The organism is Azospirillum sp. TSO35-2 (genome assembly GCF_003116095.1).
GTDB lineage: Bacteria > Pseudomonadota > Alphaproteobacteria > Azospirillales > Azospirillaceae > Azospirillum.
This window is the reverse complement of the sequence record NZ_LGRA01000018.1, coordinates 580597-637439: the sequence shown is the minus strand read 5'-3', so window position 1 is coordinate 637439 and position 56843 is coordinate 580597. Positions and strand designations below refer to the sequence as shown.

The 56843-nt window shown below is 67.8% G+C and carries 51 protein-coding genes (1 of these 51 running past the window's edge); 20 read left to right on the top strand and 31 right to left on the bottom strand.

Annotated features, from left to right (window positions below; translation table 11 throughout):
- Positions 1-863 carry the 5' portion of a 4-hydroxybenzoate octaprenyltransferase gene (gene ubiA / locus TSO352_RS13800; protein ID WP_109107884.1) on the bottom strand. 85 nt of this gene lie to the left of the window's left edge, so only the first 863 of its 948 coding nucleotides appear in the window; the start codon lies at positions 861-863; its stop codon lies off the left edge, out of view.
- A gap of 244 nt (positions 864-1107) precedes the next feature.
- On the opposite strand from ubiA, the gene TSO352_RS13795 reads away from it, so the two are divergent.
- The 3 genes from TSO352_RS13795 (at position 1108) to TSO352_RS13785 (ending at position 3819) form a co-directional block, all read left to right on the top strand.
- Positions 1108-1497 carry a response regulator gene (locus tag TSO352_RS13795; RefSeq protein ID WP_247872086.1) on the top strand — a complete coding sequence of 130 codons (390 nt, stop codon included), beginning with the start codon at positions 1108-1110 and terminating at the stop codon, positions 1495-1497.
- 114 nt (positions 1498-1611) lie between these two features.
- Entirely contained in the window at positions 1612-2418 is an 807-nt protein-coding gene (locus TSO352_RS13790; RefSeq protein WP_109107882.1) for a 16S rRNA (uracil(1498)-N(3))-methyltransferase, read from the top strand.
- A 36-nt stretch (positions 2419-2454) separates the two neighbouring features.
- Positions 2455-3819, top strand: coding sequence for a glutamate--cysteine ligase (locus tag TSO352_RS13785; protein WP_109107881.1), 1365 nt, complete (start codon positions 2455-2457; stop codon positions 3817-3819).
- A gap of 53 nt (positions 3820-3872) precedes the next feature.
- On the opposite strand, the gene fdxB is transcribed toward TSO352_RS13785, so the two are convergent.
- From fdxB to nifE, 6 genes are all read right to left on the bottom strand, one after another.
- Entirely contained in the window at positions 3873-4166 is a 294-nt protein-coding gene (fdxB, locus tag TSO352_RS13780) for a ferredoxin III, nif-specific (RefSeq protein WP_109107880.1), read from the bottom strand.
- Positions 4167-4228: 62 nt separating this feature from the next.
- Positions 4229-4429 carry a CCE_0567 family metalloprotein gene (locus TSO352_RS13775; RefSeq protein WP_109107879.1) on the bottom strand — a complete coding sequence of 67 codons (201 nt, stop codon included), beginning with the start codon at positions 4427-4429 and terminating at the stop codon, positions 4229-4231.
- 17 nt (positions 4430-4446) lie between these two features.
- On the bottom strand, positions 4447-4902 hold the full coding sequence (locus TSO352_RS13770) for a NifX-associated nitrogen fixation protein (RefSeq protein WP_109107878.1): 456 nt from the start codon (positions 4900-4902) through the stop codon (positions 4447-4449).
- 4 nt (positions 4903-4906) lie between these two features.
- On the bottom strand, positions 4907-5362 hold the full coding sequence (gene nifX / locus TSO352_RS13765) for a nitrogen fixation protein NifX (RefSeq protein ID WP_247872085.1): 456 nt from the start codon (positions 5360-5362) through the stop codon (positions 4907-4909).
- Complete coding sequence (gene nifN, locus TSO352_RS13760) at positions 5341-6756, bottom strand: nitrogenase iron-molybdenum cofactor biosynthesis protein NifN (protein ID WP_109107877.1); 1416 nt, start codon at positions 6754-6756, stop codon at positions 5341-5343. The genes nifX and nifN overlap by 22 nt, the downstream gene beginning before the upstream one ends.
- 5 nt (positions 6757-6761) lie before the next feature.
- A complete protein-coding gene (nifE, locus tag TSO352_RS13755; RefSeq protein ID WP_109107876.1) occupies positions 6762-8192 on the bottom strand; it encodes a nitrogenase iron-molybdenum cofactor biosynthesis protein NifE in 1431 nt (476 codons plus the stop codon).
- Positions 8193-8531: 339 nt separating this feature from the next.
- Between nifE and TSO352_RS13750 the strand changes: the two genes are divergently transcribed.
- The gene (locus TSO352_RS13750) at positions 8532-9020 is read left to right on the top strand and encodes a hypothetical protein (protein ID WP_109107875.1); all 489 of its coding nucleotides are present in this window, start codon (positions 8532-8534) and stop codon (positions 9018-9020) included.
- A gap of 135 nt (positions 9021-9155) precedes the next feature.
- Here the strand turns inward: TSO352_RS13750 and nifK are convergent, their stop codons facing one another.
- The 4 genes from nifK to TSO352_RS13730 form a co-directional block, all read right to left on the bottom strand.
- Positions 9156-10715 (bottom strand): nitrogenase molybdenum-iron protein subunit beta, encoded by a 1560-nt coding sequence (gene nifK / locus TSO352_RS13745; protein ID WP_109107874.1) that lies wholly within the window; start codon positions 10713-10715, stop codon positions 9156-9158.
- A gap of 31 nt (positions 10716-10746) precedes the next feature.
- Positions 10747-12186: a nitrogenase molybdenum-iron protein alpha chain gene (nifD, locus tag TSO352_RS13740; RefSeq protein WP_109107873.1), complete on the bottom strand. Its 1440-nt coding sequence runs from the start codon at positions 12184-12186 to the stop codon at positions 10747-10749.
- A gap of 191 nt (positions 12187-12377) precedes the next feature.
- On the bottom strand, positions 12378-13274 hold the full coding sequence (gene nifH, locus TSO352_RS13735) for a nitrogenase iron protein (protein ID WP_109107872.1): 897 nt from the start codon (positions 13272-13274) through the stop codon (positions 12378-12380).
- Positions 13275-13551: 277 nt separating this feature from the next.
- Positions 13552-14862 (bottom strand): hypothetical protein, encoded by a 1311-nt coding sequence (locus tag TSO352_RS13730; RefSeq protein ID WP_109107871.1) that lies wholly within the window; start codon positions 14860-14862, stop codon positions 13552-13554.
- Positions 14863-15077: 215 nt separating this feature from the next.
- Between TSO352_RS13730 and TSO352_RS13725 the strand changes: the two genes are divergently transcribed.
- The 6 genes from TSO352_RS13725 to TSO352_RS13700 all read left to right on the top strand — a co-directional run bounded on the left by TSO352_RS13725 (position 15078) and on the right by TSO352_RS13700 (position 20213).
- Positions 15078-15938 (top strand): NAD(+)--dinitrogen-reductase ADP-D-ribosyltransferase, encoded by an 861-nt coding sequence (locus TSO352_RS13725; protein WP_109107870.1) that lies wholly within the window; start codon positions 15078-15080, stop codon positions 15936-15938.
- Between the two features lie 77 nt (positions 15939-16015).
- Positions 16016-16984: an ADP-ribosyl-[dinitrogen reductase] hydrolase gene (draG, locus tag TSO352_RS13720; protein WP_247872084.1), complete on the top strand. Its 969-nt coding sequence runs from the start codon at positions 16016-16018 to the stop codon at positions 16982-16984.
- A gap of 3 nt (positions 16985-16987) precedes the next feature.
- The gene (locus tag TSO352_RS13715; protein ID WP_109107869.1) at positions 16988-17431 is read left to right on the top strand and encodes an ArsC/Spx/MgsR family protein; all 444 of its coding nucleotides are present in this window, start codon (positions 16988-16990) and stop codon (positions 17429-17431) included.
- Between the two features lie 110 nt (positions 17432-17541).
- The gene (locus tag TSO352_RS13710; protein WP_146210762.1) at positions 17542-18507 is read left to right on the top strand and encodes a hypothetical protein; all 966 of its coding nucleotides are present in this window, start codon (positions 17542-17544) and stop codon (positions 18505-18507) included.
- A 126-nt stretch (positions 18508-18633) separates the two neighbouring features.
- On the top strand, positions 18634-19401 hold the full coding sequence (locus TSO352_RS13705) for a class II glutamine amidotransferase (protein WP_109107867.1): 768 nt from the start codon (positions 18634-18636) through the stop codon (positions 19399-19401).
- 188 nt (positions 19402-19589) lie between these two features.
- Positions 19590-20213 carry an FMN-dependent NADH-azoreductase gene (locus tag TSO352_RS13700; protein WP_109107866.1) on the top strand — a complete coding sequence of 208 codons (624 nt, stop codon included), beginning with the start codon at positions 19590-19592 and terminating at the stop codon, positions 20211-20213.
- 166 nt (positions 20214-20379) lie between these two features.
- Here TSO352_RS13700 and TSO352_RS13695 read toward each other — a convergent pair whose 3' ends face one another.
- The 9 genes from TSO352_RS13695 to TSO352_RS33230 form a co-directional block, all read right to left on the bottom strand.
- Complete coding sequence (locus TSO352_RS13695; protein WP_109107865.1) at positions 20380-21888, bottom strand: AMP nucleosidase; 1509 nt, start codon at positions 21886-21888, stop codon at positions 20380-20382.
- A 96-nt stretch (positions 21889-21984) separates the two neighbouring features.
- Positions 21985-23220, bottom strand: a complete 1236-nt coding sequence (gene ftsY, locus TSO352_RS13690) for a signal recognition particle-docking protein FtsY (protein ID WP_109107864.1) — start codon at positions 23218-23220, stop codon at positions 21985-21987.
- Between the two features lie 36 nt (positions 23221-23256).
- A complete protein-coding gene (mtaB, locus tag TSO352_RS13685; RefSeq protein WP_199231597.1) occupies positions 23257-24534 on the bottom strand; it encodes a tRNA (N(6)-L-threonylcarbamoyladenosine(37)-C(2))-methylthiotransferase MtaB in 1278 nt (425 codons plus the stop codon).
- On the bottom strand, positions 24531-25367 hold the full coding sequence (gene dapF / locus TSO352_RS13680; RefSeq protein WP_109107863.1) for a diaminopimelate epimerase: 837 nt from the start codon (positions 25365-25367) through the stop codon (positions 24531-24533). The genes mtaB and dapF overlap by 4 nt, the downstream gene beginning before the upstream one ends.
- 95 nt (positions 25368-25462) lie before the next feature.
- Positions 25463-25885 (bottom strand): GtrA family protein, encoded by a 423-nt coding sequence (locus TSO352_RS13675; protein WP_109108319.1) that lies wholly within the window; start codon positions 25883-25885, stop codon positions 25463-25465.
- A gap of 5 nt (positions 25886-25890) precedes the next feature.
- Positions 25891-26931 carry a glycosyltransferase family 2 protein gene (locus TSO352_RS13670; protein WP_109107862.1) on the bottom strand — a complete coding sequence of 347 codons (1041 nt, stop codon included), beginning with the start codon at positions 26929-26931 and terminating at the stop codon, positions 25891-25893.
- 78 nt (positions 26932-27009) lie between these two features.
- The gene (locus TSO352_RS13665) at positions 27010-28635 is read right to left on the bottom strand and encodes a hypothetical protein (protein ID WP_109107861.1); all 1626 of its coding nucleotides are present in this window, start codon (positions 28633-28635) and stop codon (positions 27010-27012) included.
- Positions 28636-28747: 112 nt separating this feature from the next.
- Positions 28748-29431, bottom strand: coding sequence for a LysR substrate-binding domain-containing protein (locus TSO352_RS13660; RefSeq protein ID WP_109107860.1), 684 nt, complete (start codon positions 29429-29431; stop codon positions 28748-28750).
- Positions 29432-29500: 69 nt separating this feature from the next.
- On the bottom strand, positions 29501-29641 hold the full coding sequence (locus tag TSO352_RS33230; RefSeq protein WP_158284590.1) for a LysR family transcriptional regulator: 141 nt from the start codon (positions 29639-29641) through the stop codon (positions 29501-29503).
- Positions 29642-29747: 106 nt separating this feature from the next.
- Here TSO352_RS33230 and TSO352_RS13650 point away from each other — a divergent pair, with 106 nt between their 5' ends.
- From TSO352_RS13650 to leuB, 3 genes are all read left to right on the top strand, one after another.
- The gene (locus TSO352_RS13650; protein ID WP_247872083.1) at positions 29748-30989 is read left to right on the top strand and encodes an MFS transporter; all 1242 of its coding nucleotides are present in this window, start codon (positions 29748-29750) and stop codon (positions 30987-30989) included.
- A gap of 141 nt (positions 30990-31130) precedes the next feature.
- Positions 31131-31742: a 3-isopropylmalate dehydratase small subunit gene (leuD, locus tag TSO352_RS13645; protein ID WP_109107858.1), complete on the top strand. Its 612-nt coding sequence runs from the start codon at positions 31131-31133 to the stop codon at positions 31740-31742.
- Positions 31743-31814: 72 nt separating this feature from the next.
- Positions 31815-32930 (top strand): 3-isopropylmalate dehydrogenase, encoded by a 1116-nt coding sequence (gene leuB / locus TSO352_RS13640; protein ID WP_109107857.1) that lies wholly within the window; start codon positions 31815-31817, stop codon positions 32928-32930.
- Between the two features lie 112 nt (positions 32931-33042).
- Here the strand turns inward: leuB and TSO352_RS13635 are convergent, their stop codons facing one another.
- Positions 33043-33333: a KGG domain-containing protein gene (locus TSO352_RS13635; RefSeq protein WP_109107856.1), complete on the bottom strand. Its 291-nt coding sequence runs from the start codon at positions 33331-33333 to the stop codon at positions 33043-33045.
- A gap of 102 nt (positions 33334-33435) precedes the next feature.
- Complete coding sequence (locus tag TSO352_RS13630) at positions 33436-34317, bottom strand: CoA ester lyase (protein WP_109107855.1); 882 nt, start codon at positions 34315-34317, stop codon at positions 33436-33438.
- Between the two features lie 206 nt (positions 34318-34523).
- On the opposite strand from TSO352_RS13630, the gene pdxY reads away from it, so the two are divergent.
- Positions 34524-35384: a pyridoxal kinase PdxY gene (pdxY, locus tag TSO352_RS13625; RefSeq protein ID WP_109107854.1), complete on the top strand. Its 861-nt coding sequence runs from the start codon at positions 34524-34526 to the stop codon at positions 35382-35384.
- A gap of 21 nt (positions 35385-35405) precedes the next feature.
- Here the strand turns inward: pdxY and TSO352_RS13620 are convergent, their stop codons facing one another.
- Positions 35406-37613 (bottom strand): ATP-binding protein, encoded by a 2208-nt coding sequence (locus tag TSO352_RS13620; RefSeq protein WP_109107853.1) that lies wholly within the window; start codon positions 37611-37613, stop codon positions 35406-35408.
- Between the two features lie 246 nt (positions 37614-37859).
- Here TSO352_RS13620 and zapE point away from each other — a divergent pair, with 246 nt between their 5' ends.
- Positions 37860-39032 (top strand): cell division protein ZapE, encoded by a 1173-nt coding sequence (gene zapE, locus TSO352_RS13615; RefSeq protein WP_109107852.1) that lies wholly within the window; start codon positions 37860-37862, stop codon positions 39030-39032.
- A 445-nt stretch (positions 39033-39477) separates the two neighbouring features.
- Positions 39478-42567 (top strand): class I SAM-dependent DNA methyltransferase, encoded by a 3090-nt coding sequence (locus tag TSO352_RS13610; RefSeq protein ID WP_211100387.1) that lies wholly within the window; start codon positions 39478-39480, stop codon positions 42565-42567.
- Positions 42568-42582: 15 nt separating this feature from the next.
- Here TSO352_RS13610 and lipA read toward each other — a convergent pair whose 3' ends face one another.
- From lipA to TSO352_RS13570, 8 genes are all read right to left on the bottom strand, one after another.
- The gene (gene lipA / locus TSO352_RS13605; protein WP_109107851.1) at positions 42583-43506 is read right to left on the bottom strand and encodes a lipoyl synthase; all 924 of its coding nucleotides are present in this window, start codon (positions 43504-43506) and stop codon (positions 42583-42585) included.
- Complete coding sequence (locus TSO352_RS13600; RefSeq protein ID WP_247872082.1) at positions 43506-44615, bottom strand: 2,3-butanediol dehydrogenase; 1110 nt, start codon at positions 44613-44615, stop codon at positions 43506-43508. Before TSO352_RS13600 ends, lipA begins: the two co-directional genes overlap by 1 nt.
- Before the next feature lie 48 nt (positions 44616-44663).
- Positions 44664-45449: a glucose 1-dehydrogenase gene (locus TSO352_RS13595; RefSeq protein WP_109107850.1), complete on the bottom strand. Its 786-nt coding sequence runs from the start codon at positions 45447-45449 to the stop codon at positions 44664-44666.
- A gap of 95 nt (positions 45450-45544) precedes the next feature.
- Positions 45545-46672 carry an acetoin dehydrogenase dihydrolipoyllysine-residue acetyltransferase subunit gene (locus TSO352_RS13590; protein WP_199231595.1) on the bottom strand — a complete coding sequence of 376 codons (1128 nt, stop codon included), beginning with the start codon at positions 46670-46672 and terminating at the stop codon, positions 45545-45547.
- A 222-nt stretch (positions 46673-46894) separates the two neighbouring features.
- Entirely contained in the window at positions 46895-47926 is a 1032-nt protein-coding gene (locus tag TSO352_RS13585; protein WP_109107849.1) for an alpha-ketoacid dehydrogenase subunit beta, read from the bottom strand.
- 41 nt (positions 47927-47967) lie between these two features.
- Entirely contained in the window at positions 47968-48951 is a 984-nt protein-coding gene (locus TSO352_RS13580; RefSeq protein WP_109107848.1) for a thiamine pyrophosphate-dependent dehydrogenase E1 component subunit alpha, read from the bottom strand.
- A 24-nt stretch (positions 48952-48975) separates the two neighbouring features.
- A complete protein-coding gene (locus TSO352_RS13575; protein WP_109107847.1) occupies positions 48976-50046 on the bottom strand; it encodes an NAD(+)/NADH kinase in 1071 nt (356 codons plus the stop codon).
- Between the two features lie 185 nt (positions 50047-50231).
- On the bottom strand, positions 50232-52178 hold the full coding sequence (locus tag TSO352_RS13570; protein WP_109107846.1) for a sigma-54-dependent Fis family transcriptional regulator: 1947 nt from the start codon (positions 52176-52178) through the stop codon (positions 50232-50234).
- Positions 52179-52416: 238 nt separating this feature from the next.
- Here TSO352_RS13570 and TSO352_RS13565 point away from each other — a divergent pair, with 238 nt between their 5' ends.
- From TSO352_RS13565 to TSO352_RS13550, 4 genes are all read left to right on the top strand, one after another.
- The gene (locus TSO352_RS13565; protein ID WP_247872081.1) at positions 52417-53331 is read left to right on the top strand and encodes a diguanylate cyclase; all 915 of its coding nucleotides are present in this window, start codon (positions 52417-52419) and stop codon (positions 53329-53331) included.
- Positions 53332-53744: 413 nt separating this feature from the next.
- A complete protein-coding gene (locus TSO352_RS13560) occupies positions 53745-54653 on the top strand; it encodes an ABC-three component system protein (RefSeq protein ID WP_109108315.1) in 909 nt (302 codons plus the stop codon).
- Positions 54650-54895, top strand: a complete 246-nt coding sequence (locus TSO352_RS13555; protein WP_109107844.1) for an ABC-three component system middle component 6 — start codon at positions 54650-54652, stop codon at positions 54893-54895. The genes TSO352_RS13560 and TSO352_RS13555 overlap by 4 nt, the downstream gene beginning before the upstream one ends.
- Positions 54892-56664 (top strand): ABC-three component system protein, encoded by a 1773-nt coding sequence (locus tag TSO352_RS13550; protein ID WP_109107843.1) that lies wholly within the window; start codon positions 54892-54894, stop codon positions 56662-56664. Before TSO352_RS13555 ends, TSO352_RS13550 begins: the two co-directional genes overlap by 4 nt.
- Positions 56665-56843: the final 179 nt, after the last annotated feature.

Here is a 56843-nt window from a genome sequence, read left to right as displayed (position 1 = left end):
TCGTCGGGCCGCCAGGTCGCGACCTGCCACGCCAGTTGCAAGGCGGCCAGCGACAGCACCGGCAGGAACAGACCGCCCAAGCCGGCGAGTCGCCCGGCGATGCCGATCCCGACATAGGTCAGCGTGTAGAAGCCGTAAATCCAGATCTTGCTGGCGTCACCCAGCCGCAAGGCGGTGGACTTCACGCCGATGCGGGCGTCGTCTTCCTTGTCCTGGTGGGCGTAGATGGTGTCGTAGCCGAGCGTCCAGGCGACGCCCGTCACATACAGCGCCACCGCCGGCCAGCCCAGATCGTCCCGCACCGCCGCCCAGCCCATCAGGGCGCCCCAATTGAAGGTCAGGCCCAGAAAGGCCTGCGGCCACCAGGTGATCCGCTTCATCAGCGGGTAGGTGAAGACCAGCGCCAGCGACAGCACGCCCAGCTCGATCGCCGTCATCCCCAACTGCAGCAGCACCAGCAGCGACAGCAGAAGCTGCAGGGCCAGGAAGACCAGCGCCTGGCGCACCGACACCTGGCCCGACGGGATCGGGCGGGAACGCGTGCGCTCCACCATCGCGTCGAACTTGCGGTCCAGGATGTCGTTGACGGTGCAGCCCGCCCCCCGCATCAGCACGGCGCCGACCGCGAACAGCGCCATCAGCCCCAGCAGCGCCGGCCAGTCACGCAACGGGTGCGGCATGGCCAGCGCCACGCTCCACCAGCAGGGGAACAGCAGCAGCCAGGTTCCGATCGGACGGTCGAGCCGCGCCAGCGTGACGTAAGGACGCAAGGGGCCCGGCACGGAGCGTGCGATCCAGCCGTCCCGGCGGATGTCGGTGAAGCCGGGATCCGGAATGGTAGGACCAGACGAGGCTGTGGGCATGACGGCGGCGCTTTCGCTGTGCTATGGAAAGGGCGTAAAACGGATAGGCGGACGCGGCGGGGCGAAGGTATCGGGCCTTCACCGAAGCGGCAAGCTCAGGAAAGCGAACATACTGGGGAATTCGGGTCGCGTCGCGGCGTCCGGACAACCAGTTGAAATTGCATTCCAGGGACTTGCGCGCGCCAAAATCGTACCAATAGTTTTCCATCACCACAACCGCAGCGACCAGCAGCCCTCGATGGACATGAGCACACATCCAGACCGTTTCGCCGTCGTGATCGACGACGAGTCCATCATCCTGGCCGGCATGGAAATCATGCTGGACACCTGGGGCTATCAGGTGCTGGCCGCCGAGGACGTCGACACCGTCCTGGAGCGCTTGCCCGGTGCGCCGGTGCCGGACGTCATCCTGTCCGACTACCGCCTGCGCGACGGCTGGTCGGGCATCACCGCCGTCCGTGCCGTCCGCGAGGCCTGCGGCGCCGCGGTGCCGGCGATCATCCTGACCGGCGACACCGGGACCGAGCTGATCGCCGCCGCCAAGGCGGAGCAGGTGACGATCCTGCACAAGCCGGTGCAGCCCGTCGATCTGCGCCGCCACATCGACGCGCTGGTCGCCCCGGTCAAGGGCTGAGCGTTTCGTCCGCGCCCCGGTTCATCACCCCGAACTTGATCGGCCGACGTTGACCTGCTGACGGGACCACGGCGCCCGGCTATAGTCGGCGCCGCGTTGCGGAGACCGACAGCCATGGCCGACCACCCGATCAAGACCCGCCTGTTCGTGGACAGCCCGCTGGCCGATGGCCAGTCGGTCGGGCTGGACCATGAGCGCGCCCACTTCCTGCGCCATGTGCTGCGGCTCGACCGCGGCGACTCGGTCGCGGTGTTCAACGGCCGCGACGGCGAATGGCGCGCCGCGATCGACGGCTTCGGCAAGGGCTGGTGCTCGCTGACGGTGGCGGAGCAGCGGCGGCAACAGGACACGACTCCGGACCTGTGGTTGGTGTTCGCGCCCTTGAAGAAGGGGCGCATCGACTTCGTCGCCGAGAAGGCGACCGAGATGGGGGTGTCGCGGCTGTGGCCGGTCTTCACCCGCCGCACCGATCCCAACCGGGTCAACCTGGACCGTCTGCGCGCCAACGCGGTGGAGGCGGCCGAACAGTGCGAGCGGCTGAGCGTGCCGGAGATGGGCGAACCGCTGCCGCTGGACCGCGTGCTGGCCGGCTGGCCGGCCGACCGCAAGCTCTACCTGTGCGCCGAGGCGGGGAACGCCCGGCCGATCGCCGAGGTGCTGAAGGACGCGCCCGCCGGGACCGCTTCCGGACCGGCGGCGCTGCTGGTCGGACCGGAGGGCGGCTTCGACCAGTCGGAACTTGACGAACTCGTCAAACTCCCCTTTGTTGTACCGGTGGGATTGGGTCCGCGCATCCTGCGGGCCGACACGGCGGTGGTGGCGGCGCTGGCTTGCTGGCAGTCCTTGGCCGGGGACTGGACTGCCGGGGGAAGCGACCGGCGTCCGCCTTTCCGCGCGCCGATCCCTTCACCGGCCGACTGAACGGCCGTCCTCCGTCCACTTCCCGCGAGAGACAGCATGTCCGCACCCCCGACAACGCGCGGCGAACCCATCACCGACCGCCGTCAACTGGTGGCCTATCTCGAATCCGGGTCCAAACCGGTGTCGGACTGGCGCATCGGGACGGAGCACGAGAAGTTCGCCTACCGCACCTCCGACCTGCGGCCGCTGCCCTATGACGGGCCGGACGGCATCCGCGAACTGCTGACCCGCCTGACCCGCTTCGGCTGGACCCCGGTGGAGGAGAACGGCAACATCATCGCGCTGGTCCAGGGCATGGCCAACATCACGCTGGAGCCGGGCGGCCAGGTCGAGCTGTCCGGCGCCCCGGTGGAAACCCTGCACCAGACCTGCGCGGAGGTGCACAGCCACCTGCGCCAGGTGAAGGAGGTCGGGGCCGAGCTGGGCATCGCCATGATGGGGCTGGGCTTCCAGCCGAAATGGCGGCGCGACGACATCCCCTGGATGCCCAAGGGCCGCTACAAGATCATGCGCGACTACATGCCGAAGGTCGGCTCGCTCGGCCTCGACATGATGACGCGGACCTGCACCGTGCAGGTCAACCTGGACTTCGCCTCCGAAGCGGACATGGTGAAGAAGTTCCGCGTGTCGCTGGCGCTCCAGCCGATCGCGACGGCGCTGTTCGCCATGTCGCCCTTCACCGAGGGCAAGCCGAACGGCTTCCAGAGCTTCCGCAGCCACATCTGGACCGACACCGATCCCGACCGCACCGGCGACATCCCGTTCGTCTTCGAGGACGGCTTCGGGTTCGAGCGCTACGTCGACTACCTGCTGCAGACGCCGATGTATTTCGTCTACCGTGACGGGACCTACATCGACGCCGCCGGCCAGTCCTTCCGCGACTTCATGGACGGCAAGCTGCCGGCGCTGCCCGGCGAGGTGCCGCTGCTGACCGACTGGGCCGACCACACCACCACCGCCTTCCCGGAAGTGCGGCTGAAGAAGTATCTGGAGATGCGCGGCGCCGACGGCGGGCCGTGGCGCAGCCTGTGTGCCCTGCCGGCGCTGTGGGTCGGGCTGCTTTACGATCAGGTGGCGCTGGACGCGGCGTGGGATGTGGTGAAGGACTGGACCACGGCCGAACGCGCCCATCTGCGCGCCGAAGTTCCGCGGTCGGGGCTGCACACGCCGTTCCGTGGCCGCACCGTGCGCGACGTGGCGTTGGAGGTGGTGGCCATCGCCCGCGACGGCCTGGTCCGCCGCGCCCGCAACGACAATTGGGGCGACGACGAGAGCCATTTCCTCGACACGCTCCAGGACATCGCCGAACGCAACCGCAGCCCGGCCGACGAGCTGCTGGAGAAGTTCAACGGCCCCTGGGGCGGCAGCGTCGACCCGGTGTTCAAGGAATACGCGTACTGACGAAGGAGAATGGGGGCCTTGCCAGAGCGAGGCCCCCGTTTCCCTTCCGTCGTTTACGCCGCCACCGGCGCGTGGGTGATGCAGCTCTTGGAGCACACCTTCGAGCAGCTTTCGCAGCCGATGCAGTTGGCGGCGGTCTCGACCGTCATGATCTTCTTCTCGGCCTCGTCGTCAAAGGCGTCGACGATGTCACCGTCCTCGGTGATGCCGATCATGTTGAGCACACCGCGGCCGCAGACCTTGAAGCAGCGGCCGCAGCCGATGCATTGCTTCTGGTCGATCGATTGGACGAATTTCGGGGTCCAGCTCTGACCACCGCGGGTGGTGCCGGTCAGGAAGTCTGCCATGGGATGCTCCTATCGGGGGCGGGCGCCTAAGCTGTTGGTGAAAGAATGCCGGCGACGGGAAATCAGGCCTGCTCCAGCGCCTTCAGCGCGGCGCGCTTTTCGGTCAGCGTCCGGTAGGCGTCGAAGGCTTCCTGCGCGACGGTCAGGATGGACTGCCAGTTCTGCGGGAGTTCCTCCGACAGGTCGTGCAGATCCATCTTCTTCTGCGTCGCGCGGGCGTTCAGCTTCTTGATCTCGTCTTTCAGCGCGTCGATGTCGCTCATGCTCGCAATCCCAGGATTCAGAGGTTCGCGACCTCGGGGTAGGTCTTGATCAGCGCCACCGCGTCCTCGACCAATTTGGCGCCGTCGGCGGCGAGCTTTTCGGCGGTCGGGAAGCCGAAGCGGTGGACGTCGCGCAGGGTCTTCGACACCACGACCAGCCGGCCGGTGGTCAGGACCATGCGGCCGAAGCCCTCGTGGCTCATCTTCATCATCGGCGAGGCCATCAGGCCGGTCTGCTTCTCCACCATCAGGCCGACCGCCTTGTAGAACAGCTCCAGCCGCCACAGCGTGTCGGGATCGGGGTCGCCGATCATCGGGATGGCGGCGCGCGCCTCCTTGTCGAGGATGAAGGGGGCGAGCAACTCCTCGTCCGCCTTGCCCTCCCAGGCGCCATAGCTGTCCTCGGCGCGGAACAGCAGGACCAGCGTCTTGATGAACTGGTCGGCGATGGTGATCTCGGCAACCTCGGCCATGCTCTCACTCCTCCTCGTCGAAATTGAGTTCCTGGGGTTCGCCCAGCGCCTTGCGCAGCCAGGGCGGCGGGCTGCCGTTCAGCGTCTCGACCAGCTTGTCGAGCAGGGCGGGGATGGCTTCGGTCGCCTCGACCTTCACCGGGTGGATCTTCTTGGCCACCACGCGGGCGGCGGCCGACGCGCCGATGGCCGACAGGTAGAGGATGGCGACGTCGGACAGGGCGTCGAGCTTCGGCACCAGCTTGTCCTCATTGCCGTCCTCGAACATCGAGCCGCCGAACTGGAAGGTTTCCAGCAGGGCGTGGCCCTGGCGGTCGACCTGATAGACGGCGATGTTCTTGGCCCAGCCGAAATGCGCATCGACGTGCTGCATGTCCTGGGTGCAGAAAGCGACCTTCATCGATCCTCCTTTGGTCGGCCGGGTGGCTTGCACCACGCTCAGCCGGCGTTGCATCCGCATGATCCGCCTCCGCAGCCGTGGGCGTCCTCCCCATGGGGTTCGGCACCGTGGCCGGGGCCATGGGCGGGGCCGTGGGGGGCGTGATGGTCGTGGTCCATTTCGCGGGACAGGAACAGGTTGCCGACCTCGAACAGCAGCTCGCGCGTGCCGCGGTAGCCGACATGGACGCGCAGGCCGGCGCCCAGCCGATCGAACAGCGGCAGGCCCATGCGGTGCAGCGGTACGCCGATCCGCGCCGCCCCCTGCCGCCCGTGCGAGTTGGAAATGATCAGGTCGGCGTCGCGCGCCAGCGTCTCGACGTCGGAATGGTCACCGACCATGACGGTGGCGGCGGTCAGCCGCTCCAGCACCGGGCTCTGCGTCGGCGAGACCGCGGCGATCACCTCGGCCCCCATGTCGGCGAGGAAGCTGGTGACCGTGTAGAGCAGGTCCGGTTCCAGCGCGACGGCGATGCGCTTGCGGCTGAAGAAGAAATGCCCGTCCAGCATGGCGTCGACCAGGCTTTCGCGCTGGCGGCGCAGCCGGGCCGGGGCCGGCCGGCCGGAGATCTCGCCCAGCAGGCGGACCAGCTTGTCGGACGCCTCCAGCCCGGTCAGCCGGCTGAAGAAGTGCGAGGGCACGTCGGTCTTCAGCTCCAGCGCGTTGCCGGCGATCCGCATGTGCTCGCCCACCACGATGGTGGCGACCGACGCGCCCATCGAGCGGATCTGTTCCACCGACACGCCGCCCAGCGAGGTGGCGGTGAAGTCGGAGGGCTGGCGGCCGACCATCGACAGCGACAGGTCGGGCAGGAAGATCGGCGACAGGCCGAAGCCTTCGATGATGTCGCGCAGTTCCTCGACGTCGCCGGGCGACAGGTGGCTGCCGGCCAGCACGTTGATCTGCGACTTGACCACCACCGGCGACGGTTCGACCAGCCGGTCGACCATGGCGGTGACGGCGGCGGCGAAGCCGTCCTCGAAGCCGCCGGCGAAGTCGGGGGTGTTGGCAAAGACCAGCGCGGTGTCGGCCAGCCCGGGGTTGCGCTGGCGGAACAGCGTGTACTGCCCGGCCATGTCCTCGCCCTTGGTTTCGGTCACGCCGGTGGTGGCGACGCCGATCATGGCCGGCTTGTTGCGCTCCACGATGGTGCGGAGCGCCTGTTCGAGATTGTCGTAGCCGCCGAGGATGGTGGAGACCTGGTCCATCGCCGTGGTCTGCAGCGGGATCGCCTCGCGGAAATGGCGGACCAGCAGCACCAGCCCGAAGGCGGTGCAGCCCTGCGAACCATGGAACAGCGGCAGACAGCGGTCGACGCCGAGATAGGCGAGCGCCGCGCCCAGCGGCTGGCTCATCTTCAGCGGGTTGGTCGAGGCGGCCTTGGCGGCGGAGGGGAAGCGCTGGATGTGCGACATCGCCGTCACTCCGCAGCCATGGTGGGGGCCATGGTGGGGGCCGTCAGGGCGGGGGACACTGCCGATTCCCACGGCGCGGCCAAGCGGACCTGCCGCCAGATCGGGTTGGACAGCGTCTTGTCGATCTCCTCGCACAGGTTGACGATGCCGTCATAGCCGGCGTAGGCGTGGTGGCGCTCCTGGTTGATGTCGAGCCAGGGAACCTTGGCCTTCAGCGAGATGAACTGCGACCGGCCGCCGGACATCATGATGTCGGCCTGCGATTCGGCCAGCATCTTGTGGATGTCGCGCGGCTTCAGGTCGTCCCACTGGTGGAACTCGTCGCCCTTCATCTTCTTGATGCGCTCCTTGTCCTGCGGCGTCGACTTCTTGGTCGAGGTGCCGAGGATGGTCAGCCCGGCGCCTTCCAGCGCGCTGACCATCGACCAGCTCTTGACGCCGCCGGTGAACAGCAGGACGCGCTTGCCGTCGAAGCGCGGCTTGTAGGGTTCCAGCCGGCGCCAGACCCGGCTTTCCTCGCGGGCGATCACGCCCTCGGCTCGGTCGATCAGGCTCTTGTCGGCGCCGCGTTCCACCAGCATGCGGGTCATGGTGCGCAGGGTGTCCGACATGTCGGAGACGCCGTAGAAGGAGCCCTCGAAATAGGGGATGCCGTAGCGCTCCTCCATCTTGCGGCCGACATTCACCAGCGCCTGGCTGCACACCATCATGGTGACGCGGGCGCGGTGGGCCTGCGCCACCTCCTGGTAGCGGCCGTCGCCGGAAATGCAGGACAGCAGGCGGATGCCGATCTCGTCGAGCAGCGGCTTGACCAGCCACAGCTCGCCGGCGAGGTTGTACTCGCCGATGATGCAGACATCGGTCGGGGTGGTGTGGTCCGGCTCCACCGTGCCGATGACGTGGTCGAGCAGCGCCTCGCCGGCCAGCTTGTTGCCGAGATTCTTGGAGCCGACGAAGCCGGGGGCGTCGACCGGGATCACCGGCTTGCCCAGCTTCTGCGACGCGAACTTGCAGACCGCGGCGATGTCGTCGCCGGTCATGGCGGGCACGCAGGTCTGATAGACGAAGACGGCCGGTGGGTCGTACTGCTGCACGATCTCCTTGATGGCGCGGTACAGCTTCTTCTCGCCGCCGCCGATGACGTCCAGCTCCGACAGGTCGGTGGTGAAGCCGGTGCGGTAGAGCTGCGAGCCCGAGGATTTGGAGCCGCGGTTGTCCCACGAGTTGCCCAGGCAGGCGATCGGGCCATGCACCAGATGGGCGGCGTCGGCGATCGGCTGCAGCACGATCATCGCGCCGTCATAGGCGCAGCCGCCGGCGGCGGCCCCCGGCTTCAGGGATTTGGTGCAGCCCTTCTTCTTCTCCTTGGCCGACTTGGTCTGATTGGTCGCGCAGCCCGGTTCGTTGAAGACGTCCTGGATCTTGTCCTGGAGCATGCCCGCTCTCCCATCCTGGCGCCGGAAATGGCTCTGCGGAGGGGTGATGCAGGGGGCGTGCCAGACCGTAAATCCCTGATATGGAACGATTGTCGGATTCGCGGGGGCTGTCCGATAGCTGACAATCACGGGGAGCGGGCGGGGCGGTTGTCGGGTGTCGCACAGGATTGCGCGCCGGGAATGGCGTTTGGCCGGCGGGGGTGCCGCAGGATGCCGTGCTATGGTCCGTATCACGCTCACGCGCCGGATGTCCGTGCGCCGGATGTCGTGCAGAGACAGGTTCGGATGATCAGATCGGTTGGTTGGCGGCGCCCTTACGGGTGTGCCGTCGCAGCGTTGTTGAGCTTTGCCACGGTTCCGGACGCGTCGGCCGCGCCGGGCGCGTCGATTGTGCTGACGCAGGAGCCCGGCAGCCAGATCGGTGTGCTGTGCCGTTTCCTCGACCCCGACGAACGCCCGATCCCGCCGGAGGCTGACACCCTGTGCGTCGCCGCCGGCGACCTTGTCGCACGCAAGGTGGCCGGCCATGGCAGGGCGGTGGTGCGCCTGGGGCTGCGCGCGGTTGCCAGCCCGGACGCCGAACCATCGGAGGAGGCGCTACCGCCGATCGACGGGCCGATCCTGCTAGTGGTGATGGAAGGGCGGCCGGACTGGACCGGCACGGCGCACCCCCGCCTGCTGCTGCGCGCGCGCCCGGTGCGCAATGGCATGGCGGCGCCCAGCGTCGGCCTGCCGCCGGTGTCGGTGGATTTGGCCGGCGACGGCTGGCAAGGGCGGGCGGACACCGCGCTGGAGCGGGTCATCGGCTTCGCCCTGCGGGACGGCTGACCGGGGGAAGCGCCGACGCAAAAAGACCGGAGAGCGCCGTTGCGGGCGCCCTCCGGTTTTGCGAGTGGCCGGCGGGGACGGGGGGATGGGCACCCCGGACCCGCCGGTTGGGCTGGAAGCGAGCACCGCTCGCGATCAGCGGATCAGGTCGAACGAGTAGTCGGTCTGGCCGACGATGTTGGTGTTGGCATCGATGTCCTCGAAGATCCGGTCCAGGATGCGCACCAGCACGTTCAGCGCGCCCTGGTAACCCCAGGTCGGGTAGCGGTGGTGGTGGTGGCGGTCGAAGATCGGGTAGGTCAGGCGGATCAGCGGAACCTTGGTGTCGCGCTCCAGATACTTGCCGTAGCTGTTGCCGATGATGTAGTCCACCTTGTCGGTGAAGATCAGCGAGCGCAGGTGCCACAGGTCCTTGCCGCCGTAGGCCGCACCCGACGCGCCGAACGGCGAGCCGTCCAGCACCTTCTGGACCTGCTTCTCCCACTTCTTGGAGCCGGAGGTCGACAGGATGTGCACCGGCTCCGCACCCAGTTCCAGCAGGAAGCGGGTCATGCCGAGGCAGAAGTCCGGGTCGCCGTAGACCGCGAAGCGCTTGCCGTGCATGTGGGTGTGGCTGTCGGCGATGGCGTCGACCAGACGGCCGCGCTCCAGCTTCAGGCTGGCCGGCACCGGCTTGCCCGACAGTTCCGCCAGCTTCAGCAGCAGCTCGTCGGTGGCGGTGACGCCCATCGGGTAGTTGAACTTGGCGACTTGCTGGCCCTTTTCCTTGCAGAACTGCAGGGTCTGGGTCGTGTTGTACTCCTGCATCGAGATGGTGGCCTTCGCGTGCAGGGCCGCCTTGGTGTCCTCGATGGTGGTGCCGCCGTCATACATGCGGTACTCGCCATCCATCGGCGTGTCGAAGTTGTCGGACACGTCCGACAGGATCGTCAGGTCGATGCCGAACTGGGCGGTGATGCGCTTCAGCTCGCGGTTGTTGCCGACGGCGAAACCGTCGAAGCCCGGGATCAGGTTGATCGTTTCCGTCTTGGGCGTGTCGAGGTTTTCCGACGAGCCCCAGAAGTTGGTCAGGATCCCCTTGATCATGTTGTCGTAGCCGACGATGTGGCTGCCGACGAAGGCCGGGGTGTGGGCGTAGGGGACCGGGAAGTCCTGCGGCACACTGTCCTTGTTCTTCGCGTTGGAGATGAAGCCCTGCAGGTCGTCGCCGATGACTTCGGCCATGCAGGTGGTCATCACCGCGATCATCTTCGGCTTGTAGAGCGTGTAGGCGTTCGCCAAGCCGTCGATCATGTTGTTGAGGCCGCCGAACACCGCCGCGTCTTCGGTCATCGACGAGGACACCGCCGAGTTCGGCTCCTTGAAGTGACGGGTCAGGTGGGTGCGGTAATAGGCGACGCAGCCCTGCGAACCATGGACCAGCGGCAGGGTGCCTTCGAAGCCCTGGGCCGCGAACATCGCGCCGATCGGCTGGCAGGCCTTGGTCGGGTTGATGACGACCGCTTCACGGGCGAAGTTTTTTGCCTTGTAGTCCTCGGACTTGGTCCATTCGGAAACGCGGGCGACCTCTTCGTCGGAATGGCCGTACTCGAACTCACTCTTCTTCTTCTCGAACATCGCCTTGTATTCAGGCTGACGGAAGAGAGTGTAGTGATCGAGGACCTTGTCGGCGCTCTGCGAAAGCTTGTCGGACATTCTCAAATTCTCCTGTTCCAGAGGCCGATGGTCAGAACGGGGCCTTCATGACACCCCAGACGGGGTTGTTGATGGCCAGGTCCATGTCGCGGGCGAAGATCGCGAAGCCGTCGTAGCCGTGATACGGGCCGGAGTAGTCCCAGCTGTGCATCTGGCGGAACGGCAGGCCCATCTTCTGGAACACGTACTTTTCCTTGATGCCCGACGCGACGAGGTCGGGACGGATCGCCTCGACGAACTTCTCCAGTTCGAACGCGGTGACGTCGTCGTAGATCAGCGTGCCTTCCTTCACATAGTGCTGGGTGCGCTGATAATCGTCGTTGTGGGCGAACTCGTAACCGGTGCCGACGATTTCCATGCCGAGGTCATGGTAGGCGTCGACGACGTGGCGGGGGCGCAGGCCGCCGACGTAGATCATCACCTTCTTGCCTTCCAGGCGGGTGCGGTACTTCGCGATGACCGCGTCGACCATCGGCTGGTAGCGGGCGATGACCTGTTCCGCCTTCTCCTTGATGCTGTCGTCGAAGAGGGCGGCGATCTTGCGCAGGGATTCGGCGATCTGGCTCGGGCCGAAGAAGTTGTATTCCATCCAAGGAATATTGTACTTCTCTTCCATGTGCCGCGCGATGTAGTTCATCGAGCGGTAGCAGTGGATCAGGTTGACCTTGGCCTTGGGCGTGTTTTCCAGCTCGGCCAGCGTGCCGTCGCCCGACCATTGGGCGATCACGCGCAGACCGATCTCTTCAAGCAGGATGCGGGAAGACCAGGCGTCGCCACCGATGTTGTAGTCGCCGATGATGGTGACGTCATACGGGGTGGAGACGAAGTCGGCCTTCGGCGTGGTCTTCTCGAACACCCAGTCGCGGATGGTGTCGTTGGCGATGTGGTGGCCCAGCGACTGGGACACGCCGCGGAAGCCTTCGCAACGGACGGGGATGACCGGCTTGCCGATTTCCGCCGACTTGGCGCGGGCGACCGCCTCGATGTCGTCGCCGATCAGGCCGATCGGGCATTCCGACTGGATCGAGATGCCGTTCACCAGCGGGAACAGGTCGTTGATTTCCTCGATGACCTTGTGCAGCTTCTTGTCGCCGCCGAAGACGATGTCCTTCTCCTGGAAGTCGGAGGTGAAGTGCATCGTGCCCCAGCTGTCCACACCGGTGTCGCCGATGTAGTAGTTGCGGCGGCCGGACCAGGAGTAGTAGCCGCAGCCGACCGGACCGTGGGAGATGTGGATCATGTCCTTGATCGGACCCCACACCACGCCCTTGGAACCGGCGTAGGCGCAGCCACGGATGGTCATGACGCCGGGGATGGACTTGACGTTCGACTTGACGCCGCAATCCTTGGCCTCGGCCTCCAGCACGTTGATGTGCTTGGCGCGGCGCTTGCGGGTCTTTTCGGGATAGGCTTCGAGGACTTCGTTGACCAGGTTCTTCACGTCGACCGTGGTGTTCTCGGACAGGCTCATCGCCGGCCTCCTGCTTGATTCATCGCGCCCTGCAGCGCGGGACCGAGCCCCTCCCTCCCTCGCGGACGTCCTCATCTTTATGAAGAAAAGGGGTCACGTCATGACGGGGCTGGGGAAAAGGGCCAGTGTTCAGGCGGTCCCCCCCACCCGCAGGCGGGGGGGCCGGTAGGCAACCGTCGCTACGCCCGAGATCAGGCGCCGGCCTTCGCCGCTTCCTTGGCGGCCAGCTCGGCGAGCTGCTGCTCCTCGGTCTTCATGATGCCGAAGTCCATCAGCATCTCTTCCAGCTCTTCCATCGTGATCGGGGTCGGGACGCAGCCCTGGCCCGAGTTGTTGTGGATCTTGCTGGCGAGCTGGCGGTATTCCTCGGCCTGCTTGCTTTCCGGGGCGTACTCGATGACCGTCATGCGGCGCAGCTCGGCGTGCTGCACGATGTTGTCGCGCGGCACGAAATGGATGAGCTTGGAGCCCAGGCGCTTGGCCAGCGCGTCGGCCAGGTCGATTTCCTTGTCGGTCTGACGCTCGTTGCAGATCAGGCCGCCGAGGCGCACGCCGCCGCTGTGGGCGTACTTCAGGATGCCCTTGGCGATGTTGTTGGCGGCGTACAGCGCCATCATCTCACCGGACATGACGATGTAGATTTCCTGGGCCTTGTTCTCGCGGATGGGCATCGCGAAACCGCCGCAGACCACGTCGCCCAGCACGTCGTAGGACACGTAGTCCACGTCGTCGTAGGCGCCGTTCTCTTCCAGGAAGTTGATCGAGGTGATGACGCCGCGGCCGGCGCAGCCGACCCCCGGCTCCGGACCGCCGGACTCGACGCACTTGATGTTCTTGTAGCCGGTCTTCAGAACGTCCTCGAGTTCCAGATCCTCGACCGAACCGGCCTCGGCGGCCAGATGCAGGACGGTGTCCTGGGCCTTTGCGTGCAGGATCAGGCGGGTCGAGTCGGCCTTCGGGTCGCAGCCGACGATCAGGATTCTCTGACCAAGATCGACCAGCGCGGCCAGCGTGTTCTGCGAGGTGGTGGACTTGCCGATACCGCCCTTGCCGTAAAAGGCGATCTGACGCAGAGGCGCTTTGCTCATGGGGTGTCGCTCCTGTGCTTGGGTCGAGGAAGTGTGCTTCGGAACTCGTTGCGGCCGGTTCGTGGCCGCTTCGGTTTCCATGGATTGCACGACCCGTGCCAGAGCTTTCGAATTGATCAAACTATTGATTTATAATGATAATATTGATTGGAACCGAGTATCCGGCCTTTGTCGGGGTCCTGACACACACGACAAAGCCCGACATTTTGTCGGGTCTTTCCCGCGGCCCGACCGGCCGATGCCGAAATCGAGACCTCTGGCCTCGCGTCCGCCGGCCTCAGCCCTGCGGTTCGCCCAGCGCTTCCGCCGCGACGACGATGCGCAGCGCCAGTTCTTCCACCGCCTCGTCGCGGTTCATGTCGTAGAGCAGCTGCGCCAGCAGCCGGCCGCGGGCGAGCAGGCGGCGGGCGAGGGCCGGGTCGGCGGGACGGGCCAGCAGGACATCGACCAGCCGCTCGCCGGTCACGCGGGACAGCGCGTCGGCGCGTTCGATCAGACGCTGCTTCAGCGTGTCGACCGCGGCGGGACGGCCACTGTGGGTCAGGTCGGCGCAGAAGTGATGCAGGCTGCGCAACTGGCGCAGCAGCGCCGCGAACAGCAGGTCGTCCAGCTCGCCGCCGGCGGCGGCCTTTCCGACAAGATCGAACAATGTGTCGGAAAGTCGCCACGCCGCCGACAGCCAGTCGTTCATCGCCTTGCGGTCGGCCGGTTCGACGAAGGGGCCGGACTCCTCCTTGGTCTCCTCCTGGTCGTCCAGGTTGCGCAGGGCGATGACGATCAGCCCGTCGGCCTGGGCCAAGGTGGCGAGGCTGGCGTGCAGCGCCTTCAGCCCGCGGTCGGCGACGAAGCCCTCGATCGCCTCGGTGGCGCGGCGCAGGGAATAGCGGGCGAGCCGGCGCGCCTGGTAGACGACGTCCTGCAGCGGCCCGCCGGCGCCCAGCGCGTCGAGCACCATCCGCCGCACCTCGAACCGCAGCAGGGCGCGCGCCAGCCGGTCGATGCCGCCGACATCGACCGGGCGGCTGTCGCGGGTCAGGGCGTCGGCGGTGGCGCGGGCGTCGGTCTCGATCGCCGCGACCACCGCCTGGAGATGGCCCTTGCCGCCGCCGCGCAGCCGCCCGACCAGCGCCCGCATCGCCTCCGCCAGATCGACGGCGCTGGGCAGCGCCCCGTCCGGGCTGTCCTCATGGTCGCTGCGGCCGGCGACCAGACGGTCGATCAGATGGTCGCGGACACCGGGCAGCAGCACGTCGGTGACGATCTGACCGACTGGCCGCAGCAGGGCGTCGAGCATCCGCCCCGGCGGTTGCCCGGCCATGCCGGCCAGCGGGTTGACCGGCTTCGGCACCAGCCGTGGCCGGTGCGGTTCCAGCAGTTCCAGCACGGCGTCGCCGCGCACCGGCGTGATGGTGCCGCGCAGCATCTGCGCCAGCCGGAGCGCCGTCCGCGCCTCGTTCACGCCGCGCGGCGGGCGGCTGTCGGGGTAGGTTGGGGGTGGAACTGCGGGTGGTGTCGCCAGGGGGCGGGCAGGCGCCGGGGTGGCGCGGCGGCGCTGGCTGTCATCGTACTTGGTCGGCCAGAAGGCCATGCGGGTGCCGCCGGATCGTAAGCGTCGCTGTACTGAGTATGGGTGCCGTCCGGGGTGGCTTCAAACGAACAATGTTGGGACATGCGGCGCCGCGCCCGCGTGCCAGCCACCGCATGACGCTTGGCACCCGGCCGTTTCCGCATTATCCATAAAATAAGTAGTGGCATTTCGGCGGAGCGGCCGGCGTGGCGGGCAGTGGGGTGGATGTGGCGGTGATGCGGGATGCGAACGGACGGGTGGTCGATCCGGATTCGCCGCTGGCGCTCCGTGCCCACCGCGCCAACCTCGTCAATGTGCCGGCGGCGGTCCTGTGCAGCGAGGGCTACAACGCCGAGCCGCGGCGCCTGCGCATCGGCGCCACCCGCAGCGAGCACGCCGCCCTGTTCGAGGCGCTGGACGAATGCCGCGACGCGCGGACCGCGTCGGACGTCTTCCAGCGCCATATGGCGTCGGTGTTCGGCGTGAACCCGGATTTTTCCGGGTCGGAGGGGCCGGACGGCAGGCGGCGTTTCCGCGCCAGCTACCTGCGCCTGCTGAAGGGCTGGCTGTTCGACAGCAACCGGGCGGAGGGGGCGGTGCTGAAAGGCTGGGTGGAGAGCCGTTTCGGCCTGCTGCCGACCTTCCACCGCGAACCGATCCGCCGCTTCGCCTCCGACGCCTGGGCGGCCTATGGCGAGGACAAGCAGTCGACCCGCTTCCACAACAACAACATCCACCTGCAACTCGACCTGCTCTACGAGTTCTGCCAATGGACGATCCGCCGCGGCTGGCCCGACGCGCCGATGCCCAACTGGGCCTCGCACATCCGGCTGTACCGCGGCGTCAACGATTTCGAGGAACACCACATCGTCGCCCGCCCCGACAAGCGGACGGCGGTGCTGCGGCTGAACAACCTGTGCTCCTTCTCGATCAACCGCGACATCGCCGGCCAGTTCGGCGACTACATCCTCGACGCCTGGGTGCCGTTGTCCAAGGTCGTCTTCTTCCGCGACATTCTGCCGCGCTACCCATTCCAGGGCGAAGGGGAGTATCTGGTGATTGGCGGGGATTACCGGGTGGGTGTGTCGCTTCTCTGACAACCTCACGTCCGGCGGCGGCCCTCTATGGCCGAACCGGGCCCACCAGGAAAGGGCGGGCTTAGCGCCCCCATGGCATGACCGATCCGACCAACCGACCGCCCCCGAGCCTCGCGCCCCCCAGCCTTACGTCCCCGGGCCTCGCGCCGATCCGCCTCACGCCCGAGATCCGATCCAGGGCGCTGGGCGCCTATCTCGGGCTCGCCTGTGGCGATGCGCTGGGCGCCACCGTGGAATTCCTGACCAAGGGCGAGATCGCCCACCAATATGGCGTCCACAAGCACATCAAGGGCGGCGGCTGGCTGAAGCTGCCGGCCGGGCAGGTGACCGACGACACCGAGATGTCGCTGCATCTCGGCCGCGCCATCCTGTCCGGCCCGGAGTGGGACGCCCGCCGCGCCGCCGAGGAGTTCGCCATCTGGCTGAAGTCGGTGCCGGTCGACGTCGGCGACACGACGCGCCGCGGCATCCGCCGCTTCATCATGCACGGCACGCTGGAGGAGCCGGAATCGGAGTACCACGCCGGCAACGGGGCGGCGATGCGCAACCTGCCGGTGGCGCTGGCCACGCTGGGCGACGAGGCGGCGTTCGCGCGCTGGTCGGTCGAGCAGTCGCGCATCACCCACTGCAACGGGCTGTCGGATTCCGCGGTGCTGGCGCTGGGCCGGATGGTGCAGCGGCTGGTGCTGGGCGGCGGCATCGTCGCCGCGCGGGAGGAGGCGAACGCCCTGATCGCCAAGCACCGCCAGTTCAAGTTCGAACCCTACCGCGGCCTGTCCACCGCCTTCGTCGTCGATACGGTGCAGACGGTCTTCCATTATTACTTCCAGACCGACTCGGTCGAATCCTGCGTGGTGGAGACGGTGAACCAGGGCGGCGACGCCGACACCACCGGCGCCATCGCCGGCATGCTGGCCGGCGCCACCTACGGCGTGGAGTCGATCCCGCCGCGCTGGCTGCGCAAGCTGGACCGCAAGGTCCACGACGAGATTTGTCAGCAAACCGAGGCGCTGCTCGCCCGCGCGCCGCTGTTCCAGGGAGAGTGACCGATGGCCGACGTGACCTTCTTCGAGAAGCCCGACTGCGGCGGCAACGCCCGGCAGAGGGCGCTGCTGGCGCAGGCCGGCCACCGGGTGACCGCCCGCGACCTGCTGAGCGAGCCGTGGACCGCGGCGACGCTCCGCCCCTTCTTCGGCGACCGCCCGGTGGCCGACTGGTTCAACCGCGCCGCCCCGGCGGTGAAGTCGGGCGCGGTGGCGCCGGAGGCGCTGGACGAGGCGGCGGCGCTGGCCGCCATGCTGGCCCAGCCGCTGCTGATCCGCCGCCCGCTGATGCAGGTCGGCGACCGCCGGGAGTGTGGTTTCGAGACCGACCGGGTGGACGCCTGGATCGGGCTGGGCATCGCGCCGGGTGGCGTGCCGGCCGCCGGCACGATGGAGGGGTGCCGGCGGCCCGACATGCCGCCGTGCCCGGCGCCCGAGGCGAAGGCCTGAGCGACCCCGGCCGAGGTGCCCGGACCGTTCGGCCGTTCCCGCTTGTGCCCAGCCATGCGAGCCGTTATCACGCTGGCCATTCGCATGTTTCGACCAGCTAAGGTGCCGTGGTGAAGATCCTGTGCGTGATCCCGCATTTCTACCGCCCGAAAGCCGGGCATACGGCGGGTGGGAACAACTCCAACGACATCAGCCGGAAAGCGGAACGCATCGCCGTCCTCGGTGAAACCATCAGCGCCTTCCATCAGCTCTACGGAAACCGGGTGGCCGGCCTCGACCACTGGCGCAAGGTCGCGTGGCAGGCGGCCTCGCCGCACAGCTGCGAGGTCGACGTGGTGGTCTGCACGCTGGGTGACGACCACTTGCTCGATGCACTGGAAATAAGTCCTGTCCTCTATCGGCGGGTGAAAATAAACGATGGGTTCTCGCCCAGCCAGCTCGGTTTCACCGCTCACATGGTGATGCGGGAATTTGCAGGCCGGTATGACTGGTATTGCTATGTTGAAGACGACGTCGTGATGACCGACCCGCTGTTCTTCCGGAAGCGGGCATTGTTCGATGCCGAATTCGGCCCTGAAGCCTTGTTGCAGCCCAACAGGTTCGAAAACAACTCTCCGTTCGGCTACAAGGTCTACCCCGACTACATACTTGGAAGCCCTTGGACCAAGCCGTTTCAGGATCTTTCCGATCGGCCGGATTTGACTCTGGAGTTTCTTGGGGAACCTGTCCGTTTCGAACGCACCTCGTACCCATCGGCCGGGAGTTTTTTTCTGAACGCGGCGCAGCTTGAACGATGGCTCTCGCACCCGGCGTTCCTCGACATGGATGAGTCCTTCCTGGGGCCGCTCGATTCGGCGGGGATCCTGTCGGTCATGAAGACGTTCCGGGTCTACAAGCCGGTCCTGGACCACGCGCCCTTCCTTGAGGTGAAGCATGGGTCCCCCCGCTGGGCGCCCACGGTCGGGCTGGAGGACCGCCCGGTGATCGCCCGAACGCAACCCTTTGCCGATCTTCCGGACCACGCTCACGAAGACGAGGACAGGCAGCCGGACGATGCGGCGGTCGCCCCGAACTGAGACGGGCTGTCCGCCGCGGCGCCCTTGTCGCTCTGGGCCACCGCCACCGCAAAAACGTGACGTTCCGCCCGGCCTGTCGTAGCTTGTCCGACCAAACGCGACGACAAGCGGGACACGAGGACCACCATGTGCGAACTCCTGGGCATGAGCGCCAACGTGCCCACGGACATCTGCTTCAGCTTCGCCGGGCTGATGCGGCGGGGTGGGGAAACCGGGCCGCACCGCGACGGCTGGGGCATCGCCTTCTACGAGGGCAAGGGCTGCCGCACCTTCCATGACCCGGCCCCCAGCAGCGAGTCGGAGATCGCCCGGCTGGTCAGCCAGTATTCCATCAAGTCCTGCACCGTGATCTCGCACATCCGCCGGGCCAACCGCGGCCGCGTCGCGCTGGAGAACACCCACCCCTTCACCCGCGAGCTGTGGGGGCGGGTGTGGACCTTCGCCCACAATGGCCAACTGAAGGGCATCAAGGACCGCATCCTCACCTTCTACGAGCCGGTCGGCTCCACCGACAGCGAGCACGCCTTCTGCTGGCTGCTCGACCAGATCCGCATGCAGTACCCCGAGCCGCCGAAATCGACCGGCGGGCTGATGCGGCTGATCCGCCATCTGGCCGCCGACCTCGGCTCGCTCGGCGTGTTCAACATGCTGCTCAGCGACGGCCGCTTCCTGTGGTGCCATTGCGCCACCAACCTGGCGTGGCTGACCCGCAAGGCGCCCTTCGGCGCCGCGACGCTGGTCGACGCCGACATGAGCGTCGACTTCTCGCGGGAGACGACGCCGAACGACATCGTCACCGTCGTCGCCACCCGCCCGCTGACCCGCGACGAAGCCTGGACGGTGATGGAGCCGGGACGGATGGCGGTCTTCCGCAGCGGCCGGCTGGTGGCTTGACCGGGCGGTCGTGGGGCCGGGTCACCGCTGGCGGATTGTTGCTTCCAGAGAGACGATCTTTCGCGCACAGGCCGGCTTAACCGCTGGAAATCAAAAGAGCATCTTGGGCTTCAGAGATTGACCGGCAGCGATGGCAGCAACGATTGCCACCAGCGGCCGGCCGCAACCACCAAGAGGCTCCTCCCGTCATGACCACGATCCTGCACGTCGACTCCAGCCCGCTCGGCACCGCGTCCGTCACCCGCCAGTTGACCGCCTCCATCGTCGAGGCGCTGGTGAAGGCCGATCCGGCGGCCACCGTCGTGACCCGCGACGTCGCCGCCAACCCGCCGGCCCATCTGGACGGGGAACTGCTGCAGGTCGTCAAGCTCCGCAACCTGGAGGGTCTGAACGACCGCCAGCGCGACGAGCTGGCCCTGACCGACGCGCTGGTCGACGAGTTCCTGGCCGCCGACGTCGTGGTGATCGGCGCCCCGATGTACAATTTCTCGATCCCGACCCAGCTCAAGGCCTGGATCGACCGCCTCGCCCAGGCCGGCCGCACCTTCCGCTACACCGAGAAGGGCCCCGAGGGTCTGGCCGGCGGCAAGCGCGTGATCGTCGCGTCGGGGCGTGGCGGCGTCTACTCGACCAACCCGGCGCTGGCCGGCCTCGACCACCAGGAAGCCTACCTGCGCGCCGTGCTGGGCTTCTTCGGCATCACCGACGTGACCTTCATCCGCGCCGAAGGCATCGGCATGGGTCCGGAGGCCAAGGACAAGGCGCTGGCCGGTGCGGCGAAGGAGATCGAAGGGCTGCTGGTCGCGGCCTGAGGGGTTTGAGGGGCGGCTCCGATTGCCCCCTCCCTAACCCTCCCCCGCTTCGCGGGAGAGGGGATTGCCGCCGAACGCTGATAACGCTCTCGCCTCACCAAGCATCCTAACCCCCTCTCCCGCGAAGCGGGGGAGGGATGGGGAGGGGGCATCGAAGCCGACACCCCTACTGGAACGCCACCTCCGCCAAGCTGCGCAGCTTGCGGGAGTGCAGCGTCTCCATTCCGTGCTCGCGCAGCAGTTCCATCGCCAGCACGCCGATCTTCAGATGCTGGTCGACCCGCTCGCGGTAGAAGCGGTCGGCCATGCCCGGCAGCTTCAACTGCCCATGCATCGGCTTGTCCGACACGCACAGCAACGTCCCGTACGGCACGCGGAAGCGGAAGCCGTTCGCGGCGATCGTCGCGCTTTCCATGTCCAGCGCGATCGCGCGGCTCTGGCTGAAGCGCATCAATGGTTCGCGGTGGTCGCGCAGCTCCCAGTTCCGGTTGTCGATGGTGGCGACGGTGCCGGTGCGCATGATGCTCTTCAGGTCGAACCCCGACAGGCCGGTCACCCGCTCCACCGCGGTTTCCAGCGCGCGCTGCACCTCGGCCAGCGCCGGCACCGGCACCCACAGCGGCAGGTCGGCGTCGAGCACATGATCCTCGCGGACATAGCCGTGGGCCAGCACATAGTCGCCCAGCCGCTGGGTGTGGCGCAGGCCGGCGCAATGGCCCAGCATGATCCAGGCGTGCGGGCGCAGCACCGCGATGTGGTCGGTGATGGTCTTGGCGTTCGACGGGCCAACGCCGATGTTCACCAGCGTGATGCCGTTGCCGTCCGGCCGTGTCAGGTGGTAGGCCGGCATCTGCGGCATGCGCGTCAGCCTGGCCGAAGCGGAGTCCACCGTGCCGCCCAGGTTCTGGTTGGTGGTGACGATGTCGCCCGGCTCGACGAAGCGGTCATACTGGCTGCGGTAGGCGGCCAGATCGGCGTCGCCGGTCGGCTCCATGATCTCGCGCGACAGCCGGATGAACTCGTCGACGTAGAACTGGTAGTTGGTGAACAGGACGAAGTTCTGGAAATGCTCCGGCGCCGTCGCGGTGTAGTGGCGCAGCCGGTGCAGCGAGAAATCCACCCGCGGCGCGGTGAACAGGGCAAGCGGCTTCACCGCGTCCGGCCCGGTGTCGCAGGTGCCGTTGACGATCGTGTCGTCCATCCGCGCCAGATCGGGCAGGTCGAACAGGTCGGGCAGCCGGGTCAGGCGGTCGGGCGGCAGGTCGCCTTCGACATACATGCCGTTCGGGAAGGCGAAGTGGATCGGGATCGCCTCCTCGCTGACGCCGACCTCCAGCGGAACCTCGTGGTTGCGCAGTAGCAGCGTGAACTGTTCCAGCAGATAGCGCTCGAACAGGTCGGGCCGGGTCACCGTGGTGGCATGGACGCCGACGCCCTCGACGAAGCCGTAGGACAGGCGGGTGTCGACCCCGGCGCCGGAGGTCACCGCCACCCGGACATAGGGGTAGCAGGCCCGGTTGCGCCCGCCTTCCTCCTCGCCCTGGGTGTAGTCGGCGAAGCGCTGGCGCAGAAAGGCGGTGTTGCGCTCGTAGATGTCGCGCACGCAGGCCAGCGCGGCTTTGGCATCGGTGAAGCGCCCGGCAGACCCGGGCTGGAGCGGGGCTTGATCGGTCATGCCTTCGAAGATGGCGTACGAACGACCGGGTGGAAAGGCCGAATTTCGGCCAATCCCGGCCCCCAGCCCTTTGGTCAAGCTCCGTACGACCTGCCGTCAGTCGGCGTTCAGCCCCATCAGCGACTTGGCAAAGGCGTCGGCGTCGAACGGGCGCAGGTCGTAGATGCCCTCACCGACGCCGATGGCATGGACCGGGATCCTGAACTTCTCCGCCAGCGACACCAGCACGCCGCCGCGGGCCGAGCCGTCCAGCTTGGTCAGGATCAGGCCGTTGACGTTGACCATGTCGCGGAAGATCTCGACCTGGGAATGGGCGTTCTGGCCGGTGGTGGCGTCCAGCGTCAGCAGGGTGGTGTGCGGTGCCGTCTCGTCCAGCTTCTTGATGACGCGGACGATCTTGCGCAGCTCTTCCATCAGGCCGGTCTTGTTCTGCAGGCGGCCGGCGGTGTCGATCAGCAGCACGTCGACCTTCTCGGCCCGCGCGCGCTCCAGCGCGTCATAGGCGAGGCCGGCGGCGTCCGCCCCGGTGTCGCGCGCCACGACCGGGCAGCCGGTGCGCTCGCCCCAGATCTTCAGCTGGCTGACCGCGGCGGCGCGGAAGGTGTCGCCGGCGGCCAGCATCACGCTCTTGCCCTCCGCCTTGAACTGGCGGGCGAGCTTGCCGATGGTGGTGGTCTTGCCGGTGCCGTTGACGCCGACGACCAGGATGACGTGGGGCGCCAGCGCCGGGTCCAGCTCCAGCGGCTTGGCCACCGGGCCGACGATCTTCGCCACCTCGGCGGCGAGCGTCACCTTGACCTCCTCCGGCGACACCTCCTTGCCGAAGCGGGTGCGCGCCAGCTCCGCCGTGACCTTCGCCGCGGTGGCGGGGCCGAGGTCGGCGGTGATCAGCAGTTCCTCCAGCTCCTCCAGCGCCTCATCGTCGAGCTTGCGCTTGGTGAAGATGCCGGTGATGCCGTCGGTCAGCTTGGACGACGACTTCGACAGGCCTTCCTTCAGCTTGGCGAACCAGCCCTTCTTGCTCGGCGGCGCCTCGTCCGCCGGCACGGCCGCCACCGGAGCCGGGGCAGGGACCGGCACCGGCACCGGTTCGGGGATGGGCGCCATCTCCGGTACCGGCTCGACCACCGGTTCGATGAACGGGGCGGGGGCGGGCGGGGCGATGGGCGGCGCGGCGGGCGGTTCCGGAACCTTCTCCACAACCGGCGGCGGGGCCGGTGCCGGCACCGGTTCGGGCGCGGGGGTCTCGACCTTTGCCGATTCGGGGATCGCCGCCTCGTCCTTGGGGGCGGTCTCTTCGGGCTTCTTGCGGCCGAACCAGCGGAGAATCATGGAATGTCCGATGTCAGAGAGGGGCCGATATCACGATCAACGGGGGCTGCCGACCAGCACGCCGTCCGTCACGCCGGTGATCGTGGCGGGGACCAGCGAACCGGCGGGGAAGGCGGTGGTCCCCAGGCGCACCGCGGCGAACTGCTCGGTCCGGCCGAGGTCGTCCTTCTCCACCAGCACCGTCGCGCTGCGGCCGACCATCCCGGCCAGCGTCCGCGCCTCCGCCTCCGCACCCACGGCACGCAGGCGGGCAGCGCGTTCCTTGCGGACGGCGCCGTCGACCTGCGGCATGCGGGCGGCCGGCGTGCCGGGGCGCGGGCTGTAGGGGAAGACATGCAGCCAGGTCAGGCCGCACTCCTCCACCAGCCGCAGGGTGTTCTGGAACATCTCCTCGGTTTCCGTCGGGAAACCGGCGATGAAGTCGGCGCCGAACACCACGTCGGGGCGGATGCGGCGCACGCGCTCGCAGAAGGCGATAGCGTCGGCGCGGCCGTGGCGGCGCTTCATCCGCTTCAGCACCATGTCGTCGCCGGCCTGGAGCGACAGATGCAGGTGCGGCATCAGGCGCGGCTCGTTCTCGATCAGGCGCCAGAGGTCCTCGTCCATCTCGATGCAGTCGATGGAGGACAGCCGCAGCCGCGGCAACTCCGGCACGCACGCCAGCAGCCGGCGGACCATCTGGCCCAGCGACGGCGCACCCGGCAGGTCGGGGCCATAGCTGGTGATGTCGACGCCGGACAGCACCACCTCGTTGTAGCCGGCCTTCACCAGCGCCTGGACCTGCTCGACGATGCCGCCGATCGGGACGGAGCGCGAGGGCCCTCGGCCGTAGGGGATGATGCAGAAGGTGCAGCGGTGGTCGCAGCCCTGCTGGACCTGGACAAAGGCGCGGGCGCGGTCCTCGAACCCGCCGATCAGGTGACCGGCGGTTTCCTTGACCGACATGATGTCGTTGACCAGCACCTTCTCGGTCGGCGGCAGGCCCCAGCTTTCGGGCTGGAGCTTTTCCTGGTTGCCCAGGACCTGATCGACCTCCGGCATCGCGGCGAAGCGCTGCGGGTCGATCTGTGCCGCACAGCCGGTGACGACGATGCGCGCGTCCGGCCGCTCCCGCCGCAGCTTGCGGATGGTCTGGCGCGCCTGGCGCTCGGCCTCCGACGTCACCGCGCAGGTGTTGACGATCACCACATCGTCCAGCCCGGCGCTGCGCGCGTGGTTGCGCATCACCTCGGACTCGTAGGTGTTCAGCCGGCAGCCGAAGGTGACGATCTCGGGGCCGGCCTGCGTCATGGTGTCGTCGGTGCTGTCGCTCATTCCGAAACCAGTGCGGGCGACAGCCGCCCGCTGAAGCTCAGCGCCACCGGGCCGGTCATCAGGACGCGGTTGTCCTCCGTCCATTCGATCGTCAGGGTGCCGCCGTCCAGGAGGATGTCGGCCTTGCGGCCGGTCAGGCCACGGCGGACCGCCGCGACCAGCGTGGCGCAGGAGCCGGAACCGCAGGCCTGGGTGATTCCGGCGCCCCGCTCCCACACCCGCATGCGGATGGCGGTGGGCGACAGCACCTGGGCGAATTCGATGTTGGCGCGCTCGGGGAAGGCCGGGTGGTGCTCGAACACCGGGCCGACCTCCTCCAGCGGCACCGCCTCGGCGTCGTTCACGAAGAAGACGGCGTGCGGGTTGCCCATGTTGACCGCGACCGGGCCGGCGAAGCCGCCATGCTCCACCGCATCGACCCGCAGCGTGTCGGCGGGCTCCGCCAGCGGGATGGCGCTCCAGTCGAGCCGCGGCTCGCCCATGTCGACGGTGATGCGGCCGTTGTCGGCCCAACTGGCGTGCAGCAGGCCGGCGGCGGTCTGGAAGCTGGCGCGGTCGCCGCCGCTCTCTTCCATCAGCAGCCAGCCGACGCAGCGCGACGCGTTGCCGCAGGCGCCGGCCTCGCTGCCGTTGGCGTTGAAGATGCGCATGAAGGCGGCGGCGCCCGGCGCGTCCGTCCGCTCCAGAACGATCAACTGGTCGCAGCCCACCCCGGTCCGGCGGTCGGCGATGGCGCGCACCTCGGCCTCGGACGGCCGATACGGCGTGGAGCGGGCGTCGATCACGACGAAGTCGTTGCCGAGGCCATGCATCTTCAGGAAGTCGCGGGTCATGACCGCCGTTATATGGCGAGCGGCGGGGATAAGTCCATAAGGCGCCGCGCAACGCAGGCTCGCAGCCGCCGTGGCCGCCGACGCGCCGCCTTTTGTCACGCCCCCTTGAACACCAGATGCTTGGACGCCGCGAAGTTGAAGAACATGCCGGCGATGGAGCCGGCGGCGACGGCCAGGAACGGGTGGGCCGCCACCGTCTCCACGCCGGACTCCAATCCGACCGACACGCCGTAGTTCACCACGCCGCCGATGGCGTTGGCGGCGATGAACTTGGCCCACTGGCGGTGCAGCGGCTCGTTGGCGGCGCCGCGGAAGGTGAAGGCGCGGTTCAGCGCCCAGGTCGCCGTGGCGGCGGCGAAGAAGGACGGCACGCGGGCGGCGAAGAACTGCAGCCCCAGCGCCAGCCCGGCGTAGAGCACGACCGTGTCCACCACCAGCCCGATGATGCCGACCACGCCGAACTTGGCGAACTGCACGCCGAGCCGGCCGAGCCGACTGTCGAGCAGTCCGGCCACCACGCCGCTCAACGCCGCGCGTCCGGCTGGGCCAGCGGCGGGTGGTTGCCCGGCGCGCGCAGCGACAGGTAATGCATGCGCTTGGCCTCGCGGCGGCCATGGGTGACGGTGTCCAGGATCAGCCCGCAGGTCAGGCTGAGGAAGCCCAGCAGCATCAGCCCGGTGGCGAGCAGGGCGGTGGGGAAGCGCGGGACCAGTCCGGTTGCGAAATAGGTGGTGACGACCGGGATGCCCAGGATCACCGACAGCAGGGCCAGCAGGCCGAACAGGGCGGAAAAGAAGGGCAGCGGCCGCTCTTCCTTCACCAGGATGACGATGGTGCGCAGGATGCGGATGCCGTCACGGATGGTGTTCAGCTTGCTGTGCGACCCGGGCGGACGGTCCTTGTAGGGGGTCTTGACCTCGGCGATCGGCATGCGCAGTTCCAGCGCATGGACGGTCAGCTCCGTTTCGGTTTCGAAACCACTGGCCAGCGCTGGGAAGGACTTCACGAAGCGGCGTGAGAAGACGCGGTAGCCCGACAGCATGTCGTTGATCCGGCTGCCGAAGATCTTGGCGACCATGCCGGTCAGCACCAGATTGCCGAAGCGGTGGCCGGGCCGATAGGCGGCGACGATGTCGGTCACCCGCGCGCCGTTGACCATGTCCAGCTGCTCCTCCCACAGGCGCTTGACCAGCAGCGGGGCGCTGGGCGCGTGGTAGGTGGCGTCGCCGTCGACCAGCACATACACGTCCGCCTCGATGTCGGCGAACATGCGGCGCATGACGTTGCCCTTGCCCTGCAGCGGCTCGCGCCGGACCACGGCGCCGGCGGCGCGCGCCACCTCCACCGTCCGGTCCGACGAGTTGTTGTCGTAGACATAGACGATGGCGTCGGGCAGCGCCGCGCGGAAGTCCTGCACCACGGAGGCGATCGCCGCCTCTTCGTTGTAGCAGGGGACCAGCACGGCGATGGTGGGGGCCGGGCCGGCCATCGTGGCGTCCAGCGGCGTTCCCGAATCGGCGGTGCCGGGGGCGGAGGCGGGGCGGTCGACGGTCGATACGGTCATGGTCGGGGCTTCGGGCTCGGAAAAGGGCAGGGGCGGCGCGGAGTGATGACGGGGCGATAAACAGCACAAACGGGGCGATTATTCCACTGTCTCCCGGGAGACTGTACACAAGTTGAGGGGTTCCCCGAGATTGTTGGGGATCACCCGGCAGCGCTGCGGATCGAGCCGCAGCCCCATCAGCGCCGCCGCCTTGGCGGCTCCGGCCGTGTCGGGGACGGTGCTCAGCATCAGGAACGGGCCGCGGTGGGCCGCCACCTTGTCCTTCAGGATGGCGAGATAGCCGTTGCCGACCGAATCCGGCTGCAGGAAGTTGGACTGGATGCGCACGAAGGTGGTTCGCGGCGGAAAGGACGGGATGACGTGCGCGATGGCCCAATAGCCGGCCATCAGCACCATGGTGTCGTCCGCGTCCTCGATCGGCGGCACCTCCGCCGTCACCCAGCGCTGGTCCGCGCCGGTGGGCCAGGGGATGCGGCCCCAGTCGGCCGGCTGCACCGTCAGTTGCACCAGCGCCAGCAGCGCCACCGCCAGCCCGATGCGCAGCCGGTGCGCCAGCGGCAGCAGCCCCACCGCCATCACCAGCGCCAATGGCGCCAGCATCTCCAGCGGCACGAGGTAGCGGTAGATGCAGAACATCACCACCCACAGCGCGTAGGTGACGGTCAGCGCCACCAGCAGGTAACGCGTCGCCGGCCCCTCGGTCAGCCAGTCATTCCGCTTTCCCAACGATCGGCCGGCCAGGACGCCGACGAATCCGACCGGTACCAGAACGAACAGCGCCAGCACCCGCAGGTCGAACCATGGCACCTCGCCCACCGTCAGGGGCGAGACGGTGAAGACGAACGGGAAGAACAGCCGCGCCAGCAGGCTCGGCGGGAAGAAGCCGACATTGACGTAGTCGGACAGCGCGGCGAAAGGCGACTTGAAGATGTGGTTCATGTGCGGGAACACCGGGTTCCCGTAATCGTGCCACAGATGGGCCATCCAGACCCCGCCGCCCAACGCCAGCCCGCCCAGCACCCCGATCCCGAAGAAGAAGGCCAGCCACAGCCGCCGCCACGGCGCCGCGGGCAGCGCCAGGAAGGCGAGGCAGAGGCCGACGGCGTAGATCACCGTCGGATTCTTCAGCCCCATCGCCGCCCCGGCGAACAGCCCGGCCGCCGCCACCCGCCCGAACGCCGGCAGCGCCCGTCCGTCGAGAATCCCGGGCAGCCCACGCGCGACCACCACCAGCGCCCCCAGCACGCCCAGGCTGACGACGTTGTCCTGAAAGGTGGTGCCGATCAGCCCGAGCGTGCCGCCGCCCAGCCCGCCCATCACCGCCAGTGCCATGGCGATCAAGGTTCGTTGCAGAGCCGGACCATTCCGCAGGCAGGACGATGCCAGCAGGAACAGCAGCGACAGGTTAACGCCCTGGACCGTTCCCCAGATGAACCCGGCCACCCGCGCCGGCAGATGGCTGGCCAGCAGGTAGAAGGGCACGTCCAGCAGCGGGCTGTAGAAGGTCGGCATCTGCGCCGGCAGCAGATCCCGCCCGATCCGCCCGGTCAGCATCGCGTAGCCGTTGTACCAGTGGTAGTTCCGCAGGTCCCAGTTGGCGTCCATGCCGAAGGCCAGCGTCAGCAGCCCGTAGGCCAGCGGCGCCAGCAGCAGGAAAGCCCGGCCGGCGAGGCGGGCGCGGCGGTCGTCGTCGAGGGTGGACATCGGATCGGCTGGGCCTTGGTCGTTGGGGGAACGCACGGGTGGCGACTTGGTAGGCGGCTGCCACGTCCACCGCAAGGGCCGCCGTGACGGCTGCCATGGCGGTCGGGGCGCGTCAGCCCGGTGAAACGGCTGCGTCCTGCCGGCGCAGCCAGTCGGGCAGCCCCGGCAGGGCGACATGATCGCGGTGGTAATGCTCCAGCAGGAAATAGCGCCCGGTCTCCACCGCCGGGCAGCCCGGAATGGTGACGAGCCGGCCGCCGGCCAGCCGCTGGTCGATGAACAGCAGCGGCACCAGCGCTATTCCCAAGCCATCCTCCGCCGCCTGGATGGCGACAAAGGTGTGGTCGACCTCCAGCCGGTTGCGCAGCCGGTCGGCGCCGATCCGGTTGGCGGCGCACCAGTGCAGCCACAGGTCGGGGCGGGCCCGGATGGTGATGATGGTGCGCTCCGCCAGCCCGTCCGGCATCGCCGCCACGTCCAGTTCGGCCAGCAGGCGCGGGCTGCACACCGGCGCCGAGCGCTCGACCATCAGCGGGGTGGGCGTCAGGCCGCCGAAATGACCGGGATCGCGGCGGATGGCGTAGTCGAGCGGGCGCGACAGGTCGATCCGGTCCGGGGCGGTGAACAGCGACAGCTCGACGTCGGGAAAAGCCGCCTTGAAGGCTGGCAGCCGGGGCAGCAGCCAGTGCATCGCGAAGGTCGGGATGCAGTCGAGATGGACGGTGCGCCGGGCGTCGACCTCCCCCAGCGTGCCGGTGGCGGTGGCCAACTGGTCGAACAGGTCGGCGACCCGCACGAAATAGCGGGCGCCGAACGGGGTCAGCCGGACCTGCCGGCGCGACCGGTCGAACAGAGCCAGCCCCAGTCACTCCTCCAGCAGGCGGATCTGCCGGCTGACGGCGCCGGTGGTGACGCACAGCTCGTCGGCGGCGGCGCGGAAGCTGCCGTGGCGCGCCGCCGCCACGAAGGTGCGTAGCGCGTTGAGCGGGGGGAGGGGGCTGGGCATCCGTTGATTTTTTCTCAAGGGTCGCCGCAGAACAAGTCGTTTTTCGGGAGGGCGGGCGGCCGCTACCGTGGGGCTCATCAAACATCGACCGGCGGAATGGTGGGGCGTGGAGCAACGGAACGGAGTCCGGCGCGATGATTCGGCGGTGCCGGCGCGGCTGGTGTGGGCGCTGGGGCTGTCGCAGCTTCTGTGCTGGGGCGTGTCCTATTACCTGATCGGCCTGTTCGGCGTGGCGATGGCCGCCGATCTGGGGCATGGGCTGCCGGCGATCCATGGCGGCTTCACCGTGGCGCTGATCGTCATGGGGCTGGTGTCGTCCCGCGTCGGGCGCGGCATCGACCGGCGGGGTGGCCGGCCGGTGATGGTCGCCGGCTCGGTCCTGATGGCGGCCGGGTGCCTGGGGCTGGCGCTGGCGCAGGAACTGGTCGCCTATTACGCCGCCTGGATCGTGCTCGGCCTCGCCATGCGGATGACGCTGTACGACGCCGCCTTCGCCGCGCTGGCCCGCATCGGCGGCCGCGCGGCGCGCACGCCGATCTCGCAGATCACCCTGCTCGGCGGGCTGGCCTCCACCGTGATGTGGCCGGTCGGGCAGGGGCTGGCGGACGCGGTCGGCTGGCGCGGCGCGTTGTGCGCCTATGCGGTGCTGGCCCTGGCGACGGTGCCGCTGCACCGCCAGATCCCGGCGGACCGTCATGTGGAGGCCGCGCCGGCGCCATCCGGCCGGCCATCACCCACCCCCGCGCCGTCGGCGCCGCCGTCCCGGCTGGCCCCGGTCCTCTACGCGCTGATCGTGGCGCTGACCGGCATGCTGAATTCGGGGATGTCCGCCCACATGATCGGGCTGCTGGGCGGGCTCGGCATGGCGCCGGCCCTGGCGGTGTGGGTGTCCACGCTGCGCGGCGTCGGCCAGTCGGCCGCCCGTCTGGCCGAGATCCAGTTCGGCAAGCGCCTGTCGGCCTTCGGGCTGGCCATCCTGGCGACCGCGCTGGTGGTGCCCGGATTCCCGCTTCCCGTCGCGTTCGGGGCGACGCCGGCGGCCGGGATCGCCTTCGCCCTGCTGTTCGGCGCCGGCAATGGGCTGGTCACCATCGTGCGCGGCGCCTTGCCGCTGGTGCTGTTCGACCCGGCGCACTATGGTCAGACCGTCGGGCGCCTCATCACCCCCGGCTTTTTCGCCTCGGCGCTGGCCCCGCTGCTGTACGCGCTGGTCATCGAACGGTTCGGCGACGCGGCGGCGCTGTGGCTGTCCTTCCTGCTGGCGATCGGCGCGCTGGCGGCGGCCTTGGTCCTGGCGTTGCGCTTCAGGGCTGAATCGGCGGGGGTTTTGCGCAAGAATCATGCGTAATGGCGCATTTGCGCATGCCTGTTCGCTCGCCGCGCGTGGGGAAAAGGGCAAGCTTCCTCTGGCAATGGCTTGTTCGGTCTGCTATTCACCACGCTCTGCATGCGCACGCTTGCGCCTTCTTGCGCGACAGGATTTCTGGCGATGGATAAGTTCACGGTTCTCACCGGCGTTGCGGCGCCGCTGCCGATGATCAACGTCGACACCGACATGATCATCCCGAAGCAGTTCCTGAAGACCATCAAGCGGACGGGGCTGGGCAAGCATCTGTTCGACGAGATGCGTTACACCCCCGATGGGCAGGAGATCCCGGACTTCGTCCTGAACAAGCCGGCCTACCGCGGCGCCAGCATTCTGGTGTCCGGCGACAATTTCGGCTGCGGCTCCTCGCGGGAGCATGCGCCGTGGGCGCTGGCCGACTTCGGCATCCGCTGCATCATCGCCCCCAGCTTCGCCGACATCTTCTACAACAACTGTTTCAAGAACGGCATCCTGCCGATCAAGTTGCCGAAGGAGCAGGTCGACCTGCTGCTCGACGACGCGTCGCGCGGGTCGAACGCCGTCATAACGGTCGACCTTGAGAAGCAGACCATCACCGGCCCCGACGGCGGCTCCATCACCTTCGAGCTGGACCCGTTCCGCAAGCATTGCCTGCTGAACGGCCTGGACGACATCGGCCTGACGCTTCAGCAGGTCGGCCAGATCGACGGGTACGAGGGCAAGCAGCGCGCCGGCCAGCCGTGGATGTGGGGCTGACCGCCCCCGTCCAGCCCCCGATTTCCACAGCCCTGTCTTCTTGACGTCTGACTTTTTGGGAGTGCGTGCGCCATGCCCGCCAATAAGAAGCTTCTGTTCCTCCCCGGTGACGGCATCGGTCCGGAGGTGATGCGCCAGGTCCGCCGGGTCGTCGACTGGATGGACCGCAAGCGCAAGGTCACCTTCGACGTGTCCGAAGGTCTGGTCGGCGGCGCGGCGATCGACGCCCACGGCGTGCCGCTGTCGGACGCGACGCTGGCCGAAGCGCTGGCGGCGGACGCGGTGATGCTGGGCGCCGTCGGCGGCCCGAAGTGGGACAACCCCACCGACTACACCAAGCGTCCGGAAGCCGGCCTGCTGGCCCTGCGCAAGGAACTCGGCCTGTTCGCCAACCTGCGCCCGGCGGTGGTGTTCGACGCGCTGGTCGACGCCTCGACCCTGAAGGCCGACGTCATCCGCGGCCTCGACATCCTGATCGTGCGCGAGCTGACCGGCGGCGTCTATTTCGGTGAGCCGCGCGGCATCACCGACATCGGCAACGGCGAGCGCCGCGGCGTCAACACCCAGGTCTACACGACGTCGGAAATCCGCCGCGTCGCCCGCGTCGCGTTCGAGCTGGCCCGCAAGCGCGGCAACAAGCTCTGCTCGATGGAGAAGGCGAACGTCATGGAGTCCGGCCTGCTGTGGCGGCAGGAAGTGACCAAGCTCCACCAGGAGGAGTTCCAGGACGTCGAGCTGAGCCACATGTACGCCGACAACGGCGCCATGCAGCTGCTGAAGAACCCGAAGCAGTTCGACGTGATCGTCACCGACAACCTGTTCGGCGACATCCTGTCGGACGAGGCGGCGATGATGACCGGCTCGCTCGGCATGCTGCCGTCGGCCTCGCTCGGCGCCCCGGACGCGAACGGCAGCCGCAAGGCGCTGTACGAGCCGGTGCACGGCTCTGCCCCGGACATCGCCGGCCGCGACCTGGCCAACCCCTGCGCGACCCTGCTGTCCTTCGCGATGTGCCTGCGCTACTCGTTCAACCTGGACGAGGACGCCAAGCTGATCGAAAAGGCCATCCAGAACGTGCTGGGCGGCGGCATGCGCACGGCCGACATCATGGCCCCGGGCATGGCGCGCTGCTCCACCACGGTGATGGGTGACTCGATCCTGCGCGAGCTGGACAAGGTCGCGTCCTGATCGGCTTGATGGGCCGATTGGCTTGATGGCCTCTCCGGCCTGACGGCTTGAGCGAAAAAGCCTCCGTCCTCAATCCGAGGGCGGAGGCTTTTTCATGCTCCCATGCAAGCCTTCAATCGCTCCCGGCCGGGCGGTCGGCCGTGCGGCCGCCGTGGCTCGCCTGTCCGCCCTTGCGACCGGCTTCCGCCGCCAGCGAGGGGTTCTTCGAGAAGCTGCGCGACGAGGCGGGCACGCTGCGCCCCCCTTTGCGCCCAGCCTCTGCGGCGAGTTCCGGGTTCTTTGAAAAGCTGCGTTTGTCGGCCGGCACGCTTTCACCGCCTTTGCTGGCGATCTGGCGTTGCCGATCGGGGTCCATCGACGCGAATCCGCGGCCGGACGTGCGACCGCTCTCTTTCGAGGCCATAACCAACCTCCGACTGTGCCTTGTTGAATGGACAACCGGGCAGACGGGCGGTTGGTTCCAACCGACGAACAGATTCCGCAACGGAACGTTTGGTGCGCGATCTTATTCTATCGCGTCGAGCCGGCTGATGGCGTCGGCCAGCGCAACCAGGCGTCGGGCGTTCTCGACGTGCAGGTTCTCCACCAGCTTGCCGTCGACCAGCACCACGCCCTTTCCGGCGGCCGCCGCCTCGGCGTGCGCGGCGATGATGCGGTGGGCGTGGGCGATCTCGCCAGCGTCGGGGGCGAAGGCGGCGTTGCAGGCGGCGATGGTCTTGGGGTGGATCAGCGTCTTGCCGTCGAATCCCAACTCGCGTCCCTGCCGGCAGGAGGCGGCGAAGCCCTCGTCGTCGTTCAGGTCGAGATGCACGCCATCCAGGATCGCCAACCCGTAGGCCCGCGCCGCCAGCAGGCACAGGCCAAGGCTGGTGATCATCGGCAGCCGCTGCGCCGTGTGGGCGGCGTGCAGGTCCTTGGCGAGGTCCGAGGTGCCAAGCACCAGCGCGCCGACGGCGGGGGAGGCGCCGGCGATCTCCTTGGCGTTCAGGACGCCGAGCGGCGTCTCCATCATGCACCAGATCGTCTGGCTGTCCGGAGATCCTGCGGCGCGCAGCACCGCTTCGGCTTGCCGGACGGCGTCGGCGCTCTCCACCTTCGGCAGCAGCACGGCGTCGGCGCCGCTGGTCGCCGCCATCCGCAGGTCGTCGTAGCCCCAGGGGGTGTTCAGCCCGTTGGTGCGGACGATCAGCTCGCGCCCGCCATAGCCGCCGCCGGCCAGCGCCTGGGCGATGGTGTCGCGGGCGGTGGCCTTGGCGTCGGGCGCCACCGCGTCCTCCAGGTCGAGGATCAGCCCGTCGGCGGGCAGGCTGCGCCCCTTCTCCAGGGCGCGGGCGTTCGAGCCCGGCATGTAGAGCACGCTGCGGCGGGGGCGGACGGTCATGACCATGGCGGTGTCCCGGAAACTGCGAGTGGGAAAAGGCGAACGGTTGGTGCGGCCAGCTTTAGCCGCGCGCCCCGGCGCTGTCCATGGGCCACGCCGCCACAGCCCGTTCGGTCGAACGTCCACGCATGGCAGCCATGCCCCTGGCCGGGTGGACGGGGCCGGAGTCGGCGGCTTTACCGTTGGCGGGGCGTCGCATAGGCTCTTGCCCCATGAAGACCGTCCTCACCATCCAATCGCACGTCGCCTATGGCTATGTCGGCAACCGGGCCGCGGTGTTCCCGCTGCAACGGCTGGGCATCGACGCCGTGGCGGTGAACACCGTCCAGTTCTCCAACCACACCGGCTACGGCGCCTGGACCGGGCAGGTCTTCACGGCGGAGCACATCGCCGACGTGGTCGACGGCATCGACGCCCGCGGCGTGCTGCCGACCTTCGACGCGGTGCTGTCCGGCTATATGGGCGACGTCGGGCTGGGTCAGGTGATCGTCGAGACGGCGGCGCGGGTCAAGGCCGCCAACCCCAAGGCGGTCTATTGCTGCGACCCGGTGATGGGCGATGTCGGCCGCGGCTTCTTCGTGCGGCCCGGCCTGCCGGAGTTCATCAAGGAGCACGCGGTGCCCGCCGCCGACCTGATGACGCCGAACCAGTTCGAGCTGGAGTATCTGACCGACCGCACCGTCTCCACGCTGGACGACGCGCTGGCGGCGACCGCGGCGCTGCGGGCGCGCGGGCCGCGGCTGGTTCTGGTGACCAGCCTGACCCGCAGCGACGCCGACGCCGATAGCATCGAGATGCTGGTGGACGGCACCGACGGCGCCTGGCTGGTGGCGACGCCGCGTCTGGTCTTCGACCCGCCGCCCAACGGGTCGGGCGACGCGGTGGCGGCGCTGTTCCTCGCCCATTACCTGACCGCCTTCGACCCGGCCGACGCGCTGGAAAAGGCGGCGGCGGCGATCTTCGCCATCTTCGAGACGACCAAGCGGATGGGCACGCGCGAGCTTCAACTGATCGCCGCGCAGGACGACTTCGTCGCGCCCAAGCGGCGCTTCACCGCCACCCGCCTGCGCTGACCCGTTCCGACACCGGCCCGCCTACACCGTTCCGGTGGCGGCGTGGGTCGGGTCGTCGACCACCCGCGATGCCGGGAGGCGCACCGTCATGGTGGTGCCGGCGCCGGGGGTGCTGCGGCAGGTCAGCGTCCCGCCATGCAGGTCGATGAAGTTCTTGGAGATCGACAGGCCCAGCCCGGTGCCCTCGAACCGCCGGTTGGCGGCGTTCTCCGCCTGGCGGAAGGGCTGGAACAGGTCGGCCATGAAGTCCGGCGGGATGCCGATGCCGGTGTCGGTCACCGTCAGGCGGAACCCGCCGTCCCGGTCCCGTCCGGCGGCGACGGTGACATTGCCACCCGCCGGGGTGAACTTCACCGCGTTGGACAGCAGGTTCAGGATCACCTGCTTGAAGGCCCGGCGGTCGACCCACAGGGTGGCGACCGCGGCGGCGAGGTCGTTGTGGATGGCCACCCCGCCGGCGGCGGCGCGGTCGCGCACCATCATCAGGCACTGGCCCACCGCCTCGTGGCATTCGACCGGCTCCTCGCACAGCTCGAACTGGCCGGAATCGAGCTTGGACATGTCCAGCACCGCGTTGACGATGTCCAGCAGGTGCCGGCCGCTGTCGTGGATGTCGGTGATGCAGGACTTCTGCCGCTCGTTCACGGTGCCGAAGAACTCGCTGTCCAGCACCTCGGCGAAGCCGATGATGGCGTTCAGCGGGGTGCGCAGCTCGTGGCTCATGTTGGCGAGGAACTGGCTCTTCGCCCGGTTGGCCAGCTCCGCCTGGGTCTTGGAGGCGATCAGTTCCGCCTCCTGCTGCTTGCGGCGGGTCATGTCGCGGATGACGCCGACGAAGATGTGCGGCTCCTCCGGCCGGATGCCGCCCGCCGCCGGGGCGCAGGGGCCGCCGCCCAGCCGCAGGTCGCTGACGGTGAAGCCGACCGGGAAGGCGCGGCCGTCGCGCCGCAGCGCGGTCAGGTCGCGGTCGTTGGCACCGGCCCGCGCGTCGGGGATCAGCGCCTCGATCGGCTGGCCGATCATCGCGCGCTCCGGAACGCCGAACATCAGCTCGGCCGCGCGGTTGAAGGTGACGATGCGGCCGACGGTGTCGAAGGTGACCACCGCGTCCAGCATGGAATCGAGGATGCCGCGGGTCCGGCGGGAGGCGCGGGCCAACCGCGCCTGATCCTCCTCGCGCCGGGCGTGCTGGCGGACGACGAAGACGGTCAGCAGGGTGATGGCGATGGTCATCACCGCGCCGACGGCGGTCCAGGCGGCGGCGTCGCGTCGCCAGTCGGCCAGCGCGGCGCTGACCGGCAGCGTCGCCACGATGACGAAGGGATAGCCCTGCACCCGCCGCACGCTGACCAGGCTGTCGACACGTCCCGCCGGGCCGCCCGTCATTCCGGCCACCGGTGCGTCGTCGCGCAGCGTCGCCTCGTCCTGCGTCGCCAGCGCCTGCCGGATCGTCGGCCAGCCGGCCAGGCTGTCGAGGTGCAGGCGGTCCTGCGGCCGCTCCAGCAGCACGGTGCCGTCGTCGAGCGCCAGGATGACGCTGCCCTTGCGGTCGATGCGCTTGGACTCCAGCGTTGCCGCCAGCCGCGTCGGGTCGACCAGCGCCGCCACCACGCCCCGGAAGCCGTCCGCTCCGCCCTCCGGCGTGGCGTCGGCCGCCCAGCGCCGGCTGAACGGGATGACGCGGGTGCCGGGGATCACCCGGCTGACGATCGGTGCGCCGACGAACAGGCCGTTCCGGTCCGTGTCGGCGCGGTCGCGCGCCGCGATGACATAGGCGCGGTCGTTGAGCGCGAGGGCCGGTAGCGGCACGGCGGCGGAATGGTGCAGGACGAAGCCGTCGCGGTCGATCACCACCAGGTCGGCGACCTCGGGAAAGGCGTCGCGGCGCTGGCGCAGGTGCTCGTGGATCAACGGGCTGCCGCGGTGCAGCCCCTCGCCATGGGTGTTCAGCGCGAAGGTGAGGTCGCGCAACAGCTGGTCCACCGCGAAGACGGTGCGCAGCGTCTGCGCCTCCAGCATGCGGCCGAGGTCGCGGGTGGCGCGCTCGCCGGCGTCGATCGCCTCGCGCCGCCCCTGGAACACCCCGTAACCGATCAGCGCGTTCACCACCAGGACGAAGGCGAGGCCGGAGGCCATCATCAGAAACCGGACCGACCCCAACCCGCCACGCATCGTCCGCGCCAGGCCGGCGACGGAACGGGACGGGAGATGGGGCCTGGGAGCGGCCATCGGCGTTGTGGCTTCCTGGAAAGACGGTCAGGCGGAACGGAGCGTCTTCATTAGACGAGCCGTTCCGGTAAGGAAAGCGCCACCACGTGTCCATTGGGGTTTCTCCGCTGCGCCCACTTGCCGCGCCCCGTCCTGTCGCAGCCGGCTCGACCGGCCGTTCTGCCATGCCGGAGTGGGCGTTGCCCGCCGCGCCGCCATCCGCTAGGTAAGGGTCTCCCTTCCCAGCCGAAGCTTGCGCATACCCCCATGACCGATGGACCGCTTTCGCTTTACCGCGCCCGCCGCGGCACTGGCACGCTGCGCCCCGACCCCGACCAGGAACTGGCGGCCGAGAAGTTCCAGAGCCTGTACCAAGCACTGAAGGGCTACCGGCCGCAGCCGGCCGGCGAGGGCAAGGCGGCGGGCGGCGGCTGGCTGGAGCGGTTCGGGCTGGGCCGGCTCCGCACGGCGCCGCCGGCGCCCGAGATCGCCTCCACCGCGCCTCAGGGGCTCTACCTCTATGGCGGGGTGGGGCGCGGCAAGTCGATGCTGATGGACCTGTTCTTCGACACCGCCCCGGTGGACAAGAAGCGGCGTGTCCATTTCCACGAGTTCATGCTGGAGGTCCACCAGCGCATCCACGACCACCGCCAGTCGGGCCGGGGCAAAGGCGACGGCCCGGACGAAGCGCTGCCCGAACTGGCCCGCGCGCTGGCCGACGAGGCGTGGCTGCTGTGCTTCGACGAATTCCACGTCACCAACGTCGTCGACGCGATGATCCTGGGGCGGCTGTTCACCAGCCTGTTCGACCTGGGCGTCGTGGTGGTCGCGACGTCCAACTGGCCGCCGGACATGCTCTACAAGGACGGTCTCCAGCGCGAGCTGTTCCTGCCCTTCATCGCGCTGCTGAAGGAGAAGCTGGACATCCTGTCGCTGGACGGCCCGACCGACTACCGGCTGGACCGGCTGAAGGGCGTGCCGATCTATCATCATCCGCTGGGCCCGGCCGCCGACGCGGCGCTGCGGCGCGCGTTCGCCGACCTGACCGGTGGTGCGGCGGGCGAGCCGACGCACCTGCTGGTGCAGGGACGCCGGGTGGAGGTTGCCTGTGCCGCCAAATGCGTCGCCCGTATCGATTTCTGGGACCTCTGCGGCAAGCCGCTGGGCGCCGCCGATTATCTGGCGCTTGCGACGCATTTCCACACCGTCCTGATCGACAACGTCCCGACGATGAAGGACGAACTGCGCAACGAGGCCAAGCGTTTCATGACGCTGATCGACGCGCTGTACGAGCACAAGGTCAACGTCGTCATCGCCGCCGAAGGCCCGCCGGAACGCCTCTATCCCGAAGGCACCCACGCCTTCGAGTTCGAGCGCACGGTCAGCCGCTTGATGGAGATGCAGAGCGAGGACTATCTCAAGCTCCAGCATCTGACCTGACGTCGCTCCCGCACCGGGAGGCCGGTGTCGCGTGGGTGTCTCACCAAGCCGCGTTTGACGAGGGGCGCCCGCCGGCCCGGGCAGCCATTCACCGCGCGTGCGCCCAACGCCTTGCGTGCGGGCCGTTTGAAATCGCTCCAACATTGCCTGGACAGGTTTCCCCGGCCCGGTCCGCCGGCAAGGCAACACTCGCACCCGGTTGTCCTGGGGCATGCCCAAGCGGCGGTGCCCAGGATTGCGGTGTCCCAATGGCGCTGCGCTCCGGCATTTCCGGTGCGGCTTTTAAAGCGGTTTCCAAATGACCATGACAGACTGCCGGAATATTAGAAAATAATTAATAGTTCATCGAGAGCATGAGAGGAGATATGCTGCAAAAGAGTGCATAGGTATGCTTATCGATGTCATGCGGCATCGCCTGACAGTGGAGGGTTTTATCCGGAAGTGGATGAACGCTTCGCTTGGCGAGAGCCAGGGGACGCACGAACATTTCATCGATCTCTGCGATATCCTTGGCGAGCCGCCACCTGCCGAAGCTGACCCGCAGGCCACCAGCTATTGTTTCGAAAAGGCCGTCGCGCAGACCGATGGCCGGCCCGGACGCGCCGATGTTTGGAAACGCGGCTGCTTTGCCTGGGAGTACAAGGGGCCGGGCGGCGACCTGCAAGCCGCCTACGCACAGCTGCAGCGTTACGCACCGGCGCTGGCCAACCCGCCGCTGCTGATCGTCAGCGACATGCGGCGGTTCCGTGTCCACACCAACTGGACCAACGCCGTCACCGAGACGCACGACATCGTTCTGACGGACTTGGTTGAACCCGACCGGCGGCAGATCCTGAAATGGGCCTTCGCGGATCCGGGGCGGCTGCGACCCGGCCGGACGCGCGCCATGCTGACCGAAGAGGTGGCAGGCCGCTTTGCCACACTCGCCGACCGGCTGACGCGGCGCGGGCACGATCCCTGGGTGGTCGCGCATTTCCTGATGCGGTTGGTCTTCTGCATGTTCGCCGAGGATGTCGGCCTGCTCGGCGACCGGCTGTTCACCGAACTGCTGGACGAGGCGGTTCGCGACCCGGCGGAGTTCGCGTCGCTGGCCGGAACACTGTTCCGTTCCATGCGCGGCGGTGGCCGGCTGGGCTTCAAGGCGGTGGAGTGGTTCAACGGTGGGCTGTTCGAAGATTCCAGTGCGCTGCCGTTGGAGCCTGGAGAACTGGCGCTGGTGCGTGAGGCGGCACGGCTGGACTGGGCCGACATCGACCCGACTATTCTCGGCACCCTGTTCGAACGCGGGTTGACGCCGGAACGGCGCACGGCGCTGGCGCGCGAGGTGGTGCGGCGCGACCGGGACGGCCGCTCGCGTGGTGCCGTCGGCGTCCACTACACGTCCGAGCCGATGATCCTGAAGCTGATCGATCCGGTCGTCACCCGTCCGCTAAAGCGCGAATGGACGGCGCTGCGCGGTCGGATCGTGACGCTGCTGGACAAGGCGCGCCGTGCCGCTCCCGCCGGCCGGGACCGCGCGCGTCGCGATGCACGGGCGCTGTATGATGGCTTTCTCGACCGGTTGCATCGGGTTCGGGTGTTGGATCCCGCCTGCGGTTCCGGCAATTTCCTGTATCTGGCGCTGCGCGAACTGAAGGATTTGGAGCACGCGGTGCTGGTCGATGGCGAAACCTTCGGCTTCCAGCGCCAGTTGGAGTTCGATCTGAAAGGCAACGCCCGGCCGCGGACCATCGGGCCGGAGGCGGTGATGGGCATCGACGTCAATCCGATGGGCGTCGAACTGGCCCGCATCTCGGTGTGGATCGGCTTCATCCAGTGGATGCTCCGCCATGGCGAGGAGGTGCCGCGCAACCCGATCCTGAAGAGCCTGGAAACCATCCGGCAAAAGGATGCGCTGGTCGACCTGATCGGCGGCGAGGAGCATTGGCTCGCTCCGTGTGCCCGCGAGGACGACGGAGCACACCGGGTCGTCATCGTCGGCAACCCACCCTTCGTCGGCGACAAGGCGATGCTGGGCGGCCTGGGCGAGAATTACGTGACGCGCCTGCGCAGCCTTTTTGAAGGACGCTTGCCCGGCGCCGCCGATCTCGTCTGCTACTGGTTCGAGAAGGCGCGTGCCCTGATGGAGGAGGGGCGGGTGGAGCGTGTCGGGCTGGTCGCCACCAACTCGATCCGAGGTGGCGCGAACCGCAGCGTGCTCGACCGCATCCGCGGGTCCGGCACGATCTTCGAAGCGTGGTCGGACGAACCCTGGCGCGTCGATGGCGCGGCGGTGCGGGTGTCGCTGGTATGCTTCGGTCCCAAGGGGATCGACGAGACGCCGCGGCTGGACGGACGGGAGGTGCCGGAGATCTTCTCCGACCTGTCCGGTGGCGGGGTGGATCTGACGACGGCGAAGCGGCTGGCTGAGAATGGCGGCGTGTGCTTCGAGGGCATCAAGAAGTACGGTCCTTTCGATGTTCCAGGCGAGACGGCCCGCGCATGGCTGACCAGTCCGCTCAACCCCAACGGCCGTCCGAACGCCGATGTTCTTCGCCCTTGGCTGAACGCCATGGATGTGGTTCGGCGTCCATCGGACACATGGGTGATCGATTTCGGCGGTATGGACGGACAGGAAGCCGCTCTTTATGAGGCCCCCTTCGAGCATGCCCGCCGCCACGTCTGTCCGGAACGCGCCGGCGACCGCAACGCGCGCACCCGCCAGCTCTGGTGGCTGCACGAACGCTCCCGTCCGGAATTGCGAGCAAGCCTGCTGAAACTGTACCGCTGTATCATGACACCGGTCGTCGCCAAGCACCGGGTGTTCGTCTGGTGTCCGACACGCGTGCTGACGGCCAACCTGCTCGATGTCATCGCCCGCGACGATGACACCACATTCGGCATCCTGCACAGCCGCTTCCATGAGCTGTGGGCGCTGCGTCTGGGGACGAGCCTTGAGGATCGGCCGCGCTACACCCCGTCCACGACGTTTGAAACCTTCCCGTTTCCCGACGGCCTGACGCCCGACCGTCCGGCCGACGCCTATGCCGACGACCCGCGCGCCCAGGCCATCGCGGCGGCGGCATGCCGGTTGAACGATCTGCGGGAGGCATGGTTGAACCCGTCGGACCTCGTGGAGCGGGTGCCGGAGGTGGTGGACGGGTTTCCCGACCGGCTGCTGCCGCGTGGCGAGCGCGCCGCCACGGTCCTGAAGACCCGCACCCTGACCAATCTCTACAACAAGCCGCCGGCATGGCTGACGCAGGCTCACGCCGCCCTGGATGCCGCCGTTGCCGCCGCCTATGGCTGGCCGGCCGACCTGTCGGACGAGGAGGCGCTTGCCCGTCTCCTCGCGCTCAATCATGCCCGGACGGCGGTGGGCAAGACGGCGCGAAAGGGGCGAAGCCGGGAGACCGACCGCAAACAGGGAACCCTGATGCTGCCGATTTCCGGCGGCAAGTCGGCCGCGGACGCATCCACCGGCACGGAAACGCCCGAGGCGGTGCCCGACCACGCTCCCGGGCGACGGGCACCCGGCCGCCGCCGGACCGGATGAGCCCCCTCCGGCCCTTCACACCGCCACCAGCCTGTCCGCCGCCCGCCGCCGCAGTTCCGCAAAGTCGCGGCCGGCGTGGTGGGACGAGCGGGTCAGCGGCGTCGCCGACACCATCAGGAAGCCCTTGGCCCGCGCCACCGTGCCGTAGCGTTCGAACTCGTCGGGCGTGACGTGGCGGGCGACCGGGTGGTGGTTGGGGGTCGGGCGGAGATACTGGCCGATGGTCAGGAAATCCACCCCCGCCGCCCGCAGATCGTCCATCACCTGCAACACTTCCGCCGGCTCCTCGCCCAGCCCGACCATGATGCCGGACTTGGTGAAGATCGACGGGTCCCGTTCCTTCACCCGGTCGAGCAGGCGGAGCGAGCCGTAATAGCGTGCCCCCGGCCGGACATCGGCGTAGAGCCGCGGCACGGTTTCCAGGTTGTGGTTGTAGATTTCGGGGCGGGCGTCGGCGACGGTCTCCACCGCGCCGGCCTTGTTGCGGAAATCGGGGGTCAGCACCTCCACCGTCGTGGCCGGGGAGGCGGCACGGATGCGGGCGATGCAGCGGGCGAAATGCGCCGCACCGCCGTCGGGCAGGTCGTCGCGGTCGACCGAGGTGACGACGACGTGGGCGAGGCCCAGCTCGCCGACCGCCTCGGCCAGCCGCTCCGGCTCGTGGGGATCGAGCGCGTCGGGCCGGCCGGTGGCGACGTTGCAGAAGGCGCAGGCCCGCGTGCACACGCTGCCCAGGATCATCACGGTGGCGTGCCGCTTGCTCCAGCAGTCGCCGATGTTGGGGCAGGCGGCCTCTTCGCAGACCGTGTTCAGGCCGTGGCGGCGGACGAGGGTTTGCGTGTCCTCGAACGCCGCGCCGGCGGGGGCGCGGGCGCGGAGCCAGACCGGCTTGTCGGCCTGATGCTCCGGCCGCGTGGCGCGTGTCGCGGGCGTCGCCATCAGTGCACGGCCTCCGCCATCGCGGCGGCCATGGCCGCCGGCTGCACGATGATCTTCACGTTGCGGTCCTTGTGCGCCACCAGCTCCTCGAAGCCGCCGGTGACGATGCTGTCCAGCGTGATGCGGCCGGTGATCAGCGGCTGCACGTCGATGCGGCCGTCGGCGATGAAGCGGATGACGTCGGCGAACTCGCCATTGTAGGCCAGCGAGCCGATGATCTGCTTCTCGGTGGCGACGATCTCGAAGAAGTTGAAGGAACTCGGTTCCTCGAAGATGCCGACCAGCACCGCCTTGCCGGCCTTGCGGATGACGTCGATGGCGAGCTTCGCCGTGTCGCGGTGGCCGATGCACTCGAACGACACGTCGGCGCCGTAGCCGCCGGTCAGCGCCTTGACCTCCGCCACCGCGTCGCATTCCTTGGGGTCGAGCACGACGGTGGCGCCGACCTCCAGCGCCTTGGCCTTGCGGGCCGCCGACATCTCCAGGACGATGATCCGCCCGGCGCCCGCCGCCTTCGCGCACATGATGGTGCACAGGCCGATGGTGCCGGCGCCGACCACCACCACCGTCTCGCCGACGATGCTGCCGGCCTTCTTTACCGCGTGCATGCCGACCGCCAACGGCTCGATCAGGGCACCGGCCTCGGTCGGGAAGCCGTCGGGCAGCTTGTAGAGCAGCTCGGCCGGGACGTTGACCAAGCTGGCGAAGGCGCCGTTGTTCATCAGCCCGGTGAAGGCCAGCTTTTCGCAGATGTTGTACATGCCGTGCTTGCAATAATAGCACTCGCCGCAATGCTGGCAGGCGTCGGCCGCCACCCGGTCGCCGACCGCAAAGCCGGTCACGCCCTCGCCGAGCGTCGCGATCTCGCCGCTGAACTCGTGGCCCAGGATGCATTGGCCCTTCAGGCCGGTCAGCGGGTGGGGCGTGTCGACCGGGATGAAGACGGGGCCGGCGACATACTCGTGCAGGTCGGACCCGCAGATGCCGCACCAATGCACCTTGATCTGCACCCAGCCGGCGGGCGGCGCGCCCGGCAGCGGCACGTCTTCCACCCGGATGTCCTTGCGGCCATGCCAGACGGCGGCCTTCATCGTGGTCATCGCGTTCATGGTGTTGTCCTCCGGATTTGTTGTTTTGGGCGAGGGCCGTCGCGTGGTTCAGGCGAAGACCATGCCGCCGTCGACCAGCAGCGACTGGCCGGTCATGAAGTCGCTGTCGGACGAGGCGAGGAAGCGGGCGACGCCGACCAGATCGTCGGGGCGCGACGGGCGGCCCAGCACGGCGCCGGCGGCGAACATGTCGAACGCCTCGTTCTCGGTCTTGGTGATGCCGGTGTCGCGGAAGCCCTGGTCGATGATCTTCCACATCTCGGTCGCCACCACGCCGGGGCAGATGGCGTTGGCGGTGATGCCGTCCTTGCCGAAGCCGCGGGCGGCGGCCTGGGTCAGCGCCACGACAGCGAACTTGCTGGCGGAGTAATGGGCCAGCGGCTCGTAGCCCTGCTTGCCGGCGATCGAGGCGGTGTTGACGATCTTGCCGCCGCCGCCCTGCTGCTTGAACGTCTTGATCGCCTCCTGCATGCCGATCAGCACGCCCAGCGCGTTGACGTCGTTGACCGTGTGCCAATCGTCCTCGGTGATGTCGAGGAAGGGCTTGGTCTGGGCGATGCCGGCGTTGTTGAAGATCACGTCGAGCCGGCCATGGGCCTTGACCGTCTCGTCGATCATGCGGCGGACGGCGGCGCGGTCGCGGACGTCGACCGTGACGGCAATGGCGGTGCCGCCGGCGGCGCGGATGGCGTCGGCCACCTGTCGGGCGTCGGCCTCGGTGCGGTCGGCGATGGTCAGGCGGGCGCCGTCGGCGGCGAGCGCCTTGGCGATGGTGGCGCCGATGCCGCGTCCGGCGCCGGTGACGATGATGCTCTTGTCCTTGAGGTCAGGCATGAGCGATCTCCTTCCGGCGCGCGAGCGGTTGGCCCGCACGCCGGTGGTGGGTGGATCAGGAATCGGGAACGGGCAGGGGAGAGGCCGGTCGGGCCTCAGCCTGCCTTGGCGATGTGGTCCTTCAGCAGCGCGTTCACCTTGCCGGCCGCCTCCATCTGCACCATGTGGCCAGCGCCGGGGATCACGGCGACCTGTGCCGTGTCGGCCAGCGCCTGGGCGTGGGCGGCGGGGATGACGCGGTCCTCCTCGCCCCACACCACCAGGGTGGGCGGCTTGGCGTCCGCGATCGGGCCGGTCAGGACGCTGGCCTGCCGGCCGTCGGCGAACAGGCCCGAGGACAGCGCCCGCAGCGCCTCGTCCACGCCGTCGAGCCGCTTGTACTTCAAGAGGTCGTCAACCAGCTTGCGGCTGACAAGGCCACGGTCGGCGAACAGCGTCTCCAGGACCGGTTTCAGGTCGCGGCGGGATGTCGCACCCACGAAGCCCTGGATGTAGCCGTGGTCGATCTGTTCCCCCAGCCCGGCCGAGGCGATCAACGACAGCGACGCCACGCGGCCGGGGGCGTCGAGCGCCGTGCGCATCGCCACCGCGCCGCCCATCGAATGGCCGACGACATGGGCGCGCTCGACGCCCACCGTGTCGAGGAAGTCCAGCACCGCCTTGGACAGGCCGGCCAGCGACGGGTCGGCGATCCGCTTAGTGGATTGGCCGTGGCCGGGCAGGTCGAGCGCGTAGACGGTGGCGTTCTCCGCCAGCGCGTCGATGGTGAACAGCCAGTTGTCGAGGTCGCCGCCGAAGCCGTGGACCAGCAGGACGGTGGGGCCGTTTTCGCCCCGCTTGGCGTAGCGGATGGTGCCGGCCGGCGTTTCGGCGGTGTGGTACTGCGGGCCGGCGTCGGCCTCGCCGTCGCCGTCCTCGCCGGCCGGGACGGCGTAGGCGTCGATGAAGGCGTCGATGTCGCTGTCGGGCACGTCGGGTTCGGCCAGCACGGCGATCAGCGCCTTGACCGGGTAGATGGTGCCGGGTTCGCCCAGCACGCGGCGCAGGATGCCGGTCTCGCCGGCTTCGACCACGTTGGTGATCTTGTCGGTCTCGACCTCCAGCAACTCGTCGCCGAGGGAGACGGTCGACCCCGGCCGCTTCAGCCAGCCGGTGACCTTGCCTTCCGACATGGACAGGCCCCATTTCGGCATGACGATGGGCTTGATGCGCTCGTTCAACATGGAACTCGGTCTCCTGGGGGATTTTTTTGGTTGGGGCGTGGCTTGCCCTCTGGGGTGTCCGCCCCCTCAAGTCCTCTGCCCCCACCCCGACCCTCCCCCGCTTCGCGGGAGAGGGTGCCTTATGGCTAAGCGGCGGCAGTTCCCTCTCCCGCGATCGGACCGGCCTTCGGCCGGCCGAGGGCGGGGGAGGGTTAGGGAGGGGGCATTAAGCCGGCGCCTGCATCACGCCGCGATGCTGCGCGCCCCCTTGGGCGACAGCGTGCGCCGCACGGCGCTGGCGATGCTGTCGGCGCTGGGGACGTACAGATCCTCCAGCGACGGCGCGAAGGGCACCGGGGTGTGCGGCGCCGTCACCATCTGCACGCCGGCCTTGAGGGCGCCGAAGGCGTTCTGGCCGACGAAGGCGGCGATGTCGGTGGCGAGGTTGCAGCGCGGATGCGCCTCGTCCACCACCACCAGCCGGCCGGTGCGCTCGACGCTCTCGACGATGGTGTCCCAGTCGATCGGCGACAGGGTGCGCAGGTCGATCACCTCGGCCTCGGTGCCGTCCTTGGCCAGGGCGGTGGCGGCCTCCAGCGCGCGGTGGACGGTCAGGCCGTAGCTGACGATGGTGACATCGTCGCCGTCGCGCAGCACGTTCGCCTCGCCGAAGGGGATGGCGTAGCTTTCGGCCGGAACCTCGCATTCCAGGCCGTAGAGGTTCTTGTGCTCGCAGAAGATCACCGGGTCGTTGTCGCGGATCGACTGGATCAGCAGCCCCTTGGCGTCATAGGCGTTGCTGGGGCAGACCACCTTCAGGCCGGGGATGTGGGTGAACAGCGGGGTGAGCATCTGCGAATGCTGGGCCGCGGCGCGGAAGCCGGCGCCGACCATGCCGCGGATCACCACCGGGGTTTCGGCCTTGCCGCCGAACATGTAGCGGAACTTGGCCGCCTGGTTGAAGATCTGGTCGAAGCAGACGCCCATGAAGTCCATGAACATCAGCTCCGCCACCGGGCGCAGGCCGCAGGCGGCGGCGCCGACCGCCGCGCCGATGTAGGCCGATTCCGACAGCGGCGTGTCCATCAGCCGGTTGCCGTGCTTGGCGTACAGCCCCTTGGTGACGCCCAGCACGCCGCCCCAGGCGTCGTCCTCGCCATGGGCGCCGGTGCCGCCGACGATGTCCTCGCCCATGACGATCACGGTGGGATCGCGGCGCATCTCCAGATCCAGCGCCTCGTTGATCGCCTGCTTCATGCTGATCTTGCGGGACATGTGTTTCCTCCGCGTTTTGCGTTTCTTTGGAGTGAGGGGGCTCAGTAGGCGACGTAGACGTCGGTCAGCAGGTCGCTGGCCTCCGGCAGCGGGGCGGCCTTGGCGGCGCGCACCGCGTCCTCGATCCGGTCGGCCACCTCGCGGTCGATCGCCTGCAACTCGTCGCGGGACACCACGCCGGCCTCGATCACCCGTTCGGACAGGATGGTCAGGCAATCGCGGGAGGCGCGGATCGCCTCCAGCTCGCCCTTGGCGCGGTAGGTCTGGGCGTCGCCTTCGAAATGGCCGTAGAAGCGGACCATGTTGCATTCCAGCAGCGCCGGGCCGCCGCCGTCGCGGGCACGGCGGATGATCTCGCCCGCCGCCTCGTACACCGCGAAGAAGTCGGTGCCGTCCACCGTGACGCCGGGCATGCCGAAGCCGGTGGCGCGGTCGACGTAGCTGTCGCAGGACACCGCCCATTCCATCGCCGTGGATTCGGCGTAGCCGTTGTTCTCCACCACGAAGACCACCGGCAGGTTCCACACCGCGGCGAGGTTCAGGCTCTCCAGGAAGGTGCCCTGGTTCGACGCGCCGTCGCCGACGAAGGTGATGCCGACGCCGCGGTCGCCGCGCACCTTGGCCGCCAGCGCCGCGCCGCAGATCAGCGGCGCGCCGGCGCCCAGGATGCCGTTGGCGCCCATCATGCCCTTGGACAGGTCGGCGATGTGCATCGACCCGCCCTTGCCCCGGCAGGCGCCGGTGCTGCGGCCGTAGATCTCCGCCATCATCGCGTGAACGTCGACGCCCTTGGCGATGCAGTGGCCGTGGCCGCGGTGGGTGGAGGCGATGCGGTCATTGTCGTTCAGGTGCATCATGATGCCGGTGGCGCAGGCCTCCTCGCCGGCATAGAGGTGGACGAAGCCGGGGATGTCGCCCTTGGCGAAGTCGACGTGCAACCGCTCCTCGAAGTCGCGGATCGTCCGCATGGTGCGGTAGGCCTTCAGCAGGTCGGCCTTGTCGAGCGGGAAGGGATTCTGGGACATGAGGTGTTTTCTCCCTGGTTTTGTTTAGAGATCGGCCGACACCGGCACGGGCGTGCCGGTCAGCAGCCGGTTCTGGCCGGCGTGCCGCATCACGGCGGCCACGTTCACGGTGTGGAAGGCATCGTCCCGCAGCGTCAGCGACAGCCGGTCGCGCTCGGTGAAGGACAACTCGCGCTCACCGTCGAGCGCGATGGAGCCGGACGTGACCTTCGGGACGAAGGGCACGCCGGCGGGCATGCGGCGCCAGTCGGTCACGCTGACCGGCGCCATCATTCCGGGGGCGATGGGGGCGAGCAGGGTGGTGGTGCCCGGATCCGACGCCGGACCGGTTTCCGACCCACCGGGCGCCAGCCGCACCATCAGGCCGCCGCTCTCGTCGCGGCCGACCGGTTCCAGCAGGCCGGCGATGGCCGACATGCCGATCACCTCGGGGTCGGCGAAGGTGACGTAGAGTTCGCGGAAATTCTCGGTCCGCCACAGGGCGCGGGCGCCGATGTAGCGCTCCGTCACCAGGGCGACGTCGACCAGCGCCATCTCGGCCACCGCGCCGCCGTTCACCGAAACGTCGATGCGCTTGTTGCCGGCGAAGGCGATGTGCGGCGGCACCCGGCCGGTCACCGCCAGCCCGGTCGCCAGCCCGGTGATCGTCGGCTCGCGGTGTTCGGGGAAGGCGTTGTTGGTGCCGGTGGAGATGCCGGCGATCGGCACCGCGCCGCATTCCGCCGCCACCGCCCGATGGGTGCCGTCGCCGCCCAGCACGACGATGGCGGCGACCCCGGCCAGCCGCATCTCGCGCGTCGCCCGGTGGGTGTCGGCGGCGGTGCCGGTGACCGGCATCGCCACGGTGTGGATCGCCGGATAGAGGTCCTCGCCGCGAGCCCGCGCCCGCACCAGCCCGCGCTCGACGTGGGAGCGGATGCCGCCATGCTCCGGCATCATCACCACGTCCTGGACGCCACAGGCGCGCAGGGCCGCCAGCACCCGCAGCAGGATGTTGGCGCGGTCGGCGATCTGCAGGCTGGTCGCGTTGGCGACGACCCGGCGGATGTCCCGCGCGGAAACCGGATTGGCGACGATGCCGACGACCGGAGCCACGATGGCGTCCCCTTCGAAACGGTGAGCGTTCGAAGGGGTATCAGCAAGCAGCGTGCCAGACCGTCAGGTCAGCGGATTGTCTTGCTTTTCAACGGTCGGGCGCCGTGCGGCGGGGTGGGGCGTTGCAACACCTGTTGCAGGCGCTGTTGCAAGGGTGGTGCAACAGGTGTGGCGCGCACGCGCCTTCAATCCACCCGGTGCGGCGCGACGATGCCGAAGCGGTGCATCTGGCGGTGGATGGTGGAGCGGTCGACCCCGAGCGCCCGCGCCGTCGCCGAGATGTTCCAGTGATGGCGGCGCAGGGTGTCGCGCAGGCGGGCGGCCGGGTCGGCGCCGTCCGGGGCCGCATCGGCCGAGGCCGCTTCCGGCGACGGCCACGCCTGGAACAGGCCGCTGTGCTGCACCGGTTCCGGAATGTCGCCGAGGTCGATCAGGCCGCCGTCGCTGACCGCGCAGGCGTAGTCCAGCGCGTTGACCAGTTCGCGGACGTTGCCGGGCCAGCGGTGGGCGCGGAGCGCCGCCAGCGCCGCCGGGGTCAGGCGGTAGGCCGGCACGCCGTCGCGGCTGGCGCGTTCCGCCAGCAGCCGGTCGATCAGCCAGTCGAGGTCGCCGCGCTGGCGCAGCGGCGGCACGGTGAACACCGCCCCGTTGAGACGAAAGTACAAGTCGTCGCGGAACTTGCCGGCCTTGACCAGCTCGATCAGGTCGCGGTGGGTGGCGCCGATGACGCGGACGTCGACCGACACCGCCTTGGTCCGGCCGATCGGCGTCACCTCGCGTTCCGCCAGCACGCGCAGCAGCCGGGTCTGCGACGACAGCGGCATGTCGCCGATCTCGTCCAGGAACAGGGTGCCGCCGTCGGCCTCCAGGATCAGCCCCTTCTTGCCGCGCGCCGTCGCCCCGGTGAAGGCGCCGGGCTCGTAGCCGAACAGCTCGCTCTCGATCAGGTTTTCCGGCAGGGCGGCGCAGTTGATGGCGACGAAGGGCTTGGCCCCGCGGATGCTGGCCTTGTGCAGCGCCTTGGCCAGATGCTCCTTGCCGGTGCCGGTCTCGCCGTGGATCAGCAAGCTCATCCGGGTGTTGACCAGCTTGGCCGCCCGGGTCAGCACCGCCTTCAGCGCCGGGTCGCCGCCGGACACCGCGCGCAGCGGCTCGGCCAGCGGTGCGGCCTCGCCATGGTCGGCGGCGCCATGGGCGCGCGGGCTGACGGCGGGCGGCGGCATCGCCTGGGCGAACAGCGGCAGGCCGGTGCGGCGCAGGCGCAGCGTGCGCTGGTCGGTCGGCAGCGAGCGGACGAAGCGGACCAGCTCGTCCACCGGACAATCGAACAGCTCGTCGAAGGATCGGCCGAGCGGCGACACCCCGTTCTCCGCCAGCAGATCGTGGGCCTTGTGGTTGAAGCCGATCACCCGGCCACCGCCGTCCAGCGCCAGGACGAAGTCGGGATCGACCTCCGCGAACTCCTGCGAGGCGGAGAGCTTCACCACCCAGTCGCGGCGGAAGTTGTTGTAGAGGTTGGCGTTCTCGATCTTGTGGACATAGGCCTTGACCATCTGCAGCGCCAGATACTGGCTGATCTTCGGCTCCGGCGAGTGCAGGGCGGAGATGTCGAGCACCGCCGCCAGCTCGCCACCGCTTTCGAACACCGGGGCCGAGGTGCAGGTCAGCGGGATATGGGTCGTGTCGAAATGGTCGGTCTGGTGGACGGTCAGCGCCTGTCCGGTGGCGATGCAGGTGCCGACCGCGCAGGTGCCGGCGTGCCCCTCGTTCCAGTCGGACCCCAGATACAGCCCGGCGCGGCGCAGATGGTTGTCGAAGGTCGGGTCGCCGATGAAGTCGACGGTGACGCCGTTGCTGTCGGTCAGCAGCAGCACATAGCCCATGCCGGCGACCTGCCGGTACAGTGCCTCAAGCCCGAAGCGGGCCATGCGCAGGAACTCGTCCATCGCGTCGCGGTGCAGCCGCAGCCGCTCCTGCGGCAGGATGTGGGCCTCGCGCCCGACGGTCGGGTCCAGCTTGTGGTCGGCGACGCAGCGCCGCCAGGACTGCTCGATGATCGGGTCGCGGCTTGAGGCGACGCCACCGGAAACACGGACGAGTTCGTCGATGTGGGCCGCGCGCGCGCTGTCCATGATCGTGCCTCCGGGCGCCTGTTCCATTTGTTGAGCCAACAAAGCACAGTCACAGTAGCAACCGGAACCGTCGGTGCGCAATGTGTGCAAAAGCATCATGTCGGGGCGCCGCGCCACGGCCGGCCCGGCGCCATACAACTCGGCTTTTCGGCCTGTTCCGGCGCCCTGACGTTAAGGAGATTTGCACAGGTCGTGCCTCATGCTTCATAAACGACACAGGTCGCCGGGAGCATTGGACTTGCGGATTCTGATTGTCGACGATTCACCACATCATCTCAACATGATGGTGTACGAGCTGAACAAGCTCGGCTGCTCCACCAGCGTGGCGCAGACCGGTGCCGCCGCGATCGACGCGGTGGCGCAGGAGCAATTCGACGTCGTGATGACCGACATCCGGCTGAAGGACATGACGGGGCTGGAACTGTGCTGGCACCTGCGGACCGCCCAGGGACTGCGCCACCTCTACCTGATCCTGATGATCCCCGGCAGCATGACCGAGCAGTTCCACGAGTTGGTGGAGGCCGGCGCCGACGAGTTCCTGCGCAAGCCGCTGGACTGGAAATGGACGGCGGCGCGGCTGCTGGCCGCCTCGCGCGTGGTGGCGATGCAGCGCGACCTGGAACGGCTGGCGACCACCGACGCGCTGACCGGGGCGTTGAACCGCCGCCGCTTCCTGGAGCGGGGGGCTGAAGAGTTTACCCGCTCGCGACGATACGACCGCCCGCTGTCGGTGGTGATGCTGGACATCGACCATTTCAAGCGGGTCAACGACAGCCACGGCCACGCCACCGGCGACGACGCCATCCGCGCCACCGTGCGCGCCTGCAAGGAGACCTTGCGCGCCTGCGACATCGTCGGCCGCCTGGGCGGCGAGGAGTTCGCCGTGGTGATGCCGGAAACCACACCGGTCAACGCCTTCACCGCCGCCCAGCGCGTCCGCGAACGCATCGCCGCGACCGCCGTTCCGCTGCCGTCCGGCGGCGAGTTGCGCCTGACCGTCAGCCTGGGCCTGAGCTGGATGACCGCCACCGACCCCGGCATCGAACCCCTTCTGGCCCGCGCCGACGCCGGGCTGTACCGGGCGAAGAACGCCGGCCGCAACCGGGTGGAGATCGAGCCGCAAATCACGCTGCCGAGGTCGCTGGCGGGGTAGGGGTAAAAAGGCCGTACCGCCGCTGTCAGGATCCAGTCGAATCGCAGTCGACGACATGTCGAGCCAAGACCGCGCAAAGAAAAAGCCCCCTGACGTCCTTTCGGAGATCAGAGGGCTTTCCGATGATGGTAGCAGCGGAGAGCTACCACCACTACAGTCCTATCGTGCGGATCCGCTGTTAGGCTCCCTACTCCATGCCATAGCGGTGTTCCGGAGCAACCTTCTCGAGGAAGGAACCACCTCCGGTAGCGCAGATTACACCGCCAGCCCCGACCTTAGCCAGAGCCAGCCCTGCTACAATCCGATGGCGTGTGGATTGTGGCGGTGATAGATGTTTCGACCCATCTGCTCGAAGGCTCACACTGGCGGCCCTCGAAGCGAGACCGACAGATCGACGCGGCAAGGGCTTGAACTTGGACGACACACAGCGAAGCTTCTATGGCCTGAAGTTCGAGAACTCCTTCCTCCGCGAGAAGGGGAAGGCGTTTGAAACACTCTTCGCGCGTATCATGGGGCATGGGTTCGTTGGTGATTTCGAGCAGGTTCGTCCGTATGGCCCGAAAGGCGACCTGAAGTGCGATGGGTTCCGCCCGAGCGATGGGACGGTGTTTCAGAGCTACGCGCCTGATACCATGAAGCTAGACGCTCTCCTTGCCAAGATTGATGAGGACTTCAATGGCGCCGTTGTCCATTGGGGCGGGCGAATGCGCCGATGGGAACTCGTGCACAACGATATCCGCGGTCTACCAGCCGAAGCCACTCAGAAGCTGGAAGATCTCCGAATCGCTCATCCAGGCATTGAGATCGCCGAGTGTAGTTACTCCAGGCTCCGCGACGTAGCCATGGGGCTCGAGTTGCACCAGCTTGAGGATCTGTTCGGTATCGCGCCGTCGCAGCGCGCGCTTGAGCGGTTGGACTTCGCGGCGCTTCGTCCCGTGCTTCTGGCCATCGGGCGTCGAGAGCCAGAAGCAGTTCCGCCTCTTACTGCGCCGTCTCCCGAGAAGCTGCAGAACAACGATCTGTCGGAAGATGCGGCGGGCTTCCTCCGCCAGGGCCGCCGTCGGGAGAAGCTCGTTCAAGACTTCTTCGACGCGTGGCCTGATCCCGGTTTTGGCGAGGAGATCGGCGAGGCGTTCCGCAAGCGCTATCAGTCACTCAAGGCGGTTGGGCTTAGTCCTGACGAGATCTTCGGTGAACTTCAGAGCTTCGCGGGTGGAATGAATGGTACACCGGCACACCAAGCGGCAGTTCTAGCTGTAATCTCCTACTTCTTCGAGCGGTGCGATATATTCGAGGATGTCGCTATCGGAACACCCGCATGATTCTGCCGACGAAGCATCTTCGCCCTGAGCGGGCGCTTCTGACCGTTGGTGCTGAATTGCTCAGCTACCTCCATGAGCCTATGACTGTATCACGCCTCTGGGATGAACTCCGCAATGCGCGTGCTCAGTCCGCCGATCCTGCTCCAGTGAACTACGACTGGTTCATTCTCGCTCTTGATCTGCTGTTCACGGTGGGGGCAATCGAGTTTGACCGCGGTTTGATCCGAAAGACGTCATCATGATCCACAGCATTACTAGCGATCTTCCGAGCTTCAAATCGCTTCGCTTCAATGAAGGCCTGAATATCCTTCTGGCTGACAAAAGCAAAGGGGCAACAGATCGTCAGTCGCGGAATGGAGCTGGGAAAACAAGCTTTATCGATCTGCTTCACTTTCTCTTTGGATCAAATGCTGATAAGGACAGCATATTTCGTTCCGAGGCCCTCGTTCCTTGGACATTTGAGGCTCGTATAGATGTCGGCGGAGCTATAGTAGATATAGCGCGATCGGGTGGCAAACCATCTCGCATTCGGCTTCAAGGTGATACTTCATTCTGGCCGATCCAGCCGACGCTTGAATCGAAGTCCGGCGACATGATCCTCAGCAATGAGCAGTGGCGAGCATTCCTTGGCAACGCGCTCTTCAGACTGCCTCTCGATGCGGGGAAGGAGAATGGAGAACGGTCGCGCTTCAGTCCGACCTTCCGTTCACTCTTCTCCTACTTCGTGCGACGGCAGAACGCAGGAGGGTTCGCCGCCCCCACTCAGCAGTCCAATATGCAGCAGACCTGGGACCAGCAGGTGGCCGTCTCCTATCTCCTCGGCTTGGATGCGCGGATACCACAAGAGTTCCAGGAGCTCCGCACTCAAGAAAAAGCAATGGTGGAACTGCGGAAGGCTGCGCGGGACGGAGGACTGGGGCGCTACTTCGGAACCGCAGCCGATCTTCGTACCCGCGTGACAATCGCTGAAGCGCGAGCTCAGCGGCTCCGCGAGCGGGTCTCAAGCTTTAATGTGGTGCCTGAGTACACCGCGTTGGAGCATGAAGCATCCGATATTACACGTCGCATCTCCGCTCTAAATAATGAGAACACAATAGACCGGGAGTTGATCCTTCAACTTCAGGATTCTCTGACTACTGAGCAGCCTCCAGCGACTGTTAGCCTCGACCGGCTTTATCGCGAGGCTGGCGTTGTTCTGCCTGATACTGTTGCGCGTCGCTTCGAGGAGGTCGCTCAGTTCCACGAAGCGGTCGTGAAGAATCGTCGCTCCCACCTCTCGTCGGAGATTGAAGCTACGGAAGACCGCATCAAGCAGCGCGAAGCAGAGCGGCTGCGCATAGATCATCGGCGACAGGAAATCATGGGTATCCTTGCGTCGGGAGGAGCCCTGGAGCACTACTCCCGGATTCAGGAGGAGGCTGGACGCGCAGAAGCAGAGGCTGAAGGGCTACGCCAACGACTCCTAACGGCTGAGCGGATTGAGAGCACGAAGGCTGAGCTTGACATTGAGCGCGCGCGTCTTCTCAAGTCCCTTCAGGATGATTTGCACGAGCGCTCAGAAGTTGTTTCCGAGGCTATTTTGGTGTTCGAAGAGCTATCGACTGCTCTCTATGAGAAAGCAGGGAGCTTGACGATTAGCGCCACGCCAAATGGTCCAACTGTCGATGTAAGAATTGATAGTCAGCGCAGCAAAGGAATCACTAATATGCAAATATTTTGCTTTGACCTGATGCTTGCAGATCTTGCGGCAAGGCGAGGAATTGGTCCTGGATTCTTGGTGCATGATAGTCATCTTTTTGATGGTGTAGATGAGAGGCAAGTTGCTAAGGCGCTTCAACTTGGCGCTGACCACTCGAGCAAGACAGGATATCAGTATATCGTGACTATGAACTCGGATGCTCTCCCTCGGGATGGATTCAGGCCGGGGTTCGATGTGGAAGCATTTGTCAATCCAACGAAGCTAACCGACGCCACTGAGACAGGCGGTCTCTTCGGGCTTCGTTTTAACTAGCATTCGTAACAATCATAGATTTAACAGCACCGCCCAGTTTCGCACTGATGCAACTGGCCGTAATTCTTGGACGCAGATCAACGCTCCGCAGCTGGGAGAATGCTGTCCTGTCATACTTCACGCAGGGGTGATCTCATCCGCGGTGAAGGCACGCCACTCTATATGGTAGGACGCGCCTA

Coding starts and splice junctions, on each gene's coding strand:
- TSO352_RS13795 (WP_247872086.1), top strand. CDS start 1,108: ATGAGCACACATCCAGACCGTTTCGCCGTCGTGATCGACGACGAGTCC.
- TSO352_RS13705 (WP_109107867.1), top strand. CDS start 18,634: ATGTGCGAACTCCTGGGCATGAGCGCCAACGTGCCCACGGACATCTGC.
- TSO352_RS13580 (WP_109107848.1), bottom strand. CDS start 48,951: ATGTCCCAGAATCCCTTCCCGCTCGACAAGGCCGACCTGCTGAAGGCC.
- TSO352_RS13670 (WP_109107862.1), bottom strand. CDS start 26,931: ATGACCGTATCGACCGTCGACCGCCCCGCCTCCGCCCCCGGCACCGCC.
- TSO352_RS13590 (WP_199231595.1), bottom strand. CDS start 46,672: ATGTTGAACGAGCGCATCAAGCCCATCGTCATGCCGAAATGGGGCCTG.
- nifK (WP_109107874.1), bottom strand. CDS start 10,715: ATGTCCGACAAGCTTTCGCAGAGCGCCGACAAGGTCCTCGATCACTAC.
- leuB (WP_109107857.1), top strand. CDS start 31,815: ATGCCCGCCAATAAGAAGCTTCTGTTCCTCCCCGGTGACGGCATCGGT.
- nifN (WP_109107877.1), bottom strand. CDS start 6,756: ATGTCGCACATCCAGCGCTTCCCCTCCGCCGCCAAGGCCGCCTCGACC.
- TSO352_RS13785 (WP_109107881.1), top strand. CDS start 2,455: ATGTCCGCACCCCCGACAACGCGCGGCGAACCCATCACCGACCGCCGT.
- TSO352_RS13610 (WP_211100387.1), top strand. CDS start 39,478: ATGAACGCTTCGCTTGGCGAGAGCCAGGGGACGCACGAACATTTCATC.
- leuD (WP_109107858.1), top strand. CDS start 31,131: ATGGATAAGTTCACGGTTCTCACCGGCGTTGCGGCGCCGCTGCCGATG.
- TSO352_RS13715 (WP_109107869.1), top strand. CDS start 16,988: ATGGCCGACGTGACCTTCTTCGAGAAGCCCGACTGCGGCGGCAACGCC.
- TSO352_RS13700 (WP_109107866.1), top strand. CDS start 19,590: ATGACCACGATCCTGCACGTCGACTCCAGCCCGCTCGGCACCGCGTCC.
- TSO352_RS13665 (WP_109107861.1), bottom strand. CDS start 28,635: ATGTCCACCCTCGACGACGACCGCCGCGCCCGCCTCGCCGGCCGGGCT.
- TSO352_RS13630 (WP_109107855.1), bottom strand. CDS start 34,317: ATGGTCATGACCGTCCGCCCCCGCCGCAGCGTGCTCTACATGCCGGGC.
- TSO352_RS13585 (WP_109107849.1), bottom strand. CDS start 47,926: ATGTCCCGCAAGATCAGCATGAAGCAGGCGATCAACGAGGCGCTGGAT.
- TSO352_RS13570 (WP_109107846.1), bottom strand. CDS start 52,178: ATGGACAGCGCGCGCGCGGCCCACATCGACGAACTCGTCCGTGTTTCC.
- TSO352_RS13635 (WP_109107856.1), bottom strand. CDS start 33,333: ATGGCCTCGAAAGAGAGCGGTCGCACGTCCGGCCGCGGATTCGCGTCG.
- TSO352_RS13725 (WP_109107870.1), top strand. CDS start 15,078: ATGCGGGATGCGAACGGACGGGTGGTCGATCCGGATTCGCCGCTGGCG.
- nifX (WP_247872085.1), bottom strand. CDS start 5,362: ATGCGGATGCAACGCCGGCTGAGCGTGGTGCAAGCCACCCGGCCGACC.
- TSO352_RS13775 (WP_109107879.1), bottom strand. CDS start 4,429: ATGAGCGACATCGACGCGCTGAAAGACGAGATCAAGAAGCTGAACGCC.
- ftsY (WP_109107864.1), bottom strand. CDS start 23,220: ATGATTCTCCGCTGGTTCGGCCGCAAGAAGCCCGAAGAGACCGCCCCC.
- lipA (WP_109107851.1), bottom strand. CDS start 43,506: ATGGCGACGCCCGCGACACGCGCCACGCGGCCGGAGCATCAGGCCGAC.
- zapE (WP_109107852.1), top strand. CDS start 37,860: ATGACCGATGGACCGCTTTCGCTTTACCGCGCCCGCCGCGGCACTGGC.
- TSO352_RS13790 (WP_109107882.1), top strand. CDS start 1,612: ATGGCCGACCACCCGATCAAGACCCGCCTGTTCGTGGACAGCCCGCTG.
- TSO352_RS13550 (WP_109107843.1), top strand. CDS start 54,892: ATGATCCACAGCATTACTAGCGATCTTCCGAGCTTCAAATCGCTTCGC.
- nifH (WP_109107872.1), bottom strand. CDS start 13,274: ATGAGCAAAGCGCCTCTGCGTCAGATCGCCTTTTACGGCAAGGGCGGT.
- nifE (WP_109107876.1), bottom strand. CDS start 8,192: ATGCTCCAGGACAAGATCCAGGACGTCTTCAACGAACCGGGCTGCGCG.
- TSO352_RS13595 (WP_109107850.1), bottom strand. CDS start 45,449: ATGCCTGACCTCAAGGACAAGAGCATCATCGTCACCGGCGCCGGACGC.
- TSO352_RS33230 (WP_158284590.1), bottom strand. CDS start 29,641: ATGCCCAGCCCCCTCCCCCCGCTCAACGCGCTACGCACCTTCGTGGCG.
- dapF (WP_109107863.1), bottom strand. CDS start 25,367: ATGACCCGCGACTTCCTGAAGATGCATGGCCTCGGCAACGACTTCGTC.
- TSO352_RS13555 (WP_109107844.1), top strand. CDS start 54,650: ATGATTCTGCCGACGAAGCATCTTCGCCCTGAGCGGGCGCTTCTGACC.
- fdxB (WP_109107880.1), bottom strand. CDS start 4,166: ATGGCAGACTTCCTGACCGGCACCACCCGCGGTGGTCAGAGCTGGACC.
- TSO352_RS13620 (WP_109107853.1), bottom strand. CDS start 37,613: ATGGCCGCTCCCAGGCCCCATCTCCCGTCCCGTTCCGTCGCCGGCCTG.
- TSO352_RS13600 (WP_247872082.1), bottom strand. CDS start 44,615: ATGAACGCGATGACCACGATGAAGGCCGCCGTCTGGCATGGCCGCAAG.
- draG (WP_247872084.1), top strand. CDS start 16,016: ATGACCGATCCGACCAACCGACCGCCCCCGAGCCTCGCGCCCCCCAGC.
- TSO352_RS13695 (WP_109107865.1), bottom strand. CDS start 21,888: ATGACCGATCAAGCCCCGCTCCAGCCCGGGTCTGCCGGGCGCTTCACC.
- nifD (WP_109107873.1), bottom strand. CDS start 12,186: ATGAGCCTGTCCGAGAACACCACGGTCGACGTGAAGAACCTGGTCAAC.
- pdxY (WP_109107854.1), top strand. CDS start 34,524: ATGAAGACCGTCCTCACCATCCAATCGCACGTCGCCTATGGCTATGTC.
- TSO352_RS13730 (WP_109107871.1), bottom strand. CDS start 14,862: ATGGCCTTCTGGCCGACCAAGTACGATGACAGCCAGCGCCGCCGCGCC.
- TSO352_RS13770 (WP_109107878.1), bottom strand. CDS start 4,902: ATGGCCGAGGTTGCCGAGATCACCATCGCCGACCAGTTCATCAAGACG.
- mtaB (WP_199231597.1), bottom strand. CDS start 24,534: ATGAGCGACAGCACCGACGACACCATGACGCAGGCCGGCCCCGAGATC.